This is a genomic window from Acinetobacter sp. YH12117 (genome assembly GCF_013418865.1).
GTDB classification, from domain to species: Bacteria; Pseudomonadota; Gammaproteobacteria; order Pseudomonadales; family Moraxellaceae; genus Acinetobacter; species Acinetobacter indicus.
The window spans coordinates 1-57,106 of sequence record NZ_VPBF01000022.1; the positions used below are offsets into that span (position 1 = coordinate 1).

Genomic DNA, 57,106 nt, shown 5'->3' on the forward strand with positions numbered 1-57,106 from the left:
GAATAATTCAAGTGAATTTGTTTGAAAGAAGAACTTTAAAAGCTTTATTTTCACCCGATAAAATACCCATAAAACAAGAGGAAGCTCAAATGAGCTTCCTCTTGTGAAAAATTGTGGGACAGCAATGATCTCCGGATGCGTTTTTTTGTGATTGAAGCAAACGTAACCAGCGGCTGTGCGCAGATTCATCTTCATAACAAAAACCAACATGCTGAAACCGAGCTTCATGGCTTACTAAAACTCGCAGTGATTTTTTTAAAACAGCAAAAAAGAGGGATGTACCATGAAATACTTGATGATCTTACTGGCGATGGGCGCCTTTGGTTTAAGCGCGTGTGATACGGCCAATGACCGTGATGGTGATGGCACCATGCTGAATCAGGACCGTGATGGCGACGGCCGTGCAGATGATTAAAGTCTTGCGGCCATCGACTCACCCTAAATGAATAAAAAAGGTGCCTCATGAGGCACCTTTTTTCGTTATCGACAAATATCGAATTGCGATTAAGCATTAAAACGCATGGATAAATCGACCGCTTTGACATCTTTGGTCAGAGCGCCCATAGAAATATAATCGACACCAGTGCTGGCCACTTCACGCAGGTTGGCAATGGTGATATTGCCCGATGCTTCCAGTTTGCAGCGACCGGCAACATGCTTGACTGCATCAATCATCTGTTGCTGGCTAAAGTTATCCAGCATCACGATATCGGCCTGAGCGTCCAGAGCCTGATTCAGCTCATCCCAGGTTTCAACTTCAACTTCCACCGGTTTGCCTGGTGCAATTTGATGGGCTTTGGCAATGGCCTGGGCAATACCGCCAGCGGCCATAATATGGTTTTCTTTAATCAGGAAGGCATCAAACAGCCCCAGACGATGGTTTTGGCCGCCGCCTACAGTGACCGCATATTTTTGTGCAATACGCAGACCCGGCAAGGTTTTACGCGTATCCAGCAGTTTGGTGTGCAGGCCATCGAGCTGTTTCACATATTCGGCAGTTTTGGTGGCCACGGCCGATAAGGTCTGGACAAAGTTAAGGGCAGGGCGCTCTACGGTCAATAAACTGCGCGCAGAACCGGCCAGCTTTAAAAAGGCTTCATTGGCTGCCACGCGATCACCATCCTGTTTCAGCCATTCAATCTGAACGCTTGGATCGTACTGCTGGATTAAGGCATTCACCCAAGGCTGACCGGCCAGCACCATGTCTTCACGGCTGATAATGGTGGCGGTGGCCTGTTCATCTTCCGGGGTAAGTAAAGCGGTAATATCTGCCTCGCCAATATCTTCCTGCAGGGCCTGCTGAATATTGATCTGGATAGATTGCTCCAATAAAGATTGTGGTATGCTCATTGCCTGTCCTTATCTCTTTACCCATGAAAATTGCGCGATATATTAGCACTGTTCGGCTGGCCCGATGCGCTTTTTCGCGGCTTTTTTGTCTGATTTGAGATTTTCAGCTGAAAGTTTTAGGATGGGCTAAATTTTTATACTGAAAAAAATATCAGGATCATTCTATGCAGCAGGCGGCTTCTTTTCAGGTCATCCAGGGACAGTTAAAAGGTGCGCGGCAGGTGCCTTCACCGAATTTTAACCAGCGTCCGCAGCAGACCGAAATTCAGCTGGTGGTGATTCACAATATCAGTTTGCCGCCATCACAGTTTGGCGGCGGTTATATCGAACAGTTTTTTCAAAACCGGCTGGACTGGTCGGCGCATCCTTACTTTCAGACCATTGAAGGGATGCAGGTCTCGGCGCATCTGCTGATTTTGCGTAGCGGCGAAGTGCTGCAATGTGTCAATTTCAATGACCGCGCCTGGCATGCCGGACGTTCCAGTTATCTGGCCAAGCCGGAATGTAATGATTATTCCATTGGTATTGAACTGGAAGGCAGTGATGATCTGCCCTTTGAAGCGATCCAGTATCAGGTACTGGCGGAAGTGGTGTCGGCCTTGCAGCAGGCCTATCCGAAAATCCAGCGTCATCTGGCTGGACATTCCGATATTGCCCCGGGGCGCAAGACCGATCCGGGACCTTATTTTGACTGGAGCCGGTTCCGGTCTTTACTGCGTGACTGCAACAGCAGGATAGAAGCAGCATCTTCATCAATTCATAACGAAACTTGTGCTTAGGTTTCTTTACAATAGCGGCTAAATTTTTATTTGGGTGGTTCCGATGGCGCTTTGGCGATCGACCTTTATTGTCAGTACGATGACCATGCTGTCCCGGGTGTTGGGACTGGTGCGGGATATTGTGTTATTAAATGTGTTTGGTGCGGGAAAGGATTTCGATACCTTTGTGGTGGCCTTTCGTATCCCGAACTTTTTCAGGCGACTGTTTGCTGAAGGGGCATTTTCCCAGGCCTTTATTCCGGTTCTGACCGAATATAAAACCAGCCGCACCCATGCCGAAGTGCAGATTCTGATTAGCCGGGTGTTTGGCTGTCTGGCCTCGGTGATGAGCCTGCTGACGCTGGCTGCCATGGTGGCAGCGCCGGCGGTGATGTACGTTTACGCACCAGGTTTCCATAGCGATCCGGAAAAATTTGCGCTGGCCACGGACATGTTCCGCCTGACCATTCCCTATTTGCTGTTTATGTCGCTGACCGCTTTTGCCAGCAGCATCTTAAACAGTTATGGCTCCTTTACCACGCCGGCCTTTGCACCGGTGCTACTAAATCTGGCCATGATTGCCGGAGCCCTGTGGCTAACGCCGTATATGGCCGAGCCGATTATGGCCTTGGGCTGGGCGGTGATTATTGCCGGAGCCTTGCAGCTGGCGATCCAGATTCCGGAATTATGGCGTAAAAAGCTGCTGATTCCGCCAAAAATCGACTTCAAGCATGAAGGCGTTGAGCGCATCATGAAGCTGATGCTGCCGGCCCTGTTTGGGGTATCGGTGACCCAGATTAACCTGTTGCTGAACACCATCTGGGCGTCATTTATGCAGGATGGTTCGGTATCGTGGCTGTACAGTGCCGAACGGATGACCGAGTTGCCGCTGGGCCTGATTGGGGTGGCAATTGGTACGGTGATTTTACCATCCTTGTCGGCGCGCCATGCCGAGCAGAATCAGGAAAAATTCCGTGGCATGATGGACTGGGCGGCGAAAATTATTGTGCTGGCTGGTGTGCCTGCCAGTATTGCACTGTTTATGCTGTCGACCCCAATTATTCAGGCCCTGTTCCAGCGCGGCCAGTTCACCTGGGAAGATACCCAGATGACGGCCTTGGCCCTGCAATGTATGAGTGCCGGGGTCATCGCCTTTATGCTGATTAAAGTCTTTGCTCCGGGCTTTTATGCCCAGCAGGATACCCGCACCCCGGTTCGGGTCGGTTTAATGGCGGTGGCAGCCAATGCCATTTTAAACGTGGTGTTTATTGGGCTGTTTAAACTGATTGACTGGGAAGCCGAGCACATGGCGCTGGCACTGGCATCTTCAGGTTCCGCGCTGGTCAATGCCGGTATGCTGTATTTCTATTTGCATAAACGCGATATTTTCCGTTTTGGCGGGCACTGGAAAAAACTGCTGTTCCAGTTTGGCACGGCCAATGCGGTGATGGTGGCTGCCTTGTGGTACGCTTTGAGCTGGTATAACGGTGATGTATCGCAGTGGATGCGCGTGCTGGAAGTTTTGCTGCTGTGTGTGGTGGGTGTGGCAGCGTATGCTCTTGGTCTGCTGGCCACCGGTTTCAGACCGCGTCATTTAAAACCTTAATCCGGTAGAGCTGAACACGAAAGATGTTCAGCTCCTATAAAAAAACCCTTTGAGACTCAACAGCTCAAAGGGTTTTTTTATAGGCTTTTATTGCACGATGCTGCTGCACGAGCAGCGCAAGCGTCTTTATTTATTGATCACTTCCAGCAGTTCGACATCAAAAATCAGGGTGCTGTTCGGTTCAATCGCATCGCCAGAACCAATCTGGCCATAGCCCAGATTCGCCGGAATAAAGAAGCGGTATTTGGCTCCTTCACGCATCAGTTGCAGCCCTTCGGTCCAGCCCTGAATGACTTGTGTGACCTGAAATTCAGCCGGTTGCTGACGCGCCATCGAGCTGTCAAATACAGTGCCATCAATCAGGCGGCCTTCATAATGCACGCGTACTTTGGAGCTGGCCTTCGGTTTTTTTCCGGAACCGGATTGCAAGACCAGATATTGCAGCCCCGATGAAGTGACTTTCACCCCATCCTTACGCGAGTTTTCTGCCAGAAAGGCCTTGCCAATCATGTCATTGGCTTCAGCGCGCTGTTTCAGCTCAATCAGCTGTTTGGCTTCGGCCTGCTTTTTGAACTGGGTCAGAATACGGGCCATGTCTTCATCGCTCAGGCTGGCTTGCTGGCCCAGTGAGGCGGCTTTTAAACCCGCCACAAAGGCATCCAGATCCATACCTTTTAAGGTGTCGACATTGCTGCGCCCCATTAAATAACCAAAGCTGTAGCCCACCTGCTGTTCAGTGGAGCTTTTGGTGGTCACCGGTTGAGCCAGTGTGGCCGCGCTACACAGGGCGAGGCCGAGCAGGGTGATCGTTTTTTTCATATTATGCGTCCCTAAACAACGAAGGAGAGCCAGGCTCTCCTTGTTTTTTATTTTACTTCAATCAGCTCAACATCAAAGATCAAGGTGCTGTTTGGTGGAATCATGCCCGGCACGCCCTGTTCGCCATAACCCAGTTGTGACGGGATATACAGCGTGGCTTTCGAGCCTTCTTTCATCAGTTGCAGACCTTCGGTCCAGCCTGGAATCACCTGGTTTAACGGGAACTCGATTGGTTCACCACGCTCAACCGAGCTGTCAAATACTTTGCCATCGACCAGTTTACCAGTGTAGTGTACTTTTACCACAGAGCTGGCCGTTGGCTGTTTGCCATTGCCTTGCTGGGTAATTTTATATTGCAGACCTGACGCGGTGGTTTGTACCCCTGCCTGTTTGGCATTTTCAGTCAGGAAGGCATCGCTGGCCGTTTGTGCCTGCTGGGCCTGATCAGCCTGTTTTTGTTGCAGTTCCTGCTGGAACTGTTCATAGGCCTTTTGTAATTCTTCTTCAGTATAGGCTGGCTGCTGACGCGCATGACCTTCACGGACACCAGTCACAAAGCTGTTAATGTCCAGCTCTGGTGGAGTTTGATGGGCAACTTCATAGCCTAATGCATAGCTGATTTTTTCAACCGCAGACGCATTTGCAGATGCTTTTGAGGATACAGTGGCAGGGTGTTGAGTTGCATAATAAACAGGAACAAGTGCAGCACCGCCTAAAATTACAGCAACAGCAATGGGTAAGGCTTTACTCATAGGTTTTCTCAAATCATTTTATCGTGTCAAAGCTGCTTTCATGTTAGCAGACTTTTTGAATCAAACCGCTGACATCAATCATTCGGTTTGGCTAATTAATATATGCGCATCGTTAAGCATATGCCATAACAGACTGAATATCTAACACATTTTTTATACAATCGGGGCCAGCCGCAGAGGTGGCCCAATTTATTCGTGAGTAATTGTATCTATTATAGATTTGGCTTCAAAGCAGATTAAAAATCTGCTTTCAGCACCACCCGGTAACGCGCCCGGCCAGCATGTAAATGTTCAATTGCCTCGTTAATCTGCGACATCGGGAATACTTCAACCTGCGGCGCCAGCTGTTTGCGGGCGGCAAATTTCAGTAACTGGCGCAAGGTCGATGGTGAACCGGTCGATGAACCTGTCACCGCTTTGCCACCACCAATTAACGCACCAGCCGAGACCTGTAACGGCTCTAAGGTCAGGCCCAGCATATGCAGCGTACCATTTGGTGCCAGGGCAGACAGATATACCGGCCAGTCCAGGCTGACATTCACCGTACTTAAAATCAGGTCAAACTTGCCGCGCTGGGCTTTCAGGGCAGCGCTGTCACGGCTATTCACCACATGATCGGCGCCCATGGCTTTTAACTCTGCGGTTTTCTCCAGGTTGGAACTGAAGGCCGTAATTTCACAGCCCCAAGCTTTGAGCAGTTTAATGGCAATATGCCCAAGGCCGCCAATTCCAATCACCCCGACATGATGCACCGCCTGAATCTGGTGCTTAATGATCGGATCAAATACGGTAATACCGCCACAGAGCAGCGGGCCGGCACTTTCCGCATCCAGATCAGCCGGTAAGGGAATGACCCATTGCCAGCCGGCGCGGACCTTATCGGCAAAACCGCCGGCATGTCCGACAATGGTGGCGACACTATCGCCGGTACATTGCACCTGCCGGCCGGACAGGCATGGATCGCAGTGCTGGCAGCTTTCTGCCGTCCAGCCAATGCCGACACGCTGGCCCACAGATAATCCTTTGGCTTCACTTCCTAACTGGACAATGGTGCCAATAATTTCATGCCCGGCCACCACCGGATAGACCGAAGAGCGCCAGTCATTGTTAATCACCGACAAATCGGAATGGCACAGGCCACAATATTCCACCTGAACTTCGACCTGATGCGGCAACAGTTCGCCAGCATCAAACTGATATGGCACCAGTGCTTCGCCGGGTTGCATGGCGGCATAGGCACGGATGGTAGTGTTGCTCATGATGAGTGCTCCTCGGCTAAAGGGGGAAGGGATTTAAAGGCGCAGTGATCTTCATGGTCGTTGACCATGCCGACGGCCTGCATAAAGGCATAACAGATGGTGGGGCCAACAAATTGAAAGCCCTGCTTTTTTAAAGCTTTAGACAGCGCCACACTGGCTGCAGTATAGGTCGGTGCGCTGCGATAATCGGGTACGGCATGCTGCTCGGGCTGATGATCGACAAATTGCCACAGCCAGTCGACCAGATTGATACCTTGCTGCTGCAGCTGGAGCCAGGCCTGAGCATTGGTGCGGATGGCTGCGAGTTTGGCCGGATGCCGGATTAATCCGCGATCCTGTAATTTGTCCTGCAAGGCCTGATCAGACAACGCGGCAATATCGGCAATGGAATATTGAAAAAAATGCTGACGGTAACATTCGCGTTTTTTGAGCACGGTAATCCAGGCCAGACCGGCCTGCTGGCCTTCCAGACATAGCATTTCAAACAGCTGCGCTTCATCGTGAAGCGGGCGGCCCCATTCCTGGTCGTGGTAGGCGATATAGAGCGGATCTTCGGAGCACCAGCCGCAGCGTGTTCGATCCATAGATGATGCTCCTGTACGGGTTTAAAGCTGGAAATGAACCCATTGATCCTGACGGTTATCCCAGTAAGACAATTCCGCCTGAGGCAGATCGGCAAAGGCAATCCAGACATCCTTGCCGGATTTATCGGCATAGCCGGTGCTGATCAGAAGTGCATCTTCAGTAATTTCCATGATCCAGCCCTGATGACTCTGGCCGTTCAACATAATTTTCTGTTGATTCCCGGATTCGGCAAATTCGACCAGTCGATTGATCAATGCTTCTGACATGTACACTTCCTAAAGCAAACTAACGTAAATAGGGATAGGGATTGACTGCACCGCGACCTTTGCCATTTAAATACAGGCCATAATGCAGATGCGGCGCGGTATGGCGGGCGTTGCCGCTATTGCCGACATAGCCAATGAGATCGCCTTTCTTGACATAATCTCCGACCTTCAGGCCACGTTTATGCCGGTCCAGATGGGCATAATAATGCCAGCTGCCGCCCGGTCCCAGAATCCATACCACTTTACCACCCAAATTGTTATTGCGTAAGTCGGCAATGAGGCCTTCGGTGGCGCTGTACACCTTGCTGCCGCGTGGCGCTAGAATATCAATGCCTTCATGTAGGCGACCGCGACTGCGTGACGCACCCCAGGTATCTTGCAAGTGTTGACGTTTGACGCCCTGTACCGGCACTGGCAAGCGGGTTTTCAGCGGCATGTGCTGCAGTTTTTTAACCATGGCCGGCGGTAGGGGTGCAGCAGATTTTTTCGGTGCCGAGGTACAGGCCGCTAGCAGAATCAGACTGAAGAAAACACAGCAGAGTGAAATCGAGCGAAGCACAGCATCTCCCTGATGATTATTATGTCGATGGTATTCGAATTCCAGTCTTTGACTATGTCATAAATCGGCGGCCGAGATCAATTTTTTCATGGCGGTCGGCAGTCCACGTGCAGTGGCCTGTGCCGGCGTCATCCATTCGGCGTCCAGCTCAATCGCCAGATGTTCCTGCTGGTCCGGCTCGACCGGAATTACACTGGCATCCAGCAGCCAGGTAAAGTGGGTAAAGCTGTGTGAAATCTGCAGCTGCTGTTGTCGCTGTTTCAGACCCAGACGCTGACAGAGCGCCTGAAACTGCGCTGGATCATCAATAATCGGCAGGCACCATAATCCGCCCCAGAGGCCGCTATTCGGCCGCTGCTGCCACAGCCACTGGCCATCACTGTGTAAGAGCAACACCTGGGTCTGTCTTACGGGTACGGCTTTTTTCGGTTTTTTAAATGGTAATTCGGCTTCTAGGCCCTGCTGGTGGGCCTTGCAGTGCTGCTGCATCGGGCAGTACAGACATAAGGGTTTTTTCGGGGTACAGATGGTGGCACCGAGGTCCATAATCGCCTGGGTGTAGTCATGATTACGCTCGGTCGGACACAGCTGTTCTGCCAGCTGCCACAAGGCCCGTTCATGTACCGGTTTGGACAGATCATCTTCAATGGCAAAAAACCGCGCCAGCACCCGTTTGACGTTGCCATCCATAATTACGCCGTATTGTCTGAGACCCAAAGACATCAGTGCGCCTGCGGTCGAGCGGCCAATGCCGGGCAGGGCCATCCACTGTTCCAGATTTTCCGGGAAATGTCCTTGCTGGGCCACTATGCCAGCCGCTTTATGCAGATTGCGTGCCCGGGCATAGTAACCGAGTCCGGCCCAGTACGGCGCCACTTCCTCCCAGGAGGCTTGGCCTAAGCTTTCCACATCGGGAAAACGCTGAATAAAACGCTCGAAATATTGCAGCACGGTTTTGACCTGGGTCTGCTGCAGCATGATTTCTGATACCCAGACTTTATACGGGTCATCGGCCACCTGCCAGGGCAGGTCATGGCGACCGTGTACATCAAACCAGGAAAGCAGGGCATGGGAAAAAGAAAAGGCAGACATGAGAACCGGAACTGTTAAGCAGTCGCCTAGTATACCCAAATCTTGCCGATGCAGCAGGCAATAAAAAAGGTGATGCCGCGGCATCACCTTCTGTTTTGGTAGCGGTAAGGCTTAGATGCTGCCGCTCATCCCCCAGCGTTGGTCCAGCTTGAGGATTTGACCTTCATAGCGTGGAATAATATGGATATGCAAATGCTGCGATGGGCTGCCAAACACATCGCCATCGTTAAAGCCGACATGAAAGCCCGCCGGTTGATGGCGCAGCTGTAATTCATTCCGCGCCAGTTCCAGCAGCGACATCAGGCTTTTACGTTCTTTGTCGGTAACATCAAAAAAAGAACTGACATGACGTAGAGGGATAATGACACAGTGGCCTTTAGACAATGCGTTCGGTTCGGGTAGAATCACGCCATAATCATTTTTGGCAATGACATCATATTCATCAAAGTTGCAATATGGGCAGTCTTGTTCGGTCATTCTTCTATCCTCTATTCAAATTCATTAATCTTTTTCAATATATATGGCCTCATGCCAGAATCAGGCCAAACGGCGTTGTAATAATTGGTACATGGCATCCAGGCTTTGCTGTTCTGCTACCGGGCTATAGCCGAGGTCGACGCCATTGGCTTTGGCACGTTCATCGGCCAGCGGGTTACTAAAGCCGTGCTTGGCATCTTCAAACACAATCACGTCATGTTCTACCTGGGCGGCGTGCATTTCTTCACGGAAGCTGGCCACATCATCCAGCGTTACCATGCTGTCCAGTTCACCATGCAGCACCAGAATTTCTGCCTGTACCTTGCCTTCCTGCGCCGGTTCTCTAGCCGCCAGAATGGCATGGAAAGTCGCAACGGCTTGCAGGTTGGCGCCTGAACGGGCCAAATCCAGCACCACTTTGCCGCCATAACAGAAGCCAATGGCTGCCAGTTTAGCCTGATTTACTTCCGGTTGGGCAGCTAAAGTGTCCAAAGCTGCAGACGCACGAGTCACAATTGTATTCGGGTCTTCAAAGGTCTGGCTCATCCATTCATTGGCCTGGGCAGCCGTGGTGGTATTTTTCTTGTCGCCATACATATCAATGGCCAGGGCGGCATAACCGTGTTCTGCCAGTTCGCGGGTACGCTGTTCAATATATTCATTTCGGCCCCACCATTCTGGTGCCACAATCACACCCGCGACTGGTGCATCGGTTTCGGGTGCAGCAAAATAACCGACCAACTGGCTACCATCTGCCGCCGTATACTGAATTTCGCGAGTTTTGATTGCTAAAGTCATGTGTCCAATCCTTGTGTTTTTTGAAATAATTCGATTAAAACATAAAAATGAGACAGCGGTTTGAAAAACATTTCAATGGGCCTAAACAAATGTGAGAAAATATTTTTAAGTTATTTTTCAAAGAATAATCTGTCTGTATCTGCTGTCGGTCTAAACACAGGCATAAAAAAAGAAGGATTTGCATCCTTCTTTTTTGTGAGGGTCAGGGTATAAGAAACTATACCTTGCCGCGGGACAGGAAGCCGACAATTGCCAGAATAACAGCAATAACCAGCAGAATGACCGCGAAATCTTTAGATAAACCAGCGACACCACCGAAACCGAGTAGACTGGCAATAAGTGCGATTACAGCGAAGATAATGGCCCAACGAAACATAATTTTTCTCCATGTGTTTTTATACTTCTTGATCAAGTATAGGGGCAAGTCGCTGATTTGATTGTTTTGCTTTTGTTTATTAAGTGTTCAACTATTTATTTAAGTCTATGATTCTATTGTATCTATGACATAGCACATGCTTTTGTAGAAGACTGTTATAATAGACCGGTTATTTTGTAGTGTTGTGCATCATGTCTGATCAGCTTCGTCCCCAATTCTGGAAAAACTATCCGTTAACAGCCTTAACCCAGGCAGAATGGGAAGCGCTGTGTGATGGCTGCGGCTTATGTTGCCTGGTCAAGCTGGAAGATGAAGACAGTCATGAAGTCGCTTACACCAAAGTGGCCTGCAAGCTGCTGGATTGTACGACTGCCCGCTGTTCGGACTATCCGAACCGGCAGCAACAGGTGCCGGACTGTATTCAGCTGACGCCGGAAAAGCTGGACAGTATTCACTGGCTACCGCCAAGCTGTGCCTATCGCCGTTTAAAAGAAGGTAAAAACCTGCCGTCCTGGCATTATTTAAATACCGGTTCACGTCAGAGCGTGATTCGCGCCAAAAAATCGGCCGCTGGCCGCTGTATTTCTGAAACGGAAGTCAATGAAGAAGAAATAGAAGACTATATTGTGCGCTGGGTACGTTAAGTTTTTAGGCCGTCTGTATCTTTAAGAGCAAAATTGGCGATTTAAACCTGATAAAACAACTGCCTACATTTAGACTCAGTTTGCCGCAGCAAGCGCTAAAAAATCGGCTATTGAAATACTGCATTTTGCCATAACATAGTACACTCAGCCGCAGCTTTGTACAGAAAACCTTCTATGTCAGACAGCCATATTCCACTTCCTGAACGTTTGCGCCCGCGCGATCTGTCGCAGATTATCGGTCAAGATCATCTTCTGGGGGAGCAGGCCCCGTTACGTCAAATGATTGATCAGGGCCATTTGCCTTCGATTATTTTCTGGGGACCACCAGGCGTTGGAAAAACCACCATTGCCTTGTTGCTGGCGCAGGCGGTTGATCGTCCTTTTGTCAGTCTGTCTGCGCTCAATACCGGGGTCAAGGAGTTACGTGAAGTGATTGCCGATGGCGGCGATTTACTAACGCCGGTGGTGTTTATTGACGAGATTCACCGCTTTAATAAATCCCAGCAGGATGCCTTATTAAATGCAGTCGAGAAGGGCAAAATTACCCTGATTGGTGCCACCACGGAAAACCCGTCTTTTGAGGTGAACAGTGCCTTGCTGTCGCGCTGCCAGGTTTATACCTTAAATGCACTGAGTGCCGAGGCCATCCAGCAGCTGCTGACCCAGGCCGTCCAGAATGATAGCTTCTTAAAAGAACGTTATATCCAGATTGAAGAGTTTGAAGCACTGGTGCAGTTTGCGGCGGGTGATGCACGTAAGGCGCTGAATTTACTCGAGCTGATTGCCGGCACCTTTGAGCCGGACACAGAAAACAGTATTAACAATGCCCTGGTCGTGAAAGTGGCGCAGCAGAATATTGCCCGTTACGACAAATCTGGCGAGCAGCATTATGATCTGGTCTCGGCCTTTATTAAGTCGATTCGCGGCAGTGACCCGGATGCGACTCTGTACTGGATGGCGCGCATGCTCAAGGGTGGAGAAGACCCGCTGTTTATTGCGCGGCGTATGCTAATTGCTGCCTCGGAAGATATTGGCAATTCCAACCCAAATGCCTTGTTGCTGGCCGGTGAATGTTTCCGCGCAGTGCAGGTGATTGGTATGCCGGAAGCGCGGATTATTCTGGGCCAATGTGCAGTCTATCTGGCCACCAGTGCCAAAAGTAACAGTACCTATCTGGCCATTAACAAGGCGCTGGACTTGGCGGAAAAAACCGCCAATTTGCCGGTACCGTTACATTTGCGTAATGCGCCGACCAAGCTGATGAAAGAGCAGGGCTACGGGGTGGATTATCTGTATCCGCACAATTATCCGGAGCATTTTGTATTGCAGGATTATTTGCCGCCAGAATTAAAAGGCACCAAGCTGTATGAATCGGCGCGCAATAAACGCGAAGTTGAAGCCGAGCGTTTACAGCAGCGGCGCTGGATGCAGCAGCAACAGTAGCAATAAAAAAAAGCCCAATTCAGAGGGATGAATTGGGCCAAACTGGATGTTAGATTGGGAGAGAACATCCGCGAGGATTAACGAAACTGATCGGCAGTCACTGTAAAATTTACCGTGTCTTGCCTATGTGCTTAAGCATAGGTCAAAACTAAAAATATGTAAAAACGATCATTTTTATAATTTTAATTTGTTTTTTCGATTGATAGTAAGAAAACTCAGCCAATAAAAAACCGGATCAGCTGATCCGGTTTTTTTATCGTTCATCTTGGAGATGATCAGATATTGTCGAGGTTGATGCCTAAACGTGCCGCAACTTCTTCATAGGCTTCAACCACACCGCCTAAACCTTGACGGAAACGGTCTTTGTCGAGTTTTTTCTTGGTGTCTTTGTCCCATAGACGGCAGCCGTCTGGAGAGAATTCATCACCCAGCACGATACGGTCGTGGAATACACCAAATTCAAGTTTGAAATCGACCAGAATCATGTTGCCGGCATCAAACAGGGCTTTTAGTACATCGTTAACTTTGTAAGTCAGTTCTTTCATTTGTGCCAGCTGCTCAGCAGTCGCCCAACCCAGCGCAATCGCTTGAGATTCATTGACCATTGGATCGCCTAAGGCATCATCTTTAAAGAACAGTTCAAATGTTGGCGGGGTCAGTTCCTTGCCTTCTTCGACACCGAGGCGACGGCACAGAGAACCAGCTGCATAGTTACGGATTACGCATTCAACCGGAATCATGCTCAGCTTTTTCACCAGCACTTCATTTGGGGTCAGCAGTTTTTCAAAATGCGTTTCGATACCGGCTTCAGCCAGTTTTTCCATAATAAAGGCGTTAAAACGGTTGTTCACCTTACCTTTACGATCTAGTTGTTCGATCTTTTCGCCATTGAACGCAGAGGCATCGTCACGAAAGACTAAAATCAGGTGGTCTTCACTATCTGTGGTATAAACAGATTTCGCTTTACCAGTATAGAGCAAGGTTTGTTTTAACATGAGGGAACCTTTTTCAGAAAAAAATGCCTAGTAATGTCTAGGCTGGCCAATTTTGGTAAATCTGGGCCAACAGGTCTGCAGCTTTTTCTTTGTCTGCAAAACTGTTGTCGGCGTTGAACACAGCCAGGTTGTTACTTGTACCGACAGAGGTGAGTCTTAAGACGTAGGTCTGTTGATCGACCGAGATGGTGACTTCGTAACGGTTTTTGCTCTGACCAATAATGCTATGGTTCAGGCTGCTGAGTGTGGCAAGCGTATACTGCCAAATTGTAGCAGAATTTCCATCTATTTTGAGCAGTGGATTTTGATTTCCATCTACAACCGGTTGTGGACGACCTGGCGCGGTGTTGTCCTGTACAGCAGCGGCCTGAGTCGGCTCTACGGCTGGAGGACGAGGAAGTGCGAAACGGTTGCCACGGCTGTTTTCCAGCTTCGGTGCATGTTCAATGGCCAGTGGGTCAACCGTTGGTGCAGGATACAATGGCGTTGCTGGTCGGGCCACAGCACCTTCAGGATATTGTAAGGGCGCAAGGGTGGTGGTGTCTTTATAATCCAGAGAGCCATTGCTGATGGCTAAAGAACTACAACCTGCCAAACTTACCACTGAAAGTGCAGCGATTAAACCAAAACGTAATTGCATAATATTGTGCTCTTATTAAATGACACCCGAAGCCTGTAAAGCTTCACGTAACGGTGCGCGATATTGTTCTGCAAGTGGCGTTAATGGCAGGCGGATGCCGGTACCAATTAAGCCCATTTCATGAAGTGCCCATTTCACCGGAATTGGGTTTGATTCACAAAATAGAATATTGTGTAAATTTGCAACTGTATTGTTACGTGCTTCAGCGCTGTCATTGTCGCCGGCAATGGCTGCGGCACAAACTTCGCTCATGACTTTTGGTGCCACATTGGCCGTAACCGAGATATTGCCTTTGGCACCAGCCAGCATTAACTGATAGGCAGTGGCATCATCACCTGAATAGACAGTCATGTCTTTACCCGCCAGACCGGCCAGTAATTCACGGCCACGTGGTACATCGCCAGTGGCATCTTTAATGCCCACAATTTGTGGAATGTCGGCCAGACGAATCACTGTTTCGTTGGACATGTCGACGCCAGTACGGCCCGGAACGTTATACAGGATTTGTGGCAGATCCACTGCTTCGGCAATAGTCTTATAATGCTGATATAACCCTTCCTGGGTTGGCTTGTTATAATATGGCGTGACGAGAAGTGCGGCATCGGCGCCGAGTTCTTTGGCTTCTCTGGTCAGTTCGATCGCTTCATGCGTTGAGTTTGCACCAGTACCAGCAATCACCGGGATACGTTTGTTGGCCACGCGAATGATTTCTTTAATCACACGTGTATGTTCAGCCATGCTTAATGTAGAGGCTTCACCTGTCGTGCCCACGGCCACAATACTGTTCGTGCCTTGTTCTATGTGCCACTCAACCAGCTTCTCGAGACCTTTCCAATCTACGCTGCCATCTTCTAACATTGGGGTGACGATTGCGACAATTGAGCCTTGAATGGTCTGTGCTTGCTGAGTCATTTTGAAAAAATATCCTATTTTTCCATCCACAAAAGTTCGTAGAAACAGAAAACGTGGATGGTTGCAGTATTTTGATTTGAGTCAGAATTCAATAAGTCATGATTGAATAATGCTTATGCAAATTATGACTGATTCAGTGTGTCAGAACAATATCCGTAAGTCAAAGCCAATATCAACTTTATCCGCTGCTCAAAACAGTCCGGTATAAGGCATAAGTTGGTGCTTTTACAGCAGTTCCGGTTCATCTTCGACTTTAGAATGAACTGGTGAGTAAGCATAGGTCTATAGAAGCTGTCCGGACAGCAATTTTGCCTGGAAAAAGCAGTAAAAAGCTGTGAAAACCAGGTAAAAGGGTCGGAATTAAGATAAAAAAACACTTAAACTAGACCTGAAAATTATTTGAATAGCCTTTTTTTTAATGCCATTTCCTGCTTAAACCAGCTCGGAATGATTTTTTTCAGATCTAAATAAAAATAATAATTTTGACTGTTTGTTTATTTGTAACCGTTGATATTTATATGAATTTTATTGTTTTTTTAAATTGATATGCCTCAATTAAGTCTTTCTAAAACTATATGTTTGCGTGTCTTAAAATAAGAAATGTCTATTAATTTTTTGCCAGACCAGCGCTTTATTCCACTTATTGGTAGTTAATTCAAAGGACATCCTCATAGATGATGGCGGTCTTAACCTTTTATAAACACTGATTGAAACAAGGATTCTCCAATGGAAAGATCAGATAATCGACATGCGATTGTGACAGTAGCCATCTGTTTCTTGATTGCGGTCATTGAAGGCTTGGATATCCAGGCAGCAGGTATTGCCGCAGTTGGTATCCGTGAGCATTTTGGCCTCGATAGCTCGCAATTGGGGGTGTTTTTTAGTGCAGGGATTCTGGGCTTATTGCCTGGTGCACTGGTTGGTGGACGCGTGGCAGACCGTATTGGCCGTAAACAGGTGCTAATCTGGTCGACTGCCGTATTTGCGGTCTTTACTTTATGTACCGTATGGGTCAACAGCTTTAACTCATTACTGGTGGTGCGTTTCCTGGCCGGTGCCGGTCTGGGTGCAGCCATGCCAATTCTGATTACGCTGGCCTCTGAAGCGGTATCACCACAAAACCGTGGCCGTGCCGTGGGTCTGATGTACTGTGGTATGCCAGTCGGTGCTGCGATTTTATCGTTAATTGCCAGTACCGATTTCGGTTCTAACTGGAAAAACATTTTCTACCTAGGCGGTTTATTACCTATTATCGTCATTCCAGTGATGATGTGGTTATTGCCAGAATCAAAGGAATATTTAAAAGCCAAAGATCAGGCTGCGAATACGACAGCAGAAGCTACGCCACAAGGTTCGTTTAAAGATCTGTTTAACTCGAACAACCTGCTACGTACCATGTTCATCTGGGTCAGCTATTTCTTCACCCTGATGGTGGTGTACATCATGCTGAGCTGGTTACCGTCGCTGTTCCAGGAACTGGGCTTCTCGCGTAAAGAAGGCGCAACTGCACAGTTCTACTTTATGGTCAGCGCGACGATTGGTACCGTTATTTTGGGTATGCTGACCGATCGCTGGAAAAAAGCCTATGTCATTCTGTTGATGTATGGCGGTATTCTGGCCGGTCTGCTGGCACTGAACGCTGCAGGTTCATTAACTCAAATGTATCTGGCCTCTGCGCTGGTGGGTGCATTCGTCATTGGCTGTCAGGGTGTACTGTATGCCTTCGGTGGTATTGTGTATCCAACTGAAGTGCGTGGTACCGGTATTGGTGTGGCGTCTGCCGTGGGCCGTGTTGGTGCGATGCTTGGGCCTGCGATTGCCGGTTCACTGTTAACGGCTGGCTTTGGTGCAGCAGGGGTGATCTCTGCCGCGATTCCATGTATCGTGATCTCTGCCATCTTTATGTTACTGCTGGTGCGTCGTATTCAAAACTAAACACGCATTGTAACGACCCCTTCAGACAGCCCGCATATGCGGGCTGTTTTGTTTTCACCGTACAGTCCAATGATTCCGCTGCAACAAAACCATCCATTTGGTATATGCTAGGACGCTGACAATAAGCGAAACATGGATAGGTGTTATGCAAGCGCAGACGGCATTGATCGTAGTAGATGTACAAAATGGATTTACACCGGGCGGTAATTTGGCCGTCGCTGATGCCGATCAGATTATTCCGATCATTAACCAGCTGGGGCAGGTCTTCGACAATATTGTCCTGACCCAGGACTGGCATCCGCAGAATCATATTTCTTTTGCCGACAATCATCCGGGCAAACAGCCGTATGAAGTGGTGATGCTGGAATATGGCGAGCAGGTGCTGTGGCCGGCACATTGCGTCCAGGGCACAGCCGATGCCGAACTGCATCCGGCATTGGACTTGCCGCAGGCGCAGCTGATTATCCGTAAAGGTTTTCATGCACAAATTGACAGCTATTCGGCCTTTATGGAAGCGGATCAGAAAACCACCACCGGTCTCGCTGGCTATTTAAAAGCGCGTGGTATCGACACGGTGTTTATTACCGGCATTGCCACCGATTTTTGCGTGGCCTGGACCGCCATAGATGCCTGCAAGCTGGGCTTTAATACCTTTGTCATTGCCGATGCCAGCAAAGGCATAGACCTGAAAGGTTCATTGCAACATGCCTGGCAGGAGATGCTAGCGCATGGGGTAAAACGGGTCTATAGCAAAGATGTGTTGGGCCTGTTACAGCCTGCTGCACAGCCAAGCCTGGCCTGATTGGCCCGAATCATTCATTCAGAACGTGCCGAGGTCTATGGTGTTAGGTTTTAGCCAGTTTGTACAGAAAACTTTTGCCCTGTGGGTGCTGCTATTTGCCGTGATTGCCATGTATCAGCCAGAGGCTTTTGTCTGGTTAAAAGCCTATATCACCTGGATGCTTGGCATCATCATGTTTGGTATGGGCATGACCATGTCACTGCAGGATTTTAAAGGCGTGCTGCAAAGCCCGAAAGCAGTCGCGATTGGCGTGGCCGCGCAGTTTATGGTGATGCCGCTGTTGGCCTATCTGTTATGTGCCTTGTTCCGGTTACCGGCGGAAATTGCCATTGGGGTGATTCTGGTTGGCTGCTGCCCGGGTGGTACGGCTTCCAATGTAATTACCTATATGGCCAAAGGCAATACCGCCTTGTCGGTGGCCTGTACTTCGGTGTCGACCTTGCTGGCGCCGCTGCTGACCCCGGCAATTTTCTTTGTGCTGGCCAGCCAGTGGATTGAAATTGATGCCTGGTCCATGCTGAGCTCGATTTTACAGGTGGTACTGTTCCCGATTGTACTGGGCCTGCTGCTGCGCACGCTGTTTAAAACTCAGGTGGAGCGTTCCATTACCCTGATGCCGCTGGTTTCGGTGGTGGCGATTGTTGCCATTGTCGCGGCAATTATTGCCGGCAGCCGGGCACAGATTCTGGAAAGCGGCTTGCTGATTTTAGCGGTGGTGATGCTGCACAATGGCCTGGGCTATTTACTCGGTTTCTGGGCGGCGCGTTTATTTAAATTACCCTATGCCGACAGCAAAGCGGTGTCGATTGAAGTCGGAATGCAGAATTCTGGCTTGGGCGTGGCCTTGGCGGCGGTGCATTTTGCCGCGTCACCGGTGACTGCCGTGCCGAGCGCCATCTTCAGTTTATGGCACAATATTTCCGGACCGGCGCTGGCCAGCTATTGGGCCAGCCGGCAGCGCCAATAAAGGACAGCTGTCATCTGGCTGTCATTAAGGCAAGGAGGCTTTAGCATATTGAATATGCTGTCTTTTTACTTAGACAAAAAACAAAAAAATGATAAAAAACAGATTTTTATTTTGAACAAATTTGGGCTAATTTTCATCATTTGGTTATTTTTGTAACACAACTGTCATATTCAATTTCTAAGATGCCCTCACAGAGGCGGCACAAACAGACTGTTGTAAGACAGCATAGAGTGAGATATGAGCGATTTTCAGCATTCATCCATGACCTATTTCAATCGGGAACTGGCATTATTCGAGTTCCATCAACGGGTATTGGCCCAAGCGCTGGATGAGCGTCTGCCGCTGCTGGAACGCTTAAACTTTCTGATTATTTTTTCCCGAAATCTGGATGAGTTTTTTGAAATCCGCGTGGCGGGTTTAATGAAACAGCTGGATTTAAATGCCCTGACCCGCACTCCGGATGCAATTCCGACCGAACTGGTGCTGGCACAGTTATCTGAAGAAATTCATGCGGCGGTCGAGCTGCAATATCGCACCTTAAATCAGGACATTCTGCCGCAGTTGCAGCAGGCCGGGATTCGTTTTATTCAATATCCGCAAATTCAGGACAAGCATAAACCCTGGATTGCCCAGTATTTTGCCAAACAGGTCCAGCCGGTACTGACCCCAATCAGTCTGGACCCATCACATCCGTTTCCGCGACTGGTCAATAAAAGCCTGAACTTTATTGTCAGTCTGGAAGGTAAGGATGCCTTTGGCCGTGAAATTGAAATGGCGATTGTGCCAGCCCCACGTTCCTTGCCGCGCTTAATTGCCTTGCCGCCTGAAGTGGCCGGGGAAGGGGAGGAACAGATTTTCCTGACGGCAATTATCCAGCAGCATATCAATGACCTGTTCCCGGGCATGAAAGCCACCGGCTGCTATGCTTTTCGTGTGACCCGAAATGCCGACCTGATTCTGTCGGAAGATGTCGATGATCTGGCGGTGGCCTTAAAAGATGAGCTGTCATCACGCCGTTTTGGTCGCGCGGTGCGTCTGGAAATTGAAGATGACTGCCCGCAGAGTATTATTGACTACTTGCTAGATGAGTTTGATCTGGATCAGCAGCAGCTGTATCAGACCAGTGGCCCGATTAACCTGTCGCGTCTCACCACCAGTTTTGACCGTCCGGAACTGAAATATCCAATTTTTAGCCCGGTGATTCCGCCGGTGTTTCGCAAGCAGAAACCGATTTTTGAGGTGCTGAAGAAGCAGGATGTATTGCTGCATCATCCGTTTGATTCTTTTCAGCCGGTGATCAGCCTACTCAAAGAAGCGGCCAAAGATCCGCATGTGCTGGCTATTAAACAGACCCTGTATCGCAGTGGTCCGGACTCGGAAATTGTGCAGGTACTGGCTGAAGCGGCGCGTAATGGCAAGGAAGTCACTGCGGTCATTGAACTGCGTGCCCGCTTCGACGAAGAATCCAATATCATGGTTGCCAACGTGCTGCAGGAAGCCGGTGCGGTAGTGGTGTATGGCATTGTCGGCTATAAAACCCATGCCAAAATGATTCTGGTGGTACGCCGCGAGCAGGACCAGCTGGTGCGTTATGTGCACTTGGGCACCGGTAACTACCATGCCGGCAATGCGCGCATGTACACCGACTACGGCCTGATGACCACCCAGCCGGATATCTGTGAAGATGTGCACCGCATGTTCCAGGAACTGACCGGCATGGGCAAAATGGCCAAACTGAAAAACCTGCTGCATGCGCCGTTCACCCTGCACACTGAACTGCTGAAACTGATTGAACAGGAAATTGAATTTGCCCAGGCCGGCAAAGCCGCGCAGATCATGATTAAAGTCAATGCCCTGACCGAGCCACAACTGATTGCGGCGCTATACCGTGCCTCGCAGGCCGGGGTGCAGGTTGATCTGATTATCCGTTCGATTTGCTGCCTGATTCCCCAAGTGCCGGGCATGTCAGACAATATCCGGGTGCGTTCGATTGTTGGTCGTTTCCTGGAACATACCCGCGTCTATTATTTTGAACATGGCGGCGAGAAAAAACTGTTCTGTGCCAGCGCTGACTGGATGGGACGTAACCTGTTCTCACGGGTTGAAACCTGTTTCCCGATTCTGGACAGCAAGATCAAGAAATGTATTGTCGAAGATGGTTTACGCAGCTATTTAAATGACAACCAGAATGCCTGGGAATTGCAGTCCGATGGCCACTGGCAGAAAGTGCAGCCGGAACCGGAACAGCCCCTGCACAGTGCACAGGCCTATTTACTGCAAAAAAAGCTCCTCAAACTCTAAGCCTCTATCAAAAAATCCTGACACGGGTCAGGATTTTGATCAGACGACAGCGGCTGCTGCGTCTTAAGACGCTTTAGAGTGCTTGCCACGTAAAATTTCAGTTCTTAACTGCTGGGCCAGTTCGGCCGCTTCACTGTCCAGGCCATTGACCATATAGGCATGCCGGGTCAGCACATTGGTCGGGTTTGGCATACTGACCAGTTCATAATGATCGGACAGAGTTTTCAGTAATTCATGCGGTAAATGCACCGCATTTTCCTTAGCTGACAGCTGGCTGACCAAGCGTTCTGCCGCCTGCACCGAAGACAGCTGCATGGCATCGACCGGGCTGGACAGTGCACTGCGGGTTTGCAGCACAAAGCGTTTTTCTTCACGGTAGCGTTTATACAGCACTTCAGACAGCAGCTGGAACACGGTGCCAATCATCGCCAGACACGGTGCCGCATTCGGTTTATCGGCCGACATGCTTAAGGTGGCGCCATCTTCATGGAATGGTTGTACCGTGGTGATATCCTGCTGGCTAAGTTTATAGTGCTGCACACACAGCTCGATGCTCTTGTTCAGGAAAATCTGGCATAGATTAAAATACGGCACCGAAACGGTTTTGTTGACCGTATCCATCAACTGTTTCGGATCATAGAACTGGATGTTTAACGAAATTGTATGCTGATCAACCGGGGCCGGTTTGTTTTCTTTCAGTTTTGGTGCGGCTTTGGCCTGTTGCTGCGCCTGTGCAATCGCCAATGCGGTATTGTGTTTTTCCTGCTCCAGTGCCTGGGTCAGATTCTGGATTTCGTGTTTCAGACGCGATTCATTGTTGATACGCGCCAGATATTCTGAACGGCTTGGACGGGCAATCGCACGATAGGCCAGCCACAGCAGGGCATGAATAAACAGCGAACTGAGAATCGCCATCCACTGGGTACGCAGAATTTCGCCAATACTTGGTTTGACCAGGGTCACTTCAATGGTGCCGACTTTCTTTTCGTTTTGCAGCGCATCGCGTACAAAGACTTCACCCTGACGGGTTTTGGCCAGGCCACCGGTGGCCAGCACCTGATTGTTGGTATTCAGAATGCGAATTGAGGCAATACTCGGGTTGGTGGCATAACGATCGGCCAGAAGCGCCAGTGAAACGGTATTGGCCGGTTCCAGCTCGGACAGGCTGTCTGTGACCAGCTGGCTGGTGATCAGCTGGCCTTGACTGGCCCGATTTTCATTGAGCTGGTGAGTCGTTGCCAGTACCAGTAAAAAGGTATGCAAGGCAAAACTTATGGTCAGTAGGCTAGCAAATAGCCCTTGTCTAGGCGCATTCAACGTAAACTTCCAAAGTAATTCTACTTAATTTCGATTATGATTCTAACAATAGTTGTAGCTCAGACCCGAGTCAATTCATGCGAGAAATCATTCTTATATCATTTTTAGGACCTGACCAACCGAATCAGTTTACTCGATTAATGCAGGTTCTGTCCGCTCATTCCTTACAAATCTTAGATGTCGGTCAGGCGGTCATTCATAACCAGTTGACTTTAGGTATTGTCGTCTCATCAGATGACCAGACGGCTACCGCATTAGCCATGAAAGAGATCCTGATTTTAGCACATGATATTGGCTTAACTGTGCGCTTTAAACCGATCTCTGCAACAGAGTATGAACAATGGGTCAATGAAGGTGGCCGTACCCGTTACATCGTGACGGCTTTGGCGCCAGAACTCAATGCCTCTCATCTGCAGGCAGTAACACAAATTGTATCCAGCCAGGGTTTCAATATTGAGACCGTGACCCGTCTGTCTGGCCGTCCGGCAGCAGATGGTTCCAGCCAGGGGCCAAAACGTGCCTGTGTGCAGTTTGGTTTAAGCGGTCAGATGCTCGATGCCGCAGCCATGCGTGCCGCCTGTTTAAGCCTGTCCAACGCGCTAAGCGTCGATGTCGCGGTACAGGAAGACAATGCTTATCGCCGTAACCGTCGTTTGGTCTGCTTTGACATGGACTCAACCTTAATTGAGCAGGAAGTGATTGACGAACTGGCGATTGAAGCCGGTGTCGGTGCACAAGTGGCTGAAATTACCGAGCGCGCCATGCAGGGCGAGCTGGATTTTCAGCAAAGTTTCCGTGCCCGTGTGGCCTTGCTAAAAGGTCTGGATGCGTCGGTTCTGCCAAAAATCGCCGAGCGTTTAACCGTGACTGAAGGCGCCGAGCGTCTGATTTCGACCTTAAAAGCCCTGGGCTATCGCACTGCGATTCTATCGGGTGGATTCCAGTACTTTGCCGAATATCTGCAGGACAAGCTGGGGATTGATGAAGTACATGCCAATATTCTGGATGTCGAGCATGGCGTGGTAACCGGGGAAGTGAAAGGCCATATTGTGGATGGTGCGCGTAAAGCTCTGCTATTGCGTGAACTGGCCGAGAAAATGGGTATTTCTCTGGAGCAGGCCATTGCGGTAGGTGATGGTGCCAATGACCTGCCAATGCTATCCATTGCCGGTCTGGGGGTTGCTTTCCGTGCCAAACCGCTGGTACGTGAAAATGCCAATCAGGCGATTTCCAGCGTTGGCTTGGATGGTGTTTTGTATCTATTAGGTGTCCATGATAAAGACCTGAACCGGGCTTAAGCACATCACAGGTTGAATCAAGCGCAGCATAAGGGCTGCGCTTTTTTTATGCAAAATCAGTGAACAAGGGCAAATGTTCATTTTTTGACTGAATCGAAATCTGCTTTAAAAACATCGAAAAAAATATTTTTCAGGGCAGTTTTGCAGGTTGTTTTTTTGTAATGACACGCGAAAGAAGGAGTAGCCTTATCTTCAGAAATCTTTAAAATTAAAAAAGTGTAATGACAATATAATATTGCGACAATGTGTGTCGCGTGGTCAAAATTTAAGTCTTTTTTTATCCAGAAAACTACTCATAATGCTTCCATAGATTTGAAATTGGCCTTGCCATTCATTTACAAGTATTGAAGATGGCATGGGGACTCGACAAGATCCACATCCATTTTTGGACGGAGGTTTTTATGTTAACAGCGAATTTAGCAACTATAGTCGGCTTGAGCTTGGTAGCGGCTGCTTTGATTGCTGTTTTCTTTTCGCCTTATCGTCGTTGGTTAAGCTTCATGTTGGCCGGTATGGCATTCTGGGGCATTTTGGAAACGGTCCGTTTTAGCGTACAAACTGTTTTTGAACTGCCTGTGACCTACAGCTATCTGTCTGCATTAACCCTGGCGATGATTGTTGTGACATTGCTTCTGCTACGCGAAGACCGTCGTGCAGAGCGTGCATTGGCCAAAAGACGTTATATCGAACATACCCCAGTGTATGAAGATGACCAGCAGCAGTATTCCAGCCGTTAAGTCTATACAGATAAGACGTCCAAAAAATGTACAGTCATGTACATTTTTTTTTACTTTCGATAATGATTGTTATACAAAGCCTTGCTGAAAAATCAGCTGTTTATGGTAGGATGAAAAGCAATCTAACCCAACAATTACAATAGGCTCGGACGTCATGAAACTTTCCTCAATTCCTGTCGTGAAACTTCCTCTGGTTGATGTCAGCACGGATCCGCTTGATTTGCTCGTGACAGGTTTGGCTTTGCGTATGAAGCAGCTAGCCCGTACCAGCCCTAAATTTATTGAGTTGGTTCATGAGCGTCAGTTCCGCATCCAGATTGGTACCGATACCGGTTTTGCCCGCCAGATTATTGTCAATAATGGCGACATTGATACCGTGTCGGGTGATGCTGAAAAAGCCGATTTTATTTTGCAGTTCGCCGACAGCGAGCAGGGCGTGAAAACCCTGATGAAAGGCGATCCGACTGCCTTTATGACCGGCATGCAAAATGGCACCATTAAAATGGAAGGTGATTTTGGTCTGCTGGTCTGGTTTAACCAGGTGGCGAAACTGGTACCACCAAAGCTGCCGAAACCGGTCAAAGAAAAAATTAAAATGGCGCGTCAGTTTATTAAGCAGAAAACTGGTAAATCAATCTGATTGCTGCGTCGAAACGCCCAAGAAAAAGGTCTTCCAGTGGAAGACCTTTTTTATGCACCAAGCATTGGCTTATTCAATTTCCAGCTGAAAGGTCACCGGCCCGTCATTGACCAGATGCACTTTCATATCGGCGGCAAAAATACCGGTTTCTACCTGTGCAAACTGGCTTTTGGCATAGTCCACCAGCTGATCATACAGTTCTTTGGCTTGCGCGGGGGGCATCGCCGGGCCAAAGTCAGGGCGTAAACCTTTCTGGGTCTGGGCCATCAGGGTAAACTGCGATACCAGTAAAATACCGCCGCCGGCCTGGCTGACATTCCAGCCCATCTTGCCCTGTTCATCATCAAAAAAGCGATATTTCAGGATTTTATCAATCAGCTTTTTGCCTTTGTCCAGATTATCGTCTTTGCCCAAACCTAAAAAAACCAGAATACCGTGCTGAATTTCTCCGGTTGTTTCACCCTCAACAACGACTTTGGCTTCTAGCACTCGCTGTAATAATGCGCGCATATTTGACTCAAAAACTGAAAATTATGTGCATTGTACAAGAACCGCAGCAAGTCTGCAGATTAGCTCTGCTTAAAATGTATTCTAATCTATTGACTATATTTGATAATATTTTAAATAATCTAAAAACACGATTGAATTTATAAAAATTATCAGTTTTATCTATTTTTTACTCTCGAGTATCTTAGCCCATGCAGGAAAGGTAATAAATTGAGAGATTTAGAAATGTTTAAGCGTTCATTACTGGTTGCAATGCTTGCAACTGTCACAGCCGCACAAGCTGCCCCATTAACTAAAGATAACGGCGCGCCAGTGGGGGATAACCAGAACTCGATCACTGCTGGTCCAAATGGTTCCGTTTTACTTCAAGATGTACAATTAGTTCAAAAATTACAACGTTTTGGTCGTGAGCGTATTCCTGAGCGTGTGGTACATGCGCGTGGTACGGGTGCCTATGGTGAATTCGTTGCAACCAAAGACCTATCTGATCTGACCCTTGCTTCATTGTTCAAAGCCGGTACTAAAACTCCAGTTTTCCTACGTTTCTCTACCGTAATTCATGGTAAAGGCTCACCAGAGACCCTACGTGACCCACATGGTTTCGCAGTGAAGTTCTACACACAAGAAGGTAACTGGGACTTGGTCGGTAACCAGACACCGGTCTTCTTTATCCGTGATGCGATCAAATTCCCAGACTTCATTCATGCCATGAAGCCAAGCCCGGTGACTAACGTACAAGATGCCAACCGTGTGTTTGATTTCTTGTCGAGCCAGCCATGGGCAACCAACATGCTGACCTATGTATACGGCAAGCAAGGTGTTCCAACCAGCTACCGCGAACAGGACGGTTTTGGGGTTCACGCTTACAAACTGTATAACGACAAAGGCGAATACAAGTACGTGAAATTCAACTTCCGTTCTAAACAAGGCGTGAAGGGCTTGAACGTGAAAGAAGCGGCTGAGCAGCAAGGTAAAGATTTCAACCATTTGACCAATGATCTTTATAACAACATCTATGCAGGTAACTTCCCGAAATGGGATCTGTATATTCAGGTGCTTGATCCTAAAGACCTGGGCAAGTTTGATTTCGATCCGCTAGATCCAACTAAAATCTGGCCAACTGAGCTGGTTCCAGAAACTAAAGTCGGTACCTTGACCCTGAACCGTATGCCGAAGAACTTCTTCAATGAAACTGAACAGTCAGCATTTGCGCCAGGTAACCTGGTTCCAGGTATCGAGCCATCAGAAGACCGTCTGTTACAAGGCCGTATCTTCTCTTATTCAGATACACAAATGTACCGTCTGGGTGCAAATCATCAGCAGATTCCAGTCAACCGTCCAGTGGTAAATGTGAACAACAATAACCAGGATGGCTACATGAATGTATCTGAGCGTGACTCAGATGTGAACTATGAGCCAAGCCGTAAAGAGCCAAAAGCTGCCACTGAAAAAGCACGTGCGGTACAAACACCATTATCTGGTCATGTACAGCAAATTGGCGTGAAAGAGCAGAACTTCAAGCAGGCAGGTGAGCTGTACCGTTCATACACAGCTAAAGAGAAAGATGACCTGATCATGAACTTGGCTGCTGACTTAGGTGCAGTGAAAGATTCAGAAACCAAGCACATCATGTTGTCTTATTTCTACAAGGCAGATGCAGACTACGGTACCCGTATGACCAAAGCGGTGAACGGTAACCTGGCGACGGTTAAAGCTAAAGCTGCAAAATTAAAAGACTAATCTCGATTGGTCTTGAGGAACTGGTGACTAGGGTATAGCGCATCACCTCCGAAAAGTCCTGTAAAACTCCAAACCTTTCCTGCACCCTAGGGGGAGTTTTACAGGCACCTCTTTATTTTGCCGATTCAGACAGGAGTAGCAAGATGCGTATTTTCACCATGCTCTGTGCCGGACTGTTCAGCCTGGGAGTAGGCGCAGCACCAGCCTGGGCACAAGCAGATTCATTCTCGGCCACAAGCCAAACCGTAGCATCATCTGCCGCACAAGAGCTGATTGATCTGTTTTTTGCGGCTGCCCGCAGTGGCCAGCATGACGTGATTCAGGAATTTTTACAGCACGGTTTTCCGGTCGATGTCCGTAATTCGGCCGGTTTTACGCCATTAATGATGGCGACGTATTATGGCCATCAGCCAATTGTCAGCACCTTGCTGGCCTATGGCGCCGACCGCTGTGCACGTGACCAGAAAGGTCATACCGCGCTAATGGCAGCCATTGTAAAAGCCGAGTGGGGTATTGCCCGGCAGTTACGTCAGGTCGATTGTGATGCTCACGCGGTCCAGACTGGCCAGCTGACTGCCGAAGAATTTGCCCGGGTATTTGGCCAACAGCAGCAATTTCAGAAGCTGAGTGAGGACTAGCCGAGCGCCAGGTTCTTACCCAATGGTCGATACAAAAGGTTAAATATCGCTGTAAAAATTATGCTTTAATGCAAGGAGTACAGCAAAAACGAACTCTTATGGCACCAATCATCCACTCTTTGCTTGATACCGACTTGTACAAATTTACCATGCTACAGGTGGTCTTACATAAATTCCCGCAAACCCACAGTGTCTATCATTTCCGCTGCCGTAATCTGGAAGATACGGTCTATCCACTGGCGGATATTCTGGATGATTTAAATGCACAGCTGGATCATTTGTGCCGCCTGAAATTTAGCGAAGATGAACTGCAGTATTTGCGCAGTTTACGCTTTATCAAAAGCGACTTTGTCGATTATCTGGAACTGTTCCAGCTCAAGCGCCGTTTTATTCGTGCCGGCATCGACAGTGAAGGGCGTCTGGATATTGTGGTAGAAGGCCCGATGGTTCAGGCCATGATGTTCGAGATTTTTGTGCTGGCCATTGTCAATGAGCTGTATTTCAGCCGTATTCGCAGTGACGAGGTGCTGGCCGAAGGTGAACGCCGTCTACAGGCCAAAGTGGCCTTGGTGCAGCAATATGCCGCCGAGCAGAATCCGGAAGATCCGCCATTTCTGGTTTCGGATTTTGGTACACGCCGCCGTTACAGCTTTGCCTGGCAAAAGCATGTGGTGCAGCAGATTAATGCCGCCGCGCCGGGTGTATTCCGCGGCACCAGCAATGTGCTGCTGGCCAAACAGCTTGGCATTACTCCAATTGGCACCATGGCGCATGAATTTTTACAGGCCTTTCAGGCGCTGGATGTGCGTTTACGTGACTTCCAGAAAGCGGCGCTGGAAACCTGGGTACAGGAATATCGGGGTGACTTGGGGATTGCCCTGACCGATGTGGTCGGGATGGATGCCTTCCTGCGTGATTTTGACCTGTATTTTGCCAAACTGTTTGATGGCCTGCGCCATGACAGTGGTGACCCGTATAGCTGGGGCGACAAAGCCTATGCCCATTATAAAAAGCTGAAAATTGACAGCAAAACCAAGATGCTGACCTTTAGTGATGGCCTGACCTTGGAAAAAGCCTGGGCGCTACACAACTACTTTAAAGACCGCTTTCAGGTCAGTTTCGGGATTGGCACCAACCTAACCAATGATATGGGACAAACTCCGCTGAATATTGTGTTAAAGCTGGTGGAATGTAACCGTCAGTCGGTGGCCAAAATTTCCGACAGTCCGGGCAAAACCATGACCGACAACGACACCTTCCTCGCTTATTTGCGTCAGGTGTTTGATATTCAGGAATAAGCAAAAATACAGGCCAGGTCCAGTACAAAGGCTGGACCTCGTCCTCTCCCTGATGGCGGGTTGACCTCTATCCATTTTTCTGCGCAAGGAATGCAGAAATTCAGGATAATCCTAAAAATGACTTGTGCTAACATCAGGGACAAGGATAGTGATAAAACATACAACCACGATGAATGATGCCATGATCAATTTCGGTCTGTTGATTGAAGCCGAAGACCTGGTGCCCTATTTAGGCAGTGAAAAATTACGTATTGTCGATTTAAGCCGCAACTCGGTCTATGAACAGCTGCATATTCCACATGCGCTACATGTAAAGCCAAAACTATTGCTGCGTCAGGAAGAGTATGCTTCGGGTTTATTGCCGGAGCAGGACGGCCTGGAAGAACTGATCCGCTATTTAAATATTTCCCCTGAGCATCATGTGGTGGCCTATGACGATGAAGGCGGAGCCTGGGCCGGGCGTTTGCTGTGGAATTTACATTGTTTAGGTTTTGAAAATACTAGCCTGCTCAATGGTGGGATTCATGCCTGGCTGGCGGCCGGTCTGCCGACCTCGTCGGAGCTGCCGAGCTTTGCGCCGGTTGAGCATTTGGTGCCGGTACAGCTGAATGATCAGTATCAAATTCAATATGATGCGTTATTAGAGCAGGTACAAAGTGCTGAACTGCAACTCTGGGATTGCCGCACTGCAGAAGAATATAGCGGACAGCGACTGGCGGCGCGACGCGGCGGTCACATGCCGGGCGCCCGACATTTCGAGTGGAGTACTGCCCTTGACCGCGAAAATCATTTAAAATTGCATCCGCTAGAACGCACGCAGCAACGTCTGGAACAACTTGGCTTTGATTTAAGCCAACCGGTGGTGGTGTACTGCCAGTCTCATCATCGTTCCGGTCTGGCCTATATTCTGGGCCGTTTACTGGGTTGGCCAATCCGGGCGTATGCAGGTGCGTGGAGTGAATGGGGCAATCGCCTCGACAGTCCTATCATTACCGGAGAGTTGCCGTCTTGAGCCTCACATCTCGTTTAAAAAAACAATTATTTATTCAGGCCCAGCGCGTGGTACCCCAGCACCAGTTGTCTCGTGTGGTGGGTAAAATTGCTGCCAGTGAACACCCGATGGTGAAAAATGCAGTAATTCAGGCATTTAAAATGCAGTACGGAATTGATATGTCGATTGCCGAGCAAGGCAATGCCCTGAAATTCAAATCCTTTAATGAATTCTTTACCCGTGCCTTAAAAGATGGGGTGCGTGTGGTCGATGCCGATCCGAACAGCATTGTTTCTCCGGCTGATGGCGCGATTTCCCAGCTGGGTAAAATTGAAGATGGTGCAATTTTTCAGGCCAAAGGCCAGAATTTTACGGTTGAAAACCTGATTGCCGATCCGCAGCTGGCCGAGCCATTTAAAAATGGCCAGTTTGCCACCGTGTATTTATCACCGCGGGATTATCACCGGGTGCATATGCCATTTGCCGGTACCTTAACTGAAACTCTGTATGTACCGGGCGAGCTGTTTTCAGTGAACCAGACCACGGCAGAACATATTCCGGGACTGTTTGCCCGTAATGAACGCATGGTCTGCCTGTTTGATACCGAGATGGGCCGGATGGCGGTGGTGCTGGTGGGTGCCATGATTGTGGCCGGTATTGAAACGGTTGCCACCGGCAAGGTCAAACCATCGGGCCGTTTGGAGCTGAACCAGCATGACCTGTTCCTGGAAAAAGGCGCCGAATTAGGCCGTTTTTATCTCGGTTCTACCGCAGTGATTTTATTTGAACAGGATAAAATGCAGTGGGATGCACAGTATCAGGCCAATTCTCTGGTGGAAATGGGCAAAGCCATGGGTCATCGCCTTTAAGCTGTTTGTATTGAAATGAAAAATGCCCGGATTAATCCGGGCATTTTTATGGGTATTCGGTTTAAAGGCTATACAGCCGTTCTTTGGGAAAGACGGCCTTAAAGGTTGAGCCGCTATTTTCTTTGGACTCGACTTCTAAATGGGCATTGTGCTGCATCAAGACATGCTTGACGATGGCCAGCCCTAAACCGGTACCGCCGGTCTGACGGCTACGCGCGCTATCTACCCGATAAAAACGTTCGGTTAGACGCGGCAGGTGTTTCGGATCAATGCCGATGCCGGTGTCCTGCACGCTAAAATAGCCATGCTCGCCATCATCATGCCAGCCAATGGTAATGGTGCCGCCTTTCGGGGTGTATTTGATGGCGTTGGTAATTAAATTGCTAAAGGCACTGGCCAGTTCCATATCGGAGCCAATCAGGTCGCAATGACTGTCGATATCCAGATTTAGGGTATGGCCATAATCAATATTGTAGGCATGCGCATCATCAAACAGCTGGTTCATCAAACTTGGCATGTCAATAATCTGGTTTTTGGCAATGGTTTTTTCATTTTCCAGACGCGACAGCAGCAGCAGGTCATTGACCAGCGCATTCATACGCCGGGTCTGCGACTGCATCTGTTCAAAGGCACGTTTCCAGCGCGGATTCATGTCTTCCTGGTCGGTAAAGGTTTCAATATAGCCACTCAGTACGGTCAGCGGGGTGCGTAATTCGTGCGAGATATTGTCGACAAAGTCTTTGCGCATCTGTTCCAGATTGTGCATCCGGGTCATGTCATGTGCCACCAGTAGGCGGCTTTCGCCACCAAAGCGGGTCATTTTGACCTGCACATAGTGTTCATCCAGCACGGTCGATTTGATTTTCAAGCCATCTGGTGCCTGATCAATATGATGAAAATATTCAATAAATGCCGGTTGGCGCAAAATGGTTAAAATATTGCGACCACGATCCAGTGGCTGAATGCCGAGCAGGCGCTCTGCTGCCGGGTTCCACCATTCGATCTGATGGTTATCATCAATCAGCACTACCGCTTCGGCCAGGGCCACTAGTGACGACTGAGCGCGGTCAATCAGCCCGACCATTTCGGCCTGGACAATACGTTCCTGACGCTGCGAGCGGTAGACATTAAATAATAAAGCCCCCCAAATGCCATGCAAATTGGGGGGGACATCATAGGGACGGTTGGCAATCCAGTCATTGACCAGATAGAGGGAGCGCATTTGGGTGGCGAAAAACGCCAGAAAGCCAATAAAAATACAGATCCAGAACTGTTCGATCCCGAGACCAATAAAACCTGCAATTACTAAAAAAAAGATCAGTAAACGGAGATCTTGTTTGGCAAAAGTCCACAAACTGCTGTAACGGACATTCTTGTGGTCACGGGCCAGTTCGGGGACAGGGTATGGTTCATACATAAAAAGCGATTAACCTAAGGCGACATCCGCACGGGTTGAGAAACGGTATCCAGTGCCACGAACCGTTTGTACAAAGCGGTCTGCGCCAAATGGCTCCAGCACCTTGCGTAAACGACGAATATGCACATCAATGGTACGATCCTCAATATATACGTTGCCACCCCAGACCTGGTCAAGTAGTTGTGCACGGGTATAGGCACGTTCCGGATGCGTCATAAAGAAGGCCAAAAGACGATATTCGGTTGGACCCATGTCCAGAATGTTGTCGCCAAAGCTGACGCGCTGGCTGACCGGATCTAGAATCAGGCCGTTGGCATCAATGGTTTTTTCACCATTCAGGGCATTGGCACGGCGCAGTACGGCTTTGATGCGTGATACCAGCTCACGGGTAGAAAACGGTTTGGTCATGTAGTCGTCGGCACCGGCATCCAGACCCTGAACCTTGTGGTCTTCTTCACCGCGTGCAGTCAGCATGATCACCGGAATTTCCGCCAGGTTTTCATCACGTTTTAAACGACGACATAAATCAACACCGCTGACGCCGCCAGGCATCATCCAGTCCAGCAAAATCAGTGCCGGGCGTTGATCGACGATCATCTGATGCGCCTGTTTGGCATCTTCGGCCTGTAAGCAATGAAAGCCGGCCATATCCAGTGAGGTATGAATCATCTCTCGGATTGGAAGTTCATCATCGACAATTAAAATGTAGTCATCTTTCACAACGCAATACCCTATAAGTGAACGGTGAACCGTTTATATTTATGACAGGCTTATTACAAAGATTAATTATGACAGTATCATTGCAGAAAGGGCAGGTAGCGCTATTTTCGCAATGTTTTGTGACAATTTTTTGTACAGAATGGGCTGAATCCAGAATTCATTTAAAAAAATTTAAATAAAAGATTCAAATATTTAATTTTTCTTGCAGTTTGATGACAGGGATTCAGGCTTTTTTGCTACTTTCTGGCTCCGCTTCGGAAAAATGTTCGAGCAGGGAAATGAACACCACGCTACAGGCGCTGAGCACTTCATCCATTGACTGCTTAAAGCCGCTCATGACCCAGCGGATGGCAATTTGGGTGACATAACCGTTCAGGCCGCTGGCAATTAATGACAGTTCGCGTTCTGAATGCTGCAGGTTTGGCATCATTAGCATGACAAAGGCCTGAATCATGCGGTCAAAGCGCGCCATGCTTTCCTGAATGGTGGCCTGATTATGCAGTTCCTGTACCAGCATGGCATCAATATAAATAATCCGTGCCATCTGTGGGTTGTCTTTGAGCGTAGTCAGCAGGGCAGTTAAACCGGCTTCAATCATTTTTTGCGGATTGGTCGAGGCCTGCATGATGGCCTGCATCACATTGTGTTGCAGTGCATCAATCAGCTGTAAAAAAATGGTCTGGAACAGGTCTTCACTTTTTTTGAAGGATTCGTAGAAATAGCGCTCGGTGAGTTTGGCCTCGGTACAAATATCTTTCACCGTGACCGCAAAAAAACCATGCGTACCATAGGCGTGCAGGCCGGCTTCAATCAGTTTTTCCCGGCGTAGCTGTTTGCGCTCGCTCAGCGATAATCCTTTAAATTGGCGCTCTTTATTTTGGGTATTCTGCGCATTTTGGGGAGCGGGGTGTTGTGCTTCGGTCATAGTAAAAAGGCCAGTTCACATCCTATATTGCTATAGATTAACAAGATTTTGCGCTAAGTGCGAAGTTTGGCACTCAGATTTGAACGCAGCAGACAGAAATCTGCAGGCTTTTGTGTTGACAATGATTATTGTCAAAATTATATTTGAGTGGTGAAATTGAAGTGCGCTGCCGTGCCTGAGGGACGCAGCAAGACCATCCATAAAAAGGAAGCGGAATGAAAAATTTTAAAAATAAAGTCGCGGCGATTACCGGAGCAGGTTCAGGCATTGGCCAGCAGCTGGCCGTATTATTGGCCCAGCAGGGCTGTCATCTGTCTTTAAGTGATGTTAATGAAGAAGGTTTGGCTAAAACCAAAGCCTTGCTGAGTGATTATAACGTGCGAGTGACCACGGCGCAGGTGGATGTGGCAGATCGGGCGGCCATGAAGCACTGGGCTGAACAGACCGTACAGGATCATGGCTCGGTCAATATGATTTTTAACAATGCCGGGGTGGCCTTAGGATCGACCGTTGAAGGTGCCTCTTATGAAGACCTGGAGTGGATTGTCGGGATTAATTTCTGGGGCGTGGTGCATGGCACCAAAGAATTTTTACCATATATCAAACAGACTGGTGATGGCCATATTGTCAATATTTCCAGCCTGTTCGGGATTACTGCGCAGCCAACCCAATCGGCCTATAACGCGACCAAGTTTGCGGTACGTGGTTATACCGAGTCGTTGCGTCAGGAACTGGATATCCAGAACTGTGGCGTGAGTGCGCTGTGTGTGCATCCGGGCGGGATTAGGACCAATATTGCCAACGCCGCGAAAATGAATGACAGCCTCAGCAGTCTGGGCATGAACTCAGAAAAGTCGATACGCTCTTTCAATAAATTATTGCGTTATCCGGCAGAGCATGCGGCACGCGATATTCTGGATGCGGTTTTAAAAGATAAACGCCGTTTATTGATTGGCAATGATGCCAAAGCTATTGATTTAATTCAGCGGATTGTCCCAAGTGGCTATCAGCGGGTGATGGCGGTGGCGACCCAGCTGGGCAAAGGCCGTAAATAAACTGTATTTTAAAGAAGCCTGCGTTAAGCGGGCTTTTTTGTGGCTGTTCAGCATATTTCATTTTTTATTTATCTGAAATTCAGAATAAAACTGTCAAGTTTTTGACAGATTTGAATAAGCCGTTTTGACATCATCAGCTCATCCCGAGTGGAAACCTTTAAAAACATCAAAAGAGAAATGAAGGAAATTTAATATGAGCTATGACTATCAACATATTCAGGTCAAACCGATTAATGGCCGTATTGGCGCTGAGATTCAGGGTATTCAATTATCTTCGCAATTAGCGCAAGCGGTGATTCAGGAAATTAATCAGGCGCTATCTCCTGCCGTCAAATTAACACCTCAATAGTCTTTTTCTTCCAGACAAACTGATAATACAGACCCTGTAAAATACACAGACTGACAAAGGCCAGCGCATAGGCATACCAGATGCCTTGTAATCCCCACCACTGACTAAACAGATAGGCACACGGCACTTCAATCAGCAAAATTGCCAGCACATTAATAATCATTGGCACCGTGACAGTCCCGCTGGCGCGCATAATCGAAGCGAAAATGGCACTGGCCCCAAAGAACAAAATTGACCACAATACAATAAACAGCAGCTGCTGGCCCAGCTCGACCACCTGCGGGTCGGTAATAAACAGCGCCATTAAATATTTCGAGAATAAATAGGCCAGTACCACCAGCATCCCGGTAATCATCAGGTTCATGCCCAAAGCAGTACGGGTGACTTTGGCCAGTAAATCGGACTTGCCAGCCCCAATCGCCTGCGCACCAAAAATAGAGGCGGCAATGGCAATCGACAGCGCCGGAAACTGAATATAGTTCAGCACCTGATTCACCGCACCATAAGCCGCTGTGGCTTCAGCGCCATAACGGTTGACCAGCCCGACAATTACCAGACCGGCCACCGACGTGGTGACCATCTGAATGCCGGTCGGAATGCCCAAACGTAAAATAATCTTGCTCAAGATCGGTTGATGGCGAATATTTTTCAGCAATTGCCAATCCGGTCGTAGCGGATGGTTTTTCTTGTTCAGATACACCGCCAGAAAAATCAGCACCGCCAGATAACCAATAATGGTGGCGATAGCCGGGGCAATAATCCCCAGACGCGGAAAACCAAAATAGCCGGCAATCAGCACCGGGGTAATAAACAGCCCGATCAGGCTGGTCATGCCTAAGGCAATTAAGGGGGTAATACTGTCGCCCACGCCGCGTAAAATGGAGGTGTAAATAATATAGACAAACAGCAGCGGGCTACCGGCCAGCATCCATTGCACATAGGGCAACGACAGATGCATCACCTGCGGATCGGTACCGAGCGCCAGCAGAATGGATTTGGCGAAAATCACGCCTAAAATGGCAATGATGGTGCCGCCAATCAGGGTCATAAACAGGGTCGAGCCGACCACACAGCGTACTTTTTCAATATTCTGCGCGCCCCAGGCCTGCCCGACCAGCACGGTTGAACCGGCTGACAGCCCGATCACAAAGGCCATCAAACAGAACAGAATCGGGAAGAATACCGCCACCGCTGCAATGGCATCGACACCCATCATCTGGCCAACAAAGACAGTGTTGATGGTGCCAGACAGGTTTTGCAGAATATTGGTGGCAATCAGCGGCAGCAGGAAAATCAGGAAGGTTTTCCAGAGCTTGTGTTGATTCACCAAAGGTTGATGCTGCGGCATGAGCAATCCTGTAACCGGTTTATGATCGTGTGCATGAATGGCTTTACCCTAGCATGAGCCTGTAGCAAAAAGCCTTAGCAATTGCGTAACTTAGCTGATCTTATTGACTCATGTTAACAGGCCGAGAAAATCTCTGCGGCCCGATCCAGCGTCTCATCTTTTTTGGCAAAACAGACCCGAATCAGGCGTAAATCATCCGGCGGGGTTTGATAAAAAGCAGAAATCGGAATTGTGACAATCTTGTGCTGCTCGGCCAGATACTGGCACATCTGTAGATCATTTAAATCCGGGCGGATGGCGCGATAGTCCAGATTCTGGAAATAGGTGCCTTGCGCGGGAATCCACTGAAAACGGGAGTGCTGGATACCGGCCTGAAAGCGGTCACGTTTGGCCTGATAGAACGCGGCCAGTTCAGCAATATGTTCCGGATGCTGTTGCATAAATTGTGCCAGTGCGACTTGCACCGGGGTCACACCACAGAAATTGGCAAACTGATAAACCTGCCGGAACAGCTGCATCAAAGCCGGTGAGGCCATGCAATAACCGGTTTTCCAGCCGGTGACATGAAAGGTTTTACCAAAAGAACCAATCACAAAACTGCGCTCGTGCAGAGCTGGAAAATCAAGCGCTGAATAATGCTGCTGGCTATCATAGACCAGATGTTCATAGACCTCATCGGACAGTACGACAATATTGCGATCCTGAATCAGCTCAATCAGGGTATGCCAGTCCTCGGCTGACCACAGCGTACCGCTCGGGTTATGCGGAGTATTGACGATGATCATACGGGTACGATCATGAATGGCATCTTTGACCTGATTCCAGTCGACCTGAAAATGGGGCGGCTGCAAGGCCAGATGGATAGCTTTCCCGCCAGCCAGTTGCACGGTGGGAGCATAACTGTCATAGCTGGGATCAAAAATAATCACTTCATCTCCGGCCTGCACCACCGCCTGAATGGCACAGAAAATGGCAATGGTCGCGCCGGCGGTAATACTGATTTCGGTGTGAGGATCAAACGAACGGCCAGTCTGTTGCTGCTTTTGCGTGGCCAGCTGTTCTCTGAGCAATAACAGCCCATCGCCGGGTGGATACTGGTTCTGGCCCTCTAATGTCGCCTGACACAGGGCCTCCAGCAGGGCCGGTGGGGCCGGAAAATCGGGGAAACCCTGTGACACATTCAGGGCATTCAGGCGCTGAGCCAGGGTGGTCATGACACTAAAAATGGTCACACCAAGCGCAGGAAGTTTAGATTGAAGTTCAAGCATGACCATTGACTACCGTTATTGTGTATGCACATCGCATGATAAGCCGCCATCCGCCAGCAATTGAAGCGGTGAGCGAAAAAAACTGAATTAAATCAATTCGACCAGCGCCCGGATAATCCCCAGTGCCAGACCAATAAAGGCCCCCACCACCACGCCATTGACCCGGATCATATGCAGGTCGCCGCCGACTTCGTTTTCAATTTTGCCAATCATCTCGCGTGAATCCCATTCATGAATCCGCTCACTAATAAAACGGATCACTTTTTCACTGTACTGGTCAGAGAGATTGACGGCGATGCCGCTCATTTTGTCATTCAGCAACTGGCGTACGGCGCCGTTACTGATAATGTTCTCACCGACCTGCTGAATGGCCACGCGCAGGTTTTCCGCAATACCGGAATCGGGTTTTTCCAGATCTGCCCGGATTGCATCACACAAAATCACCACTGCACCACTAATAAAATTCAGCACTTGCGGACTGTCCAGCAGGGCATTTTTGGTCTGGTTCAGGCGTTGGCTGGCGGCACTGTCCTGATCGGCCAGCTGTTGCATCAGCTGATGCGCCATATCTTCCACTTTTTGTCGCCACGGATGATCGGGATCGGCCAGCATCGAATCGACCCGTTCCAGTAAAGAGTCGATGGTGCGCTGCTGTACATCAATACCAATCCAGCTGGCACCTCTGGCCAGACGCCACACGCCCAGTTCTTTAAACAGGGTGCGGGTCAGCTCGCGGGTTTCTTCCGGATGTTGCAGCATCCAGTCATGCGCCAGATCCAGCCCGCGTTGCAGCACATCCTGATGGAAATCATTTTCCAGCACTGCGCGCAGCATTTCACTGGCCAGATAATTAATGTCAGTATTTTTGACCCATTGCACGCTGTTGTTCTGGATAAAGCGGCCAATCTGTTCCTGCCCGACAAATTCAAAAATCTTCGGTACGGTCTGTTGAATCAGCTGGCTGACCTGCTGGTTGTTCTGTGGATTGGCCAGCCATTTACCCACGGCCAGCGATACATCGGTATTGTGCAGGCTGCGCTGTACAATTTGCGGTGACAGGAAATTTTCCTGAACAAAACGTCCCATCGATTCGGCAATACGGTCTTTGTTGCGCGGAATAATTTCAGTATGGTCCCGCAGAAACTTGGGAATGGGCAGCCGGCCAAAGGGATTACGAAACAGCACAGTAATCGCATACCAGTCAGCCAGCCCGCCGACCACGCCAGCTTCAGCTGACAGCATCAGAATATGAATCAGCCAGATATAGTCAGGCAGCAGTTTGGCCAGCACCATTAAACAGATCCAGGCCAGCACGGCCGTGATCAGGGCCATGGTGGCAAAACGCTTGCTGCGTTGCAGGTTTGGAGAAGTCGGTGCTGGCGCTGTCTGCATGCATGTTTCCCTAGTTTGAAGTGGCTACCGGTGGCTGTAACACCTGACCGCCTGGACTGAGCCCGTATTTTCCACCCAGTGACTGCAAGATCAGGCGGGCATCAAAGGCATCACTTGGGGCGCTTTTTTGATCTTTATAACATTGAATCGTATAGGAAACCTGAATCGGGTCAACATTAATGACCTGCGGGTAGTCATAAAATGGGTCAGGCCAGAAAGCCGGATGGCGACGATAATAGCCATAAGGATAAAAGCTCGGTGCCGGATAGACCACAGCCTGACGCGGTGGCTGCTGGCTGCGGTTACTTGGATCATCCAGCACTTTAAAGAAGGTATGGCCCTGTTGCAGCGTGGTTTGCGCAGCTTTGACCAGGGTAATTTCTTCGGCGGTGCCAAAGCTCATGTTGGGACGGGCCTGAAAACTGATGCGATAGGTCTGGCTGTTCAGCGGCGTCACCGAATATTGACCCAGCTGGTCAAAGGTCAGCGGCTTGGATGGTGTGGTGGCACAGCCGCCCAGCAGCAGACTGAGCCCGAGGCCTAAACCAAGAATTAGATGTTTCATGCTGTTCTCCTGTGAAGATACTGCAAGGGGAGAATGAACCGCGTTTTAATTAAAAACTGCTGTTCGGTTGGGTCAGGAACTCCAATTCTTCTGCGCTTGATTGGCGTCCCAATATTTGATTGCGATGTGGATAACGGCCAAAGCGCTCAATGATCACTTTATGTTGCTTTTCAAAATTCAGATTTTCAGGGTTGCCCAGCCGTTGAAACAGTTTCAGAGCAAATTCATGGATTATCTGCGATTCACTGTGCATAAATGGCATGTATAAAAAACTGCGCTGCTCCGGACTCAGCTGCTGATCCAGTTTCAGGCTGATGGCTTCCTGAGCCAAAGCCAGCGCCAGTGCATCCTGCGCAAATGCACGCGGAGAATTGCGGTATAAATTACGTGAAAACTGATCCAGTACAATGATTTCGGCCAGCCGTCCTTCGGCACTGCTGCGCCACGACCACAGCTCGGCCTGACTGGCCGCCGTATGCGTGGCCTGAAAGCGCTCCGCAATCAGCCGGTCAAAGTCATCACTTTTGGCAAACCACTGCGGGCGGTGGGCTGCATCAAACCAGAAATCCAAAATATCTTGATAATTCATATGTTTTATGAAGTCGCTGCGGTATAGGATAATAAAATCACAAATTTCACATGTCTTATAGAGCAACTTTGTGATAAAAAATTGCCAAAAATAAAGTTGTGGGTTTGTTTGAAAACTATACAGGATGTAATGTGCCGGCACTAAATCGCGTTATACTGATATAAACCGATGATTTTCTTTAGTAGTTTTTTGCGATAAGCGAGATTGTAATGAGTCAACCCGAATCGACCTCTCAAGATACTTTAACGACTTGGGTGGATTCTTCGCTACTGCGCGGCATGTTGCGCGGTATTGAGCGTGAAAGCCTGCGTATGCAAAGCAATGGATTTCTCTCTCAGGCAGCCCATCCGAAGGGCTTGGGTTCGGCACTGACTCATCCGCATATCACCACCGATTATTCCGAAGCATTAATGGAGTTTATTACTCCGCCGCAGGACAGTATTCCGGGTGCACTGAATTATTTAAGCGATATTCATGCCGTGGTGTATCGTCAGCTGGAACATGAAGAAAAACTCTGGCCGCTGTCAATGCCGTGTATGCTGGATGATGCCGAAGAACGCATTCCGCTGGCGCAATATGGCAGCTCCAATATTGGCCGTTTCAAGACCTTATACCGTCATGGTTTAGGGGTACGCTATGGACGCCGGATGCAGACCATTTCCGGGGTGCATTATAATCTGTCTTTCCCGGATGCCTTATTTGAAGCGCTGCAACAACAAGAAAGCGATGAGGCACTCAAAAATCTGAGCCTGCAGGATTATCGCAGCCATCGCTATTTCGGTTTAATCCGTAATTTTATTCGCCTGACCCCACTGGTGATGCTGGTGGTCGGTGCCAGTCCATCGGTGTGTCAGTGTTTTATGACCGGCCGTGAACATCATTTGCTGCCACTGGTACGCGGCACGCTGTTCCTGCCGTATGCCACCGCCTTGCGCATGGGCCGTTTTGGCTATCAGAATTCGGCGCAAAAACAGCTCGGGATTCACTATAACAACCTGAGTGGTTATTTAGAGGGTCTGCAAAAAGCCGTCAAAACCCCGTATCAGCCATTTAGCCGTTTGGGTCTGAATGATGCACAGGGTGAGCCGATTCAGATCAATGATCACGTGCTGCAAATTGAAAACGAATACTACAGTCTGGTGCGTCCAAAACAGGTGCCGCAGGCGGGTGAAACCCCATCGCAGGCGCTGGCCAATCGGGGTGTTGGCTATGTGGAGTTACGCGCGGTCGATGTCAATCCATATAGCCCGATCGGGATTGATGAACACACCGCCGGCTTCCTGGAAGTGCTGGCGCTGTACTGTCTGCTGAAAGACAGCCCGGCGTTATTGGATGATGAACAGGACATTATTGAGCGCAATCAGGCCGAAGTCGTGAATCGTGGCCGTGCGCCAAATGCCACCATTTTGGCAGATGGCCAGTCCTATCCAATTGAAGACTGGAGCCGTAGTCATGTTCAGGCCATGCAGCCTTTGGCTGAACTGCTGGATCAGGCCTATGCCACAACGCTATATAGTCAGGGTCTGGCGACCATGCTCGGCCGGATTGATGAAGTCGATGCGACGCTATCCGCGCAGGTGATTGAGGATACCTTACATCAGGGCGGCACCTGGAACTTTGGCAGCCATATGGCGCAGCAACATGCCGACGTCTATCAGGCGCATGTATTAAGCCCGGAAACGCTGGCCTATTTTGAAGAAATGGCCCAGCAATCATTGCAACAACAACAGCAACTTGAGCAGGAACAGACCTTGAGTTTTGAGCAGTTCCTGACTCAGTACCGATAAAAATAGAAAGAGGATTGACCATGCAATGGAGTTATCGCTTCGTGAGTGGTGTTTTGTTTTGTGCCAGTGTGGTGGGGATGGCCTTCGCCCTGTATCTTGAGCATGTGCAAGGTCTGGCGCCGTGTCCATTATGTGTTTTCCAGCGTGTCGGCCTGATTGGCCTGGGAATCATTTCCCTGATCGCGCTGCTCCACAACCCGCTTTCGGGGGCGTTTAAACGGCTGTATGCCTTTTTGGGCAGCTTAAGCATTTTATGGTCGGCCGGTGTTGCCGCGCGGCATGTCTGGCTGCAAAACCTGCCGCCAGATCAGGTGCCAAGCTGTGGCCCGGGACTGGATTATCTGGTTGATGCCTTGCCAATGAAAGCCGTACTGCAACAGGTGCTATCTGGGTCTGGTGAATGTGCAGTGATTGACTGGACTTTTCTGGGCCAATCCTTGCCGGTCTGGTCGTTAGTGTTCTTTATTGTGCTAACGATTATTAGTATCTGGCAGTTAATCCGTACCTATCCCTATACTGCGGCCAAAACCAAGCCGGTAAAAAAGAAATAATATTGTCTCCAGATCAATAACAAACAGGAGGGCGATGACCCTCCTGTTTTAATTGTAGCGCATCAATTTTTAAGTCAGGGCAATGCCTTCAATACTTTCTAAATTGACAATATATTCACGTACCTGTTCATTGACCCGGTCATCATTTTCAGGATAAAACCATTTCACAATCTGCTCGGCCACGCTGGAATGGTACTGAATTTCCATATGATTTAGACCATAAAATACCGCCTTATGCGATTCTGGCAGTTTGAGCTGAAAACGCGGGTTCGGATGTTCACCCAGCGCACTTTTGACACTGACCAGATAATCGCCAATCACTTTGCGGGTGCGGTTGCGCTTGTTTTCATATTCAATGGTGCCGGCCACCAAAAAGGCATTGATATGCGAGGGAAACGGCGCCGGTTTGCGGTTATCATCAATTTCACCAATTCGCGCTTCATTGTGTTCCCAGTCATCATCGCGCACGCTGCCATAACGTAAATCCAGAATGCCGTTACTGCGGATATTCACCACATGCCCGACAATTTTCATAAACGGGAAACGCCCCAGTTTGTCCTGCAAGTGAAAGCCGAAACGCTCCAGCGCTGCACCATGATGCGGCGAACCCAGACAGACCAGGTTATCGACCATATGAATCCACTCATGTAAATCCTGCTTGCCATAAAACAGGGCACTGCGTGACACCAGCCCGCCCATGCTATGTCCAATCAGGCTGATGCTGGTGATATTCGGATTGCGCTGAATCAGATCTTCCAGGGTATTGGCCAGACTATGACCATTGGCGGAAATACGCCGTCCGGTATTGTAATTTAAATACAGCATGGTGTTGCGCTGGCGCTGTGCCAGCAGTTTTTCGCCAATACCACCATATTGCTGATGTGACCAGTCCAGATGGTTCATACACAGGCCATGCACAAACAGAATCACCTGTCCGGTCAGCTCGCCTTTTTGCACACTGCCGTAGTGGTCATAAATGGTCATTGGCAATGCCAGCGGATTTTGCTGATTCAGCAAATAATCACCCAGTACACCATTTAAAATACCAACCAGCGCATGCATATACGGTGTCAGCGGCTTGTCATGTAAACGTGGAAAACGGTCAATCACCTGACGCAGGCTGGGCGCCAGCAGGTAGTTGCTATAGTTTTGCAAGGTATCAAAGGACAGGCTGTACAGCTTGCGAATGGGCGACATATTCTGGAATTTTCGGGAGTGCTGTTCACTCATGCCAAACAGGCTCAGCAAGACCTCACGCTGAATGGTCTGCACCAGCTCTTTGACCACCTGATGCACCGGCATACTTAACAGCTGCGCCAGACCTTCCAGTAAATCGGCCTGGCTGGGCGGTGTGGTGTCCCATTTACAATAAGTTTCATGCAATGGCGTTAAACTTGGCATGTGCTACTGCCCCCTAACAATAGTGTCGCGGCTACTTTCTTTTTCGTTGGCTTCACGGTATAAATTTCTAAGCTTAATTTTATATCATTCATCCCGAACAACTTTTACAATAGCCAGGATGACGCCCCAGTTTTAATTTTTTTGTCTAACAATTATTTGTGACATACAAATTAAAACATGAATGTGATCAAAGTCTCAAAAAAGTAAATACAACAATGAACATGGATAACATCCGATTAGCACAATGAATTTAATTTATTTGCATGGTTTCAGGAGCAATCCCTTTTCTGCCAAAGGCCAGCTGTTGCGGCAAGCGCTGGCACAGCGGAGTGACATTCAGGTGCATCTGCCCGATCTGAATGCGCCGCCACGCGAGGTAATGCAGCACTTATCTGCACTGATTGAGCAGCTGGATCAGGTAGCGCTGGTCGGCAGCAGTCTGGGCGGCTTCTATGCGACACAACTGGTCGCACGCTATGCGGTTCCGGCTGTGCTGATTAATCCGGCTATGCGACCATGGCAGTTGTTTCAGGAACTGTTTGGCGATGCGCAGATTCCGCTGAAAGTGCATGAACACTGGACGCTGGAGCGGCTACATTTACAGCAACTGGAACAGATGGCAGTGCCTTTTGTTGAAAAGGCAGACAAAATTTTAGTGTTATTGCAGCAAGGCGATGAAGTTTTGGATTATCGTGACGCACAGCGTTATTATAGCCAGGCCCAGCATAGCTCTCTGATCATGACCGAAACCCGCGGCAATCATGGGATGGACAACTTTGCGCTAAAAATACCTATGCTGCTGCAGTTTTTATCGGATTCCCTAAAATAAGGAAACAGTACAACGTGTCTCAATATACGGCTCAATCTCTTGAAGTTTTATCTGGTCTCGATCCGGTCCGTCGCCGTCCGGGTATGTATACCGACACCTCGCGTCCGAACCATTTGGCGCAGGAAGTGATTGATAATGCTGTCGATGAGGCACTGGCCGGACACGCCACCAAAGTTAGCGTGACCGTGTATAAAGATGGCTCGCTGGCAGTAGAAGACAATGGCCGCGGGATGCCGGTGGATATTCACCCGGAATATGGCCAGAGCGGAATTGAAATTATTTTGACCAAGCTGCATGCCGGCGGCAAGTTCAGTACCGATAACTACCAGTTTTCCGGTGGTTTGCACGGGGTCGGGATTTCTGTGGTGAATGCCTTGTCGACCCGGGTAGAAGTGGATGTACAGCGTCAGGGCAATCTCTACAAAATGGCTTTTGAGCAGGGCGAAGCCACTGGACCACTAGAAGTGCTGGAAGGCAAAGCACCAAAACGTGCGTCAGGCACGCTGGTGCGTTTCTGGCCGGAAGCCAAATATTTCGATTCGCCAAAATTTGCCTTAAAAGCCTTAAAACATAATTTAAAAGCCAAAGCGGTTTTGGCGGCTGGCCTGCAAATCAATTATATCGACCAGATTAATGATGAAAAAATCACCTGGCAGTTTGAAAATGGCCTGGTCGATTATTTAATGGATGAACTGGAAGACCGCGAGATTATTCCGGCGCCGGCCTTTGTCTCTTCAGGCAATGCAGAACGCGCCAGCGCAGAGTTTGCGATTTGCTGGAATGTTGAAGGCGGTGAAAGCATTCAGGAATCTTACGTCAACCTGATTCCGACCGCGCAGGGCGGTACCCATGTCAATGGTTTGCGTTCCGGTATCACCGATGCCATGCGCGAGTTCTGTGAGCTGCGTAACCTGTTGCCGCGTAACTTGAAACTCTCGGCCGAAGATGTCTGGGATGGAGTGAACTATATCCTGTCGCTAAAATTCCAGGAGCCACAATTCTCCGGTCAGACCAAAGAGCGTCTGTCGAGCCGTGAAGCGTCCGGAATTGTGCAGAATATTGCCAAAGATGCCTTTGCCTTATGGCTGCATCAGAATTCAGATATAGCGCTGCAACTGGCAGAAATGGCCATCTCCAAGGCCGGTCGCCGTTTAAAAGCAGCCAAAAAAGTCGAGCGTAAAAAGATTGTGTCGGGTCCGGCTCTGCCAGGCAAGCTGGCCGACTGTGTCGGTCTGACCCGTGAAGAATCGGAACTGTTTATTGTCGAAGGGGATTCTGCGGGCGGTTCGGCCAAGCAGGCACGTGACAAGAATTTCCAGGCCATCATGCCGATTCGCGGTAAAATTTTAAATACCTGGGAAGTCTCTTCCGATGAGGTGCTGGGCTCTCAGGAAGTGCATGATATTGCCATTGCGATTGGGGTTGATCCGGGTTCAGATGACTTGTCTGAACTGCGTTATGGCAAAATCTGTATTCTGGCCGATGCCGACTCCGATGGTCTGCATATTGCCACCTTGCTCTGTGCGCTTTTTGTCAAACATTTCCCGGCTTTGGTAGAAGAAGGGCATTTATTTGTGGCCATGCCGCCATTATTCCGGATTGATGACAATAAAGATGTACATTACGCACTGGATGAAGATGAGCTCAACGGCATTTTAAATAAATGCAAAAGCAAAAATCCGCAAATCACCCGCTTTAAAGGCTTGGGTGAAATGAACGCCAGCCAGCTGCGTGAAACCACCATGGACCCGGATACACGCCGTCTGGTGCAACTGGATCTGGATGATATTCATGTCACTGCCGGTTTGCTGGATAAACTGCTGGCCAAAAAACGCTCCGCAGACCGGAAGCAGTGGCTAGAGCAAAAAGGCAATCTGGCTGATCTGGTGGTTTAAAACCTTAAAACTTTCATCATTTTAGAAAACCTGCCCGTCTTGGTGCAGGTTTTTTTATGTCGCTGATTTTTTCTCCAAAATGAGGCAATACGGCTGGATAGGGTTGCACTTTTTTTGTTCACTTTTGCGCCTCCTTAGCCTTCAATATCTCTAAAAACTCTAGAGCGCACTCTGCTTGGGTGTATGTGGTGCTGATCAGTGCAGCGTAGCTGAAGGGCTATGCTTCATTTTTTATATTAATATAAGTAACTAATTTTTATGATTTAAATCTTACTTGTCCCGTCTAGATCTGCCTGTCAGTTTTGCGTTTGGCATAGAAATTGAATTATCCGCTGCAGTCATAGAACAACAGGCACCATGTTCAGGTGCTGCATAAGTGTGGAGAAATTCATGAAGTTCCAGCGCAATCTGTTTTCAAAAAGTATGTTAGTGGCCAGCATGGCCGGGGTTGTGGCGCTCAGCGGCTGCTCAAAATCGACCGAAAGTAGCGACAGTGCCAGCACAGCCCAGCCAGCGGCCAGCACCGGTGAGACCATTAAAGTCGGCATCCTGCATTCCTTGTCCGGCACCATGGCCATTTCAGAAACCTCGCTAAAAGATACCGCGCTAATGGCAATCAATGAAATTAATGCCAATGGCGGGGTGCTGGGCAAAAAGCTGGAACCGGTGGTGGTTGATCCGGCCTCTGACTGGCCACTGTTTGCAGAGCAGGCGCGCCAGCTGATTACTCAGGATAAGGTCGCGGTCATTTTTGGTGCGTGGACTTCAGTATCACGTAAATCGGTACTGCCGGTGGTGGAAGAGCTGAATGGTCTGCTGTTCTATCCGGTGCAATATGAGGGTCAGGAACAGTCGAAAAATATTTTCTATACCGGCGCAGCACCTAACCAGCAGGCGATTCCGGCAGTGGAATATCTGATGAGTGAAGAGGGCGGTCAGGCCGAACGTTTTGTGCTGCTGGGAACGGATTATGTCTATCCACGGACCACCAACCAGATTCTGCGTGCTTTCCTGAAATCAAAAGGCATTGCTGATGCGGACATTATGGAAGAGTACACCCCGTTTGGGCACAGCAACTATCAGACCATTGTCAGCAATATTAAAAAATTCTCGGCTGGGAAAAAGACTGCGGTCATTTCCACCATCAATGGCGATTCCAATGTGCCGTTCTACCGTGAACTGGGCAATCAGGGCATCAAAGCTTCTGATATTCCGGTGATGGCGTTCTCGGTGGGTGAAGAAGAATTACGCGGTATTGATACCAAGCCACTGGTCGGCCACTTGGCATCGTGGAACTACTTTATGTCGGTAAAAAATCCGGTCAATACCGAGTTCACCAACAAAATGAAGCAGTACGCAGTCGATTATAAACTGCCAAATGCCAACAAGCTGGTGACCAATGACCCGATGGAAGCGACCTATGTCGGCATCAATATGTGGAAGCAGGCGGTAGAAAAAGCCGGCACTACCGAGGTGGATCAAGTCCGTGCAGCCATGGCTGGTCAGGAATTTAAAGCACCCTCTGGTTATACCTTAAAAATGGATGCGTCAAACCATCACTTGCATAAGCCGGTCATGATCGGGCAAATCCGTGCCGATGGCCAGTTTGATATTGTTTATAAAACCCCGCAAACCCTACAGGCAGAACCTTGGAGTCCTTACCTTCCGAAGTAAGTTTGACATCACGCCTGCTGCTTCGGCAGCAGGTTTTTTTTCGATTTCTCTGCCTTCTTATAAAAAAGAGGACACACAATAGGGGGATATAAAATGAATATTCGCGTGAATATCGCCGCTATTTTTCTGATTTTTGCCCAAGTTTTATCGATACAGCTGGCTCAGGCCGAACAGCCGCAAACACAGACAGCCGTTGCTGTGACACAGGCCGATGCCATCCAGCAATTTGTGCAAGGTGATTTCGCCAGCCGCCGTGCCTTACTGAACCAGTGGCCCGGCAGCCTCGAACAGCTGGATCAGCTTGCACAATATGTTGAACAGCAGCAGCTCTATAGCGGCGCCAATGGTCAAACCTATATTCTGGAATCGGATGAGCGTTTACTGCATTATCCGGCACTGGAGCCGGTCAGCGACTGGCCAAGTGATCTGGCGCAGGTCACGCTGGTGAATACCTTGCAGAAAGCGCTGACCTTTGCGCTGGCGCATTCAAAAATGCAGTCAGAAGATGCGGCTGAGCGCCTTGAAGCTGTCGATATTTATGAAAGCAATCTGTCTGAATTACAGCTGGCGCAGATCAATCGCCTGTATTTACAGGAACGGAATAATAAGGTGAAGGCGCGTCTGGCCCAGCTCAAAGCACGGCTGGATTATCAGCAGCCAGATGTGCTGGTGAAAATTCAGGCCGCCCAGGTACTGGCCGATTCCAACCGTCCCGATGTACTGGCCATGGTGGAGCAGGAGCTGCAACAGCCGAATCTGAATCCGGAACTGAAAGCCGTGTTGCTGGAGGCCAAAAGCGCCATTCAGACCCGCTTACAGGCCAGTGAATGGGCTGGCCATCTATTTTCCGGGCTCAGTACCGCCAGTATTTTGCTGCTGGCGGCGTTAGGACTGGCCATCACCTATGGTCTGCTCGGAGTCATCAATATGGCGCATGGCGAGCTGATCATGATTGGCGCTTATACCACCTATGTGGTGCAAAGCCTGTTTAAAAGCCATTTTGGCAGTTATCTGGACTGGTACCTGATCGTGGCGATTCCGGCAGCCTTTCTGGTCAGCGCTTTAATTGGCATGCTGATTGAACGCTCGGTAATTCGTCCGCTCTATGGCCGTCAGCTGGAAACCCTGCTGGCCACCTTTGGGGTGAGTCTGATTTTAATGCAATTGGTGCGGATGATCTTTGGCGCACAAAACGTGGAGGTGTCCAATATTGCCTGGCTGTCTGGTGGCATTTCCATTAGCCCAAGCCTGATGCTGCCGTATAACCGTATCGCAATTATTGTCTTTACCATCGCCGTGCTGTTGTTACTGGTCTATTTACTCAATAAAACCCGTTTTGGTCTGTTTGTGCGGGCTGTAACCCAAAACCGTCAGATGGCACGTGCCGTCGGAATTCGTTCCAGCCGCATCGACATGATGGCTTTTGGTCTGGGTTCTGGTCTGGCTGGACTGGCCGGTTGTGCCTTGGCGCAGGTCGGAAATGTCGGCCCGGATTTGGGGCAGAACTACATTATTGATGCCTTCCTGGTGGTGGTAGTTGGCGGGGTTGGTCAGGTCTGGGGTGCGGTACTGGCAGCACTGGGTCTGGGTATTAGCGGGACTGCGCTGGAAATTGGCATGGGCGCTGTACTGGCCAAAATTATTCTTCTGGTTCTTGTGATTTTGTTTATTCAAAAACGCCCACAAGGTCTGTTTGCCATCAAAGGCCGTTTTGTGGAGTAAGCGCATGAAGATCACACATTTACTTTCCGATAAACCCTATAGCGGGGCAGCCATTGCCGCCTGTTTTGCGATTTTACTGCTGTTGCCGTGGCTGCATCTGTTGCCGAGTGATTCGGCACTGCATCTGTCGGCTTATTGGGTCACCCTGATTGGCAAAATCATGTGTCTGGCACTGGTGGCTTTGGCCTTGGATCTGGTCTGGGGCTATGCCGGTATTTTAAGTTTGGGTCATGGCCTGTACTTTGCTCTGGGCGGTTATGCGTTTGGCATGTACCTGATGCGCCAATCCGCGGGTGATGGGCTGCCAGACTTTATGCGTTTCTTAAGCTGGACCGAGTTGCCGTGGTTCTGGGTTGGTACGGAACATTTCCTCTGGTCGCTTGCACTTGTTGTTTTAGTGCCGGGCATCATTGCCTTTGTGTTTGGCTTCTTTGCTTTTCGCTCCAAAATCAAGGGCGTGTATTTCTCGATTATCACCCAGGCCATGACCTTTGCTGCCGCACTACTGTTTTTCCGTAATGAAACCGGTTTCGGCGGCAACAATGGTTTTACCGGCTTTAAAACTATTTTGGGCATGGATATTACCTCGGCACCGATGCGGGCCAGCCTGTGTTTTATCACCGCGCTGGTGCTTCTGCTGTGCTTTATCGGGTTGCGTCATCTGATGAATCAGCCTTATGGCCGTGTGCTGGGTGCAATTCGTGACAGTGAAAACCGTCTGCAATATCTGGGCTATCGCACGCTGTGGTACAAGCTGTCGGCCTGGGTACTGTCTGCGGTGATCGCGGGTATTGCCGGGGCGCTGTATGTGCCACAGGCCGGCATCATCAACCCGAGTGAAATGAACCCGGTCAACTCAATTGAAATGGCGGTCTGGGTCGCAGCGGGTGGTCGTGGCACCTTAATTGGGCCTTTGCTCGGCGCGGGTGTGATTAACGCGGCCAAAACCTATTTCACCGCTGCTTCCCCAGAGGCGTGGTTACTGATTTTAGGGGCGCTGTTTATTGTGGTGACCATCTTCCTGCCGAAAGGGATTATTGGTCTGTTTGACCGTTTTAAAAAGGAGCGGAGCGAATGAGTGAACTGTTGCAAGCTCATGGCGGCCATGCTGCTGAAGGTTATGGCCGTCCCAAGGAACAGGGCGCAGATTTTAGCCACGGTATTGCGCTGTATTTGGAAAAAGTTAGCGTGTGGTTTGATGCCTTTCGTGCCTTAAATGACTTGTCTTTGTATATCGAAGAAGGGGAATTACGTTGCATCATTGGACCCAATGGTGCCGGTAAAACCACGTTAATGGATGTGATTACCGGTAAAACCCGTCCCACCGAAGGCAGTGCCTTTTTTGGCCAGACCTATGATTTAGCCAAGATGAGCACCGAACAGATTGCCGAGGCCGGAATTGGACGCAAGTTCCAGAAACCCACAGTATTTGAAAATTTTACTGTCATAGAAAACCTGCTGCTTGCCGCCCCGAAAGATAAACGGGTGAAAAAGAGTTTCTTTAGCAAGCTCGATCCGGATGCCCAACAGGCGCTGGAGGAATCGTTGGCGCAAATCCGCTTACAGGAATTGGTGCATAAACCGGCCGGATTGCTGTCGCATGGCCAAAAGCAGTGGCTGGAAATTGGCATGTTGCTGATGCAGCGCCCGAAGCTGATTTTGCTGGATGAACCAGTGGCAGGTATGACCGATGCCGAAACTGAACGCACCGCAGAGCTATGTCTGGAGCTGAAGAAAAATCATACCTTGATTGTGGTTGAGCATGACATGAGCTTTATTGACACCATCAGTGAAAAAGTCACGGTGCTGGCACAGGGTGCCATTCTGGCAGAGGGTACATTGGCCGAAGTTCAGGCCAATGAAGATGTGATTGAAAAATATTTGGGACGTTAAGGAGACCGCGATGCTAGAAGTCAAAGACGTCAATCAGTTTTATGGGGGCAGTCATATCCTGCGCGATGTATCGTTTCAGGCTCCGGTCGGCGCATGTTCAGTGGTGCTGGGGCGTAATGGCGTGGGCAAAACCACCTTGCTGAAATGCTTGATGGGCATTTTGCCGATTAAGTCCGGGCAGATTCTGCTGGATGGCAAAGATATTTCCAAGCTCAGTCCGGAGCAGCGCGTGCGTGAAGGTTTGGCCTATGTGCCGCAAGGCCGCGATATTTTTTCGACCTTAACAGTTGAGGAAAATATCCTGATTGGGATGGCGAAATTTAAAGGCACAAAAACCCGAAAAGTACCGGAACATCTGTACGAGATTTTTCCAATTCTGGATGAAATGAAGCAGCGCCGCGGCGGAGATTTATCCGGTGGTCAGCAGCAGCAATTGGCAATTGCCCGCGCGCTGGCTTCTGAACCGAAGGTATTAATTCTGGATGAGCCAACCGAGGGTATTCAGCCCTCGATTATTAAAGATATTGGCCGGGTGATTCGTAAACTGGCTGATAGTGGCGAAATGGCAATTGTGCTGGTCGAACAGTTCTATGATTTTGCCGAAGAGCTGGCCGATGGCTATACCGTGATGGCGCGTGGCCAGGTGATTGCACAAGGTGCCGGCAGGGAAATGCCGGAGAAAGGGATTCGGGAGTTAGTAGCGATTTAATTTCCCTCTCTCAAAGGGAGGTTGGAGGGATTTAACAAGTCAAAGCCTCCCTGAGCAAGAGATCAGCACGGCTTGATCTTGCAGCGCAAGAAGGGAGGTTTGGAGGCTTTAATTTCACCTCTCCCTGTCTCCGAAAAGGAGAGGGAAATTGTCATTCAATTTCCGTATTTTCATTCCATAAAAAATACCCGCCATACTGGCTGGATCTGAACTCACCCCCGCTACTTTTACCCTGTTCAGTTAAAAAGTGTTTGCCATTTTCGTTTAAGGTCAGGAAGCCTTTTGCAGTTAACTTCTCCAGTACATCTGCGGTTTTTAGCTTATGTTTTGCAGCCAGTTTGGAGGTGGTGAGTTTGGGTAGTGTTGAGCTTTCTTCGCCACGCTCTACTTCGGCCACCACAGCATCCGCTTTCACTTCATCGAGGCTAATCCGGACTTCATCACTAATCCGAATAATGCGCTGCGCTTCTTCATAGGCATCTTTAAATACTTCATCATCTTCGTATTTGCGAACCAGAATCCCCATTTCATTGTTATTAATCTGGCTGAATTCATATAAATTCAGGCTGGAAATAATACATTCTGATTCATTCAGATAGCATTTTGCATGCAGGTTCTTGCAGAAGCTTAAACGGACATAATCCAGTTTTTGCAGCCACTTAATTTCCTCTGGATGCAGGTCGCTTTTGCCATACACAATACGGATGTCAATTTTGAGCCGATCTTTATCTTCGAGTAATTCTTTAATCCGGTCATTGAGGCGTAAATAGGGGCTAATCAGAATTAAACGCTCTTTGGCATTCTTAATCAGTTCTTCTAGAAAAAAGTTGGTTGCACTGGTGTTTAAAAACTTGGCCATAAAAATCCCCGTGTCATTCTTATTGATGGCTTAGATCATAGTCTAAGTATAGGTAAAAATTAAACAAAAAAAAGAGCACTGAAATCAGTGCTCTTTTAGATGGATGCTGAGCGTTTAGCTAAAGAACCAGTATACGAACAGCGCAATAATGAAGGTACACAGGATGTTTAATACTATCCCGACACTCATCATTTCACGCTGTCTGATATGACCGGACCCAAACACAATTGCATTTGGCGGTGTTGCTACAGGCAACATAAAGGCACACGATGCACCAATACCAATAATAATCACCAGAATTTCTTTTGGCATACCCATCTGGTCGGCAATGGCGGCAAAGACCGGTACCAACAGTGCAGCAGAAGCGGTGTTACTGGTAAATTCAGTCAGGAAAATAATGAAAATGGTCACCACAAAAATAATCACCAGCGGTGATGCCGTACCAAATACATCTGCAACGGTTTGACCCAGTACCAGCGATGCACCTGAATCTTTTAACATCGCACTTAAGGTTAAACCACCACCGAACAGCAGTAACACCCCCCAGTCGGTGTTTTCAGAAACCTGTTTCCAAGTGGCTGTACCTAAAATCACCACCAGACAGGCGGCGACCAGCGCGGTCCAGGTATCCGGAGATGAAATACCAAAGTTCTCGCTGAGTTTTTTGCCAAAAATCCAGGCAATCGCGGTACAGATAAACAGAATCATGGTCGCGATACGGGTTCGGTTCCATGGAATTACTTCTGTTTCAAAATGAATTTTCTGGTTCAGTTTCGGACGCAACACCAGATATAAACTGACCAACATGGCTGGCAGTAAAATCAGCATCATCGGCAAACCGATTTTCATCCAGTCGGCGAAGTCATAGTCCAGTGCTTTGGCAGCAATCGCATTCGGTGGTGAACCGACCAGCGTTCCCAGGCCGCCAATACTGGCCGAATAGGCAATCCCGAGAAGAATAAAGACGAAGGTAGAGCGCTCTTTGGTTGAATCTAGGTGCGACAGCAGACCCAAAGCCAGCGGGAGCATCATCGCTGCGGTGGCGGTATTGGAAATCCACATCGACAGTGCAGCTGTGACGGCAAAAATGGCCAGCACTGAAATCCCCAAATGCCCGCCAGACATGGAAATAATCCACATCGCAATTTTACGGTCCAGTTTCTGGATATGTAGGGCAGTGGCCAAGGCAAAACCACCAAAGAACAGGAAAATGACCGGGTCAGCAAAAGTCCGCAGCGCCTGCGTGGTGGTCATCGGTACCAGTTCTTTGCTGGCATTTTCAATCGGCATGCCAAGCGCTACGGCCAGCACCGGCACCAGCAGCGCGGTAATGGTGATATGCACCGCTTCAGTCAGCCATAAAATCCCGATAAACAGCAGCAGGCTCAGGCCTTTATTGGCATAATCATCATAGGGCAAAATATGGTAAAAGCCCCAAGAAAGCAGGGCGGCAATGACAATAATAATCCAGCCTTTGACAATGCCTTTCGGCGCGGCCTCGACCGGTGGTTTTAACGTATCTGTATTCATATACGATCCTTTTATAGATTTATAGGAATTAGAGTAATCGGCCTATTATTTAATATTTTTCAAGCAGGGGGGCAAAGTATAAATTGATTATTTTGTAGCTAAGTGAAGATTAAACCACAAAAAAATGCGGGTTCTGACTGAGGAGTTGCACAGCTTGCCACAGGGCTGAGCCGCCGAGCACGGCCAGTAAGCTGAGAATCAGCCAGCGAAATTTCTGCTGGGAAATATGGGCACGTAACTGGCCGCCAGCCCAGACCCCGAGCAGCGACACCACGGTTAATAAGCCCAGTAAGGACCATTGTTCAGATTTAAATTGCAGCATCACCGGGTAAAGCAGCAGCAGCTGAATCAGTTTACTGACCGCAAAATTCAAGTTGCTGATCAGCACAATTTCGGTTTTGCTGTGTTCGGTACTCAGCAGGTACATCATCAGAAAGGGTGCCATGGCATTGGTGGCTCCGCCGATCACACCGGCCAGCAGACCAAACAGCAGCATGTTTTTCAGACTGGCCTGAATGCGCAGGGGCTGGCTGCGAAACTGATCCAGCACATACCATAAAATAAACAGCCCCATCAGCAGTTTGAGATAGCCATCATTTAGATGTAGCAGTAACTGCACACCGAATACACTTCCGATCAGACTGCTGATAATCAGGCCCCAATATTGACCGGAATAATAGCGCAGCGCCTGAAGAAAGCTGCGTTCGGGGTCGCTATTGAGTAAAAACAGATTCAGGATCAGGCAGGGTAATAGTACAAAGGCTACCGTGGTCGACAGCGGGTACAAGGTGGAGATGGCCGCGGTACTGACCATAGGAAAGCCGAAGCCACTGATCCCGTGTAACAGGGCAGCAATGATACAAAAGATCAGAACCATCAGGTCGGCTTTAGACATGCGTATTTCAACGGACTGGCAGAGTACTGACTAAAACATGCACATACTGGGCTTGTAAAGGGCAAGCCGGCTTATTTTTTATCAAATGGAGCGTAAACCTCTGTCTTTCAGTCAGAGATATAAGCGACACGACATGAAATGTCGTTTAATTGCTAAAAAACAATATATTAAGCTTAGTATGAGCTAATATAAGCCCATGAAAACACTTAAATTACGCATAAAAAACAGTCACACAAAGGTGCTAGACCAATTGGCATCTGAAGTTAATTTTGTCTGGAACTATGTCAATGATTTGTGTTTCAAACACCTACAGCGCAAACAACAATTCTTTTCAGCATACGATATTGCTAAATACACGAAAG

General features: G+C 48.9%; 57 protein-coding genes and 1 pseudogene. 29 read left to right on the forward strand and 29 right to left on the reverse strand.

Annotation, left to right across the window (positions count from 1 at the left end; translation table 11 throughout):
• Window positions 1–195: hypothetical protein (locus FTU55_RS14990; RefSeq protein ID WP_218949097.1), on the reverse strand; the 195-nt coding region annotated here is incomplete at its 3' end.
• A gap of 88 nt (window positions 196–283) precedes the next feature.
• Between FTU55_RS14990 and FTU55_RS15150 the strand changes: the two genes are divergently transcribed.
• Entirely contained in the window at window positions 284–415 is a 132-nt protein-coding gene (locus FTU55_RS15150; RefSeq protein WP_005180959.1) for a hypothetical protein, read from the forward strand.
• Between the two features lie 89 nt (window positions 416–504).
• On the opposite strand, the gene nadC is transcribed toward FTU55_RS15150, so the two are convergent.
• A complete protein-coding gene (gene nadC, locus FTU55_RS08960; RefSeq protein ID WP_016658688.1) occupies window positions 505–1,350 on the reverse strand; it encodes a carboxylating nicotinate-nucleotide diphosphorylase in 846 nt (281 codons plus the stop codon).
• A gap of 164 nt (window positions 1,351–1,514) precedes the next feature.
• Between nadC and ampD the strand changes: the two genes are divergently transcribed.
• Complete coding sequence (ampD, locus tag FTU55_RS08965) at window positions 1,515–2,129, forward strand: 1,6-anhydro-N-acetylmuramyl-L-alanine amidase AmpD (RefSeq protein WP_016658689.1); 615 nt, start codon at window positions 1,515–1,517, stop codon at window positions 2,127–2,129.
• Between the two features lie 43 nt (window positions 2,130–2,172).
• Window positions 2,173–3,714: a murein biosynthesis integral membrane protein MurJ gene (murJ, locus tag FTU55_RS08970; protein WP_218949096.1), complete on the forward strand. Its 1,542-nt coding sequence runs from the start codon at window positions 2,173–2,175 to the stop codon at window positions 3,712–3,714.
• A 126-nt stretch (window positions 3,715–3,840) separates the two neighbouring features.
• Here the strand turns inward: murJ and FTU55_RS08975 are convergent, their stop codons facing one another.
• The 10 genes from FTU55_RS08975 to FTU55_RS09020 all read right to left on the reverse strand — a co-directional run bounded on the left by FTU55_RS08975 (window position 3,841) and on the right by FTU55_RS09020 (window position 10,697).
• Entirely contained in the window at window positions 3,841–4,533 is a 693-nt protein-coding gene (locus FTU55_RS08975; RefSeq protein ID WP_104472308.1) for an FKBP-type peptidyl-prolyl cis-trans isomerase, read from the reverse strand.
• Window positions 4,534–4,580: 47 nt separating this feature from the next.
• Window positions 4,581–5,285 carry an FKBP-type peptidyl-prolyl cis-trans isomerase gene (locus FTU55_RS08980; RefSeq protein WP_005180950.1) on the reverse strand — a complete coding sequence of 235 codons (705 nt, stop codon included), beginning with the start codon at window positions 5,283–5,285 and terminating at the stop codon, window positions 4,581–4,583.
• A 236-nt stretch (window positions 5,286–5,521) separates the two neighbouring features.
• Complete coding sequence (locus FTU55_RS08985) at window positions 5,522–6,544, reverse strand: NAD(P)-dependent alcohol dehydrogenase (RefSeq protein WP_180046847.1); 1,023 nt, start codon at window positions 6,542–6,544, stop codon at window positions 5,522–5,524.
• Complete coding sequence (locus FTU55_RS08990; protein WP_104484361.1) at window positions 6,541–7,128, reverse strand: DNA-3-methyladenine glycosylase I; 588 nt, start codon at window positions 7,126–7,128, stop codon at window positions 6,541–6,543. Before FTU55_RS08990 ends, FTU55_RS08985 begins: the two co-directional genes overlap by 4 nt.
• Window positions 7,129–7,149: 21 nt before the next feature.
• Complete coding sequence (locus tag FTU55_RS08995) at window positions 7,150–7,395, reverse strand: hypothetical protein (RefSeq protein WP_005180946.1); 246 nt, start codon at window positions 7,393–7,395, stop codon at window positions 7,150–7,152.
• Window positions 7,396–7,414: 19 nt separating this feature from the next.
• Complete coding sequence (locus FTU55_RS09000) at window positions 7,415–7,954, reverse strand: M23 family metallopeptidase (protein ID WP_104513161.1); 540 nt, start codon at window positions 7,952–7,954, stop codon at window positions 7,415–7,417.
• A gap of 57 nt (window positions 7,955–8,011) precedes the next feature.
• On the reverse strand, window positions 8,012–9,046 hold the full coding sequence (gene mutY, locus FTU55_RS09005; protein ID WP_180046849.1) for an A/G-specific adenine glycosylase: 1,035 nt from the start codon (window positions 9,044–9,046) through the stop codon (window positions 8,012–8,014).
• A gap of 111 nt (window positions 9,047–9,157) precedes the next feature.
• Window positions 9,158–9,523, reverse strand: a complete 366-nt coding sequence (locus FTU55_RS09010) for an HIT family protein (RefSeq protein ID WP_005180943.1) — start codon at window positions 9,521–9,523, stop codon at window positions 9,158–9,160.
• A gap of 60 nt (window positions 9,524–9,583) precedes the next feature.
• Complete coding sequence (locus tag FTU55_RS09015; protein ID WP_016658694.1) at window positions 9,584–10,321, reverse strand: dienelactone hydrolase family protein; 738 nt, start codon at window positions 10,319–10,321, stop codon at window positions 9,584–9,586.
• 217 nt (window positions 10,322–10,538) lie between these two features.
• Window positions 10,539–10,697: a DUF1328 domain-containing protein gene (locus FTU55_RS09020; protein ID WP_005006601.1), complete on the reverse strand. Its 159-nt coding sequence runs from the start codon at window positions 10,695–10,697 to the stop codon at window positions 10,539–10,541.
• A gap of 191 nt (window positions 10,698–10,888) precedes the next feature.
• Between FTU55_RS09020 and FTU55_RS09025 the strand changes: the two genes are divergently transcribed.
• Both FTU55_RS09025 and FTU55_RS09030 read left to right on the forward strand, forming a co-directional pair.
• Window positions 10,889–11,341, forward strand: a complete 453-nt coding sequence (locus tag FTU55_RS09025) for a YcgN family cysteine cluster protein (protein ID WP_016658695.1) — start codon at window positions 10,889–10,891, stop codon at window positions 11,339–11,341.
• Between the two features lie 174 nt (window positions 11,342–11,515).
• Window positions 11,516–12,784 carry a replication-associated recombination protein A gene (locus tag FTU55_RS09030; RefSeq protein WP_016658696.1) on the forward strand — a complete coding sequence of 423 codons (1,269 nt, stop codon included), beginning with the start codon at window positions 11,516–11,518 and terminating at the stop codon, window positions 12,782–12,784.
• Between the two features lie 275 nt (window positions 12,785–13,059).
• Here FTU55_RS09030 and purC read toward each other — a convergent pair whose 3' ends face one another.
• The 3 genes from purC to dapA are packed head-to-tail and all read right to left on the reverse strand — an operon-like array spanning window position 13,060 to window position 15,331.
• Entirely contained in the window at window positions 13,060–13,779 is a 720-nt protein-coding gene (gene purC, locus FTU55_RS09035; protein ID WP_005180935.1) for a phosphoribosylaminoimidazolesuccinocarboxamide synthase, read from the reverse strand.
• 37 nt (window positions 13,780–13,816) lie between these two features.
• Window positions 13,817–14,419, reverse strand: coding sequence for a hypothetical protein (locus tag FTU55_RS09040; protein WP_005180933.1), 603 nt, complete (start codon window positions 14,417–14,419; stop codon window positions 13,817–13,819).
• A 15-nt stretch (window positions 14,420–14,434) separates the two neighbouring features.
• Entirely contained in the window at window positions 14,435–15,331 is an 897-nt protein-coding gene (gene dapA / locus FTU55_RS09045; protein WP_005180931.1) for a 4-hydroxy-tetrahydrodipicolinate synthase, read from the reverse strand.
• Window positions 15,332–16,057: 726 nt separating this feature from the next.
• On the opposite strand from dapA, the gene mhpT reads away from it, so the two are divergent.
• The 4 genes from mhpT (at window position 16,058) to ppk1 (ending at window position 21,336) form a co-directional block, all read left to right on the forward strand.
• Window positions 16,058–17,266, forward strand: a complete 1,209-nt coding sequence (mhpT, locus tag FTU55_RS09050) for a 3-(3-hydroxy-phenyl)propionate transporter MhpT (protein WP_180046851.1) — start codon at window positions 16,058–16,060, stop codon at window positions 17,264–17,266.
• 145 nt (window positions 17,267–17,411) lie between these two features.
• Window positions 17,412–18,068 (forward strand): bifunctional nicotinamidase/pyrazinamidase, encoded by a 657-nt coding sequence (pncA, locus tag FTU55_RS09055; RefSeq protein WP_163140786.1) that lies wholly within the window; start codon window positions 17,412–17,414, stop codon window positions 18,066–18,068.
• Between the two features lie 37 nt (window positions 18,069–18,105).
• The gene (locus tag FTU55_RS09060; protein WP_163145362.1) at window positions 18,106–19,035 is read left to right on the forward strand and encodes a bile acid:sodium symporter family protein; all 930 of its coding nucleotides are present in this window, start codon (window positions 18,106–18,108) and stop codon (window positions 19,033–19,035) included.
• A gap of 237 nt (window positions 19,036–19,272) precedes the next feature.
• Window positions 19,273–21,336, forward strand: coding sequence for a polyphosphate kinase 1 (ppk1, locus tag FTU55_RS09065; RefSeq protein WP_075175034.1), 2,064 nt, complete (start codon window positions 19,273–19,275; stop codon window positions 21,334–21,336).
• Window positions 21,337–21,399: 63 nt separating this feature from the next.
• Here the strand turns inward: ppk1 and FTU55_RS09070 are convergent, their stop codons facing one another.
• The gene (locus FTU55_RS09070) at window positions 21,400–22,653 is read right to left on the reverse strand and encodes a hypothetical protein (protein ID WP_168398334.1); all 1,254 of its coding nucleotides are present in this window, start codon (window positions 22,651–22,653) and stop codon (window positions 21,400–21,402) included.
• 77 nt (window positions 22,654–22,730) lie between these two features.
• On the opposite strand from FTU55_RS09070, the gene serB reads away from it, so the two are divergent.
• The 3 genes from serB to FTU55_RS09085 all read left to right on the forward strand — a co-directional run bounded on the left by serB (window position 22,731) and on the right by FTU55_RS09085 (window position 25,328).
• Window positions 22,731–23,951 (forward strand): phosphoserine phosphatase SerB, encoded by a 1,221-nt coding sequence (gene serB / locus FTU55_RS09075; protein WP_005180917.1) that lies wholly within the window; start codon window positions 22,731–22,733, stop codon window positions 23,949–23,951.
• Window positions 23,952–24,352: 401 nt separating this feature from the next.
• Window positions 24,353–24,688 (forward strand): ciprofloxacin tolerance protein AciT, encoded by a 336-nt coding sequence (aciT, locus tag FTU55_RS09080; protein ID WP_005180916.1) that lies wholly within the window; start codon window positions 24,353–24,355, stop codon window positions 24,686–24,688.
• 154 nt (window positions 24,689–24,842) lie between these two features.
• Complete coding sequence (locus FTU55_RS09085) at window positions 24,843–25,328, forward strand: hypothetical protein (protein ID WP_016658700.1); 486 nt, start codon at window positions 24,843–24,845, stop codon at window positions 25,326–25,328.
• A gap of 69 nt (window positions 25,329–25,397) precedes the next feature.
• On the opposite strand, the gene dtd is transcribed toward FTU55_RS09085, so the two are convergent.
• Window positions 25,398–25,838 carry a D-aminoacyl-tRNA deacylase gene (dtd, locus tag FTU55_RS09090; RefSeq protein ID WP_180046852.1) on the reverse strand — a complete coding sequence of 147 codons (441 nt, stop codon included), beginning with the start codon at window positions 25,836–25,838 and terminating at the stop codon, window positions 25,398–25,400.
• A 222-nt stretch (window positions 25,839–26,060) separates the two neighbouring features.
• On the opposite strand from dtd, the gene FTU55_RS09095 reads away from it, so the two are divergent.
• The 5 genes from FTU55_RS09095 (at window position 26,061) to asd (ending at window position 31,371) form a co-directional block, all read left to right on the forward strand.
• On the forward strand, window positions 26,061–27,575 hold the full coding sequence (locus tag FTU55_RS09095; RefSeq protein WP_005180906.1) for a catalase: 1,515 nt from the start codon (window positions 26,061–26,063) through the stop codon (window positions 27,573–27,575).
• A gap of 143 nt (window positions 27,576–27,718) precedes the next feature.
• The gene (locus tag FTU55_RS09100; RefSeq protein ID WP_171431540.1) at window positions 27,719–28,213 is read left to right on the forward strand and encodes an ankyrin repeat domain-containing protein; all 495 of its coding nucleotides are present in this window, start codon (window positions 27,719–27,721) and stop codon (window positions 28,211–28,213) included.
• Between the two features lie 98 nt (window positions 28,214–28,311).
• The gene (pncB, locus tag FTU55_RS09105) at window positions 28,312–29,511 is read left to right on the forward strand and encodes a nicotinate phosphoribosyltransferase (protein ID WP_087662325.1); all 1,200 of its coding nucleotides are present in this window, start codon (window positions 28,312–28,314) and stop codon (window positions 29,509–29,511) included.
• A gap of 169 nt (window positions 29,512–29,680) precedes the next feature.
• Window positions 29,681–30,523, forward strand: a complete 843-nt coding sequence (locus FTU55_RS09110) for a sulfurtransferase (RefSeq protein ID WP_180046866.1) — start codon at window positions 29,681–29,683, stop codon at window positions 30,521–30,523.
• Window positions 30,520–31,371, forward strand: a complete 852-nt coding sequence (asd, locus tag FTU55_RS09115; RefSeq protein WP_005180897.1) for an archaetidylserine decarboxylase — start codon at window positions 30,520–30,522, stop codon at window positions 31,369–31,371. Before FTU55_RS09110 ends, asd begins: the two co-directional genes overlap by 4 nt.
• 61 nt (window positions 31,372–31,432) lie before the next feature.
• Here asd and phoR read toward each other — a convergent pair whose 3' ends face one another.
• The 3 genes from phoR to FTU55_RS09130 form a co-directional block, all read right to left on the reverse strand.
• Complete coding sequence (gene phoR, locus FTU55_RS09120; RefSeq protein ID WP_016658705.1) at window positions 31,433–32,788, reverse strand: phosphate regulon sensor histidine kinase PhoR; 1,356 nt, start codon at window positions 32,786–32,788, stop codon at window positions 31,433–31,435.
• Between the two features lie 9 nt (window positions 32,789–32,797).
• Window positions 32,798–33,508: a phosphate regulon transcriptional regulator PhoB gene (gene phoB, locus FTU55_RS09125; protein WP_005180894.1), complete on the reverse strand. Its 711-nt coding sequence runs from the start codon at window positions 33,506–33,508 to the stop codon at window positions 32,798–32,800.
• A 223-nt stretch (window positions 33,509–33,731) separates the two neighbouring features.
• Window positions 33,732–34,433 carry a TetR/AcrR family transcriptional regulator gene (locus FTU55_RS09130; protein WP_168384468.1) on the reverse strand — a complete coding sequence of 234 codons (702 nt, stop codon included), beginning with the start codon at window positions 34,431–34,433 and terminating at the stop codon, window positions 33,732–33,734.
• 215 nt (window positions 34,434–34,648) lie between these two features.
• Between FTU55_RS09130 and FTU55_RS09135 the strand changes: the two genes are divergently transcribed.
• Both FTU55_RS09135 and FTU55_RS09140 read left to right on the forward strand, forming a co-directional pair.
• Window positions 34,649–35,488 carry an SDR family oxidoreductase gene (locus FTU55_RS09135; RefSeq protein WP_016658706.1) on the forward strand — a complete coding sequence of 280 codons (840 nt, stop codon included), beginning with the start codon at window positions 34,649–34,651 and terminating at the stop codon, window positions 35,486–35,488.
• Window positions 35,489–35,681: 193 nt separating this feature from the next.
• Window positions 35,682–35,837: a hypothetical protein gene (locus FTU55_RS09140; RefSeq protein ID WP_168370814.1), complete on the forward strand. Its 156-nt coding sequence runs from the start codon at window positions 35,682–35,684 to the stop codon at window positions 35,835–35,837.
• On the opposite strand, the gene FTU55_RS09145 is transcribed toward FTU55_RS09140, so the two are convergent.
• From FTU55_RS09145 to FTU55_RS09165, 5 genes are all read right to left on the reverse strand, one after another.
• The gene (locus tag FTU55_RS09145; protein ID WP_005180888.1) at window positions 35,818–37,185 is read right to left on the reverse strand and encodes an MATE family efflux transporter; all 1,368 of its coding nucleotides are present in this window, start codon (window positions 37,183–37,185) and stop codon (window positions 35,818–35,820) included. The two genes, FTU55_RS09140 and FTU55_RS09145, sit on opposite strands and share 20 nt — an antisense overlap.
• Window positions 37,186–37,298: 113 nt before the next feature.
• Window positions 37,299–38,453: a methionine aminotransferase gene (locus tag FTU55_RS09150; RefSeq protein ID WP_180046854.1), complete on the reverse strand. Its 1,155-nt coding sequence runs from the start codon at window positions 38,451–38,453 to the stop codon at window positions 37,299–37,301.
• Window positions 38,454–38,540: 87 nt separating this feature from the next.
• Window positions 38,541–39,845, reverse strand: coding sequence for a DUF445 domain-containing protein (locus FTU55_RS09155; RefSeq protein WP_016658710.1), 1,305 nt, complete (start codon window positions 39,843–39,845; stop codon window positions 38,541–38,543).
• 10 nt (window positions 39,846–39,855) lie between these two features.
• Window positions 39,856–40,410 carry a hypothetical protein gene (locus tag FTU55_RS09160; protein ID WP_005180882.1) on the reverse strand — a complete coding sequence of 185 codons (555 nt, stop codon included), beginning with the start codon at window positions 40,408–40,410 and terminating at the stop codon, window positions 39,856–39,858.
• Between the two features lie 49 nt (window positions 40,411–40,459).
• On the reverse strand, window positions 40,460–40,999 hold the full coding sequence (locus FTU55_RS09165; protein WP_104470558.1) for a DUF924 family protein: 540 nt from the start codon (window positions 40,997–40,999) through the stop codon (window positions 40,460–40,462).
• A gap of 209 nt (window positions 41,000–41,208) precedes the next feature.
• On the opposite strand from FTU55_RS09165, the gene gshA reads away from it, so the two are divergent.
• Window positions 41,209–42,786 carry a glutamate--cysteine ligase gene (gene gshA, locus FTU55_RS09170; protein WP_180046856.1) on the forward strand — a complete coding sequence of 526 codons (1,578 nt, stop codon included), beginning with the start codon at window positions 41,209–41,211 and terminating at the stop codon, window positions 42,784–42,786.
• Between the two features lie 20 nt (window positions 42,787–42,806).
• Entirely contained in the window at window positions 42,807–43,337 is a 531-nt protein-coding gene (locus FTU55_RS09175) for a disulfide bond formation protein B (RefSeq protein ID WP_016658712.1), read from the forward strand.
• 69 nt (window positions 43,338–43,406) lie between these two features.
• Here FTU55_RS09175 and FTU55_RS09180 read toward each other — a convergent pair whose 3' ends face one another.
• Window positions 43,407–44,738, reverse strand: a complete 1,332-nt coding sequence (locus FTU55_RS09180) for a hypothetical protein (protein ID WP_180046858.1) — start codon at window positions 44,736–44,738, stop codon at window positions 43,407–43,409.
• A gap of 244 nt (window positions 44,739–44,982) precedes the next feature.
• Between FTU55_RS09180 and FTU55_RS09185 the strand changes: the two genes are divergently transcribed.
• From FTU55_RS09185 to urtE, 7 genes are all read left to right on the forward strand, one after another.
• Entirely contained in the window at window positions 44,983–45,567 is a 585-nt protein-coding gene (locus FTU55_RS09185; RefSeq protein WP_005180877.1) for a YqiA/YcfP family alpha/beta fold hydrolase, read from the forward strand.
• A 14-nt stretch (window positions 45,568–45,581) separates the two neighbouring features.
• Complete coding sequence (gene parE, locus FTU55_RS09190) at window positions 45,582–47,462, forward strand: DNA topoisomerase IV subunit B (protein ID WP_005180875.1); 1,881 nt, start codon at window positions 45,582–45,584, stop codon at window positions 47,460–47,462.
• Between the two features lie 390 nt (window positions 47,463–47,852).
• The gene (gene urtA / locus FTU55_RS09195) at window positions 47,853–49,136 is read left to right on the forward strand and encodes an urea ABC transporter substrate-binding protein (protein ID WP_160255399.1); all 1,284 of its coding nucleotides are present in this window, start codon (window positions 47,853–47,855) and stop codon (window positions 49,134–49,136) included.
• A 93-nt stretch (window positions 49,137–49,229) separates the two neighbouring features.
• Entirely contained in the window at window positions 49,230–50,858 is a 1,629-nt protein-coding gene (gene urtB / locus FTU55_RS09200; protein ID WP_180046860.1) for an urea ABC transporter permease subunit UrtB, read from the forward strand.
• A 4-nt stretch (window positions 50,859–50,862) separates the two neighbouring features.
• A complete protein-coding gene (gene urtC, locus FTU55_RS09205; protein ID WP_016658716.1) occupies window positions 50,863–51,936 on the forward strand; it encodes an urea ABC transporter permease subunit UrtC in 1,074 nt (357 codons plus the stop codon).
• Complete coding sequence (urtD, locus tag FTU55_RS09210; protein ID WP_104513174.1) at window positions 51,933–52,751, forward strand: urea ABC transporter ATP-binding protein UrtD; 819 nt, start codon at window positions 51,933–51,935, stop codon at window positions 52,749–52,751. The genes urtC and urtD overlap by 4 nt, the downstream gene beginning before the upstream one ends.
• Window positions 52,752–52,761: 10 nt before the next feature.
• Complete coding sequence (urtE, locus tag FTU55_RS09215) at window positions 52,762–53,460, forward strand: urea ABC transporter ATP-binding subunit UrtE (protein ID WP_180046862.1); 699 nt, start codon at window positions 52,762–52,764, stop codon at window positions 53,458–53,460.
• A 151-nt stretch (window positions 53,461–53,611) separates the two neighbouring features.
• Here urtE and FTU55_RS09220 read toward each other — a convergent pair whose 3' ends face one another.
• The 3 genes from FTU55_RS09220 to FTU55_RS09230 all read right to left on the reverse strand — a co-directional run bounded on the left by FTU55_RS09220 (window position 53,612) and on the right by FTU55_RS09230 (window position 56,744).
• Window positions 53,612–54,319 carry a phospholipase D family protein gene (locus FTU55_RS09220; RefSeq protein WP_180046864.1) on the reverse strand — a complete coding sequence of 236 codons (708 nt, stop codon included), beginning with the start codon at window positions 54,317–54,319 and terminating at the stop codon, window positions 53,612–53,614.
• Between the two features lie 114 nt (window positions 54,320–54,433).
• Complete coding sequence (locus FTU55_RS09225) at window positions 54,434–55,849, reverse strand: DASS family sodium-coupled anion symporter (protein ID WP_005180862.1); 1,416 nt, start codon at window positions 55,847–55,849, stop codon at window positions 54,434–54,436.
• Between the two features lie 109 nt (window positions 55,850–55,958).
• A complete protein-coding gene (locus FTU55_RS09230) occupies window positions 55,959–56,744 on the reverse strand; it encodes a sulfite exporter TauE/SafE family protein (protein WP_016658721.1) in 786 nt (261 codons plus the stop codon).
• A gap of 196 nt (window positions 56,745–56,940) precedes the next feature.
• Between FTU55_RS09230 and FTU55_RS09235 the strand changes: the two are divergent.
• Window positions 56,941–57,106 (forward strand): annotated as a pseudogene (locus tag FTU55_RS09235) (RNA-guided endonuclease TnpB family protein); the annotation flags it as partial.

Bases quoted from the DNA above. Each gene is read 5' to 3' on its own strand.
- FTU55_RS15150 (WP_005180959.1), top strand. From the start codon at position 284: ATGAAATACTTGATGATCTTACTGGCGATGGGCGCCTTTGGTTTAAGC.
- nadC (WP_016658688.1), bottom strand. From the start codon at position 1,350: ATGAGCATACCACAATCTTTATTGGAGCAATCTATCCAGATCAATATT.
- ampD (WP_016658689.1), top strand. From the start codon at position 1,515: ATGCAGCAGGCGGCTTCTTTTCAGGTCATCCAGGGACAGTTAAAAGGT.
- murJ (WP_218949096.1), top strand. From the start codon at position 2,173: ATGGCGCTTTGGCGATCGACCTTTATTGTCAGTACGATGACCATGCTG.
- FTU55_RS08975 (WP_104472308.1), bottom strand. From the start codon at position 4,533: ATGAAAAAAACGATCACCCTGCTCGGCCTCGCCCTGTGTAGCGCGGCC.
- FTU55_RS08980 (WP_005180950.1), bottom strand. From the start codon at position 5,285: ATGAGTAAAGCCTTACCCATTGCTGTTGCTGTAATTTTAGGCGGTGCT.
- FTU55_RS08985 (WP_180046847.1), bottom strand. From the start codon at position 6,544: ATGAGCAACACTACCATCCGTGCCTATGCCGCCATGCAACCCGGCGAA.
- FTU55_RS08990 (WP_104484361.1), bottom strand. From the start codon at position 7,128: ATGGATCGAACACGCTGCGGCTGGTGCTCCGAAGATCCGCTCTATATC.
- FTU55_RS08995 (WP_005180946.1), bottom strand. From the start codon at position 7,395: ATGTCAGAAGCATTGATCAATCGACTGGTCGAATTTGCCGAATCCGGG.
- mutY (WP_180046849.1), bottom strand. From the start codon at position 9,046: ATGTCTGCCTTTTCTTTTTCCCATGCCCTGCTTTCCTGGTTTGATGTA.
- FTU55_RS09010 (WP_005180943.1), bottom strand. From the start codon at position 9,523: ATGACCGAACAAGACTGCCCATATTGCAACTTTGATGAATATGATGTC.
- FTU55_RS09015 (WP_016658694.1), bottom strand. From the start codon at position 10,321: ATGACTTTAGCAATCAAAACTCGCGAAATTCAGTATACGGCGGCAGAT.
- FTU55_RS09020 (WP_005006601.1), bottom strand. From the start codon at position 10,697: ATGTTTCGTTGGGCCATTATCTTCGCTGTAATCGCACTTATTGCCAGT.
- FTU55_RS09025 (WP_016658695.1), top strand. From the start codon at position 10,889: ATGTCTGATCAGCTTCGTCCCCAATTCTGGAAAAACTATCCGTTAACA.
- FTU55_RS09030 (WP_016658696.1), top strand. From the start codon at position 11,516: ATGTCAGACAGCCATATTCCACTTCCTGAACGTTTGCGCCCGCGCGAT.
- purC (WP_005180935.1), bottom strand. From the start codon at position 13,779: ATGTTAAAACAAACCTTGCTCTATACTGGTAAAGCGAAATCTGTTTAT.
- FTU55_RS09040 (WP_005180933.1), bottom strand. From the start codon at position 14,419: ATGCAATTACGTTTTGGTTTAATCGCTGCACTTTCAGTGGTAAGTTTG.
- dapA (WP_005180931.1), bottom strand. From the start codon at position 15,331: ATGACTCAGCAAGCACAGACCATTCAAGGCTCAATTGTCGCAATCGTC.
- mhpT (WP_180046851.1), top strand. From the start codon at position 16,058: ATGGAAAGATCAGATAATCGACATGCGATTGTGACAGTAGCCATCTGT.
- pncA (WP_163140786.1), top strand. From the start codon at position 17,412: ATGCAAGCGCAGACGGCATTGATCGTAGTAGATGTACAAAATGGATTT.
- FTU55_RS09060 (WP_163145362.1), top strand. From the start codon at position 18,106: ATGGTGTTAGGTTTTAGCCAGTTTGTACAGAAAACTTTTGCCCTGTGG.
- ppk1 (WP_075175034.1), top strand. From the start codon at position 19,273: ATGAGCGATTTTCAGCATTCATCCATGACCTATTTCAATCGGGAACTG.
- serB (WP_005180917.1), top strand. From the start codon at position 22,731: ATGCGAGAAATCATTCTTATATCATTTTTAGGACCTGACCAACCGAAT.
- aciT (WP_005180916.1), top strand. From the start codon at position 24,353: ATGTTAACAGCGAATTTAGCAACTATAGTCGGCTTGAGCTTGGTAGCG.
- FTU55_RS09085 (WP_016658700.1), top strand. From the start codon at position 24,843: ATGAAACTTTCCTCAATTCCTGTCGTGAAACTTCCTCTGGTTGATGTC.
- dtd (WP_180046852.1), bottom strand. From the start codon at position 25,838: ATGCGCGCATTATTACAGCGAGTGCTAGAAGCCAAAGTCGTTGTTGAG.
- FTU55_RS09095 (WP_005180906.1), top strand. From the start codon at position 26,061: ATGTTTAAGCGTTCATTACTGGTTGCAATGCTTGCAACTGTCACAGCC.
- FTU55_RS09100 (WP_171431540.1), top strand. From the start codon at position 27,719: ATGCGTATTTTCACCATGCTCTGTGCCGGACTGTTCAGCCTGGGAGTA.
- pncB (WP_087662325.1), top strand. From the start codon at position 28,312: ATGGCACCAATCATCCACTCTTTGCTTGATACCGACTTGTACAAATTT.
- FTU55_RS09110 (WP_180046866.1), top strand. From the start codon at position 29,681: ATGAATGATGCCATGATCAATTTCGGTCTGTTGATTGAAGCCGAAGAC.
- phoR (WP_016658705.1), bottom strand. From the start codon at position 32,788: ATGTATGAACCATACCCTGTCCCCGAACTGGCCCGTGACCACAAGAAT.
- FTU55_RS09130 (WP_168384468.1), bottom strand. From the start codon at position 34,433: ATGACCGAAGCACAACACCCCGCTCCCCAAAATGCGCAGAATACCCAA.
- FTU55_RS09135 (WP_016658706.1), top strand. From the start codon at position 34,649: ATGAAAAATTTTAAAAATAAAGTCGCGGCGATTACCGGAGCAGGTTCA.
- FTU55_RS09140 (WP_168370814.1), top strand. From the start codon at position 35,682: ATGAGCTATGACTATCAACATATTCAGGTCAAACCGATTAATGGCCGT.
- FTU55_RS09145 (WP_005180888.1), bottom strand. From the start codon at position 37,185: ATGCCGCAGCATCAACCTTTGGTGAATCAACACAAGCTCTGGAAAACC.
- FTU55_RS09150 (WP_180046854.1), bottom strand. From the start codon at position 38,453: ATGCTTGAACTTCAATCTAAACTTCCTGCGCTTGGTGTGACCATTTTT.
- FTU55_RS09155 (WP_016658710.1), bottom strand. From the start codon at position 39,845: ATGCAGACAGCGCCAGCACCGACTTCTCCAAACCTGCAACGCAGCAAG.
- FTU55_RS09160 (WP_005180882.1), bottom strand. From the start codon at position 40,410: ATGAAACATCTAATTCTTGGTTTAGGCCTCGGGCTCAGTCTGCTGCTG.
- FTU55_RS09165 (WP_104470558.1), bottom strand. From the start codon at position 40,999: ATGAATTATCAAGATATTTTGGATTTCTGGTTTGATGCAGCCCACCGC.
- gshA (WP_180046856.1), top strand. From the start codon at position 41,209: ATGAGTCAACCCGAATCGACCTCTCAAGATACTTTAACGACTTGGGTG.
- FTU55_RS09175 (WP_016658712.1), top strand. From the start codon at position 42,807: ATGCAATGGAGTTATCGCTTCGTGAGTGGTGTTTTGTTTTGTGCCAGT.
- FTU55_RS09180 (WP_180046858.1), bottom strand. From the start codon at position 44,738: ATGCCAAGTTTAACGCCATTGCATGAAACTTATTGTAAATGGGACACC.
- FTU55_RS09185 (WP_005180877.1), top strand. From the start codon at position 44,983: ATGAATTTAATTTATTTGCATGGTTTCAGGAGCAATCCCTTTTCTGCC.
- urtA (WP_160255399.1), top strand. From the start codon at position 47,853: ATGAAGTTCCAGCGCAATCTGTTTTCAAAAAGTATGTTAGTGGCCAGC.
- urtB (WP_180046860.1), top strand. From the start codon at position 49,230: ATGAATATTCGCGTGAATATCGCCGCTATTTTTCTGATTTTTGCCCAA.
- urtC (WP_016658716.1), top strand. From the start codon at position 50,863: ATGAAGATCACACATTTACTTTCCGATAAACCCTATAGCGGGGCAGCC.
- urtD (WP_104513174.1), top strand. From the start codon at position 51,933: ATGAGTGAACTGTTGCAAGCTCATGGCGGCCATGCTGCTGAAGGTTAT.
- urtE (WP_180046862.1), top strand. From the start codon at position 52,762: ATGCTAGAAGTCAAAGACGTCAATCAGTTTTATGGGGGCAGTCATATC.
- FTU55_RS09220 (WP_180046864.1), bottom strand. From the start codon at position 54,319: ATGGCCAAGTTTTTAAACACCAGTGCAACCAACTTTTTTCTAGAAGAA.
- FTU55_RS09225 (WP_005180862.1), bottom strand. From the start codon at position 55,849: ATGAATACAGATACGTTAAAACCACCGGTCGAGGCCGCGCCGAAAGGC.
- FTU55_RS09230 (WP_016658721.1), bottom strand. From the start codon at position 56,744: ATGTCTAAAGCCGACCTGATGGTTCTGATCTTTTGTATCATTGCTGCC.